The organism is Micromonospora sediminimaris, assembly GCF_016863575.1.
In the GTDB taxonomy this organism is placed as follows: domain Bacteria; phylum Actinomycetota; class Actinomycetes; order Mycobacteriales; family Micromonosporaceae; genus Micromonospora; species Micromonospora sediminimaris.
The window spans coordinates 1-55,904 of record NZ_BOPD01000006.1; the positions used below are offsets into that span (position 1 = coordinate 1).

General features: G+C 72.8%; 53 protein-coding genes, 2 pseudogenes and 1 riboswitch (1 of these 56 running past the window's edge). Of the genes and pseudogenes, 26 read left to right on the forward strand and 29 right to left on the reverse strand.

Annotation, left to right across the window (positions count from 1 at the left end; all coding sequences use genetic code 11):
- Positions 1–140 precede the first annotated feature (140 nt).
- On the forward strand, positions 141–521 hold the full coding sequence (locus Vse01_RS02930) for an FKBP-type peptidyl-prolyl cis-trans isomerase (protein ID WP_093402679.1): 381 nt from the start codon (positions 141–143) through the stop codon (positions 519–521).
- Positions 522–615: 94 nt separating this feature from the next.
- Here Vse01_RS02930 and Vse01_RS02935 read toward each other — a convergent pair whose 3' ends face one another.
- The 5 genes from Vse01_RS02935 to pdhA form a co-directional block, all read right to left on the reverse strand.
- Positions 616–966 (reverse strand): anti-sigma factor antagonist, encoded by a 351-nt coding sequence (locus tag Vse01_RS02935; RefSeq protein WP_093402678.1) that lies wholly within the window; start codon positions 964–966, stop codon positions 616–618.
- Between the two features lie 195 nt (positions 967–1,161).
- A complete protein-coding gene (locus tag Vse01_RS02940; RefSeq protein ID WP_093402677.1) occupies positions 1,162–2,421 on the reverse strand; it encodes a L,D-transpeptidase in 1,260 nt (419 codons plus the stop codon).
- A gap of 300 nt (positions 2,422–2,721) precedes the next feature.
- Positions 2,722–4,155 carry a dihydrolipoamide acetyltransferase family protein gene (locus Vse01_RS02945; protein ID WP_232511134.1) on the reverse strand — a complete coding sequence of 478 codons (1,434 nt, stop codon included), beginning with the start codon at positions 4,153–4,155 and terminating at the stop codon, positions 2,722–2,724.
- Positions 4,152–5,168 (reverse strand): alpha-ketoacid dehydrogenase subunit beta, encoded by a 1,017-nt coding sequence (locus Vse01_RS02950; RefSeq protein ID WP_093402676.1) that lies wholly within the window; start codon positions 5,166–5,168, stop codon positions 4,152–4,154. The genes Vse01_RS02945 and Vse01_RS02950 overlap by 4 nt, the downstream gene beginning before the upstream one ends.
- The gene (pdhA, locus tag Vse01_RS02955; RefSeq protein WP_093402675.1) at positions 5,168–6,334 is read right to left on the reverse strand and encodes a pyruvate dehydrogenase (acetyl-transferring) E1 component subunit alpha; all 1,167 of its coding nucleotides are present in this window, start codon (positions 6,332–6,334) and stop codon (positions 5,168–5,170) included. Before pdhA ends, Vse01_RS02950 begins: the two co-directional genes overlap by 1 nt.
- A 104-nt stretch (positions 6,335–6,438) precedes the next feature.
- Between pdhA and Vse01_RS02960 the strand changes: the two genes are divergently transcribed.
- The gene (locus Vse01_RS02960; protein WP_093402674.1) at positions 6,439–6,945 is read left to right on the forward strand and encodes an Lrp/AsnC family transcriptional regulator; all 507 of its coding nucleotides are present in this window, start codon (positions 6,439–6,441) and stop codon (positions 6,943–6,945) included.
- A 4-nt stretch (positions 6,946–6,949) separates the two neighbouring features.
- On the opposite strand, the gene Vse01_RS02965 is transcribed toward Vse01_RS02960, so the two are convergent.
- From Vse01_RS02965 to Vse01_RS02975, 3 genes are all read right to left on the reverse strand, one after another.
- A complete protein-coding gene (locus Vse01_RS02965; protein WP_093402673.1) occupies positions 6,950–7,921 on the reverse strand; it encodes a DNA polymerase domain-containing protein in 972 nt (323 codons plus the stop codon).
- A gap of 125 nt (positions 7,922–8,046) precedes the next feature.
- Entirely contained in the window at positions 8,047–8,277 is a 231-nt protein-coding gene (locus Vse01_RS02970) for a hypothetical protein (RefSeq protein ID WP_093402821.1), read from the reverse strand.
- A gap of 125 nt (positions 8,278–8,402) precedes the next feature.
- Positions 8,403–9,272 carry a metallophosphoesterase family protein gene (locus tag Vse01_RS02975; RefSeq protein WP_093402672.1) on the reverse strand — a complete coding sequence of 290 codons (870 nt, stop codon included), beginning with the start codon at positions 9,270–9,272 and terminating at the stop codon, positions 8,403–8,405.
- Positions 9,273–9,363: 91 nt separating this feature from the next.
- Positions 9,364–9,453: riboswitch (ZMP/ZTP riboswitch) on the forward strand.
- Between the two features lie 18 nt (positions 9,454–9,471).
- Between Vse01_RS02975 and Vse01_RS02980 the strand changes: the two genes are divergently transcribed.
- On the forward strand, positions 9,472–10,908 hold the full coding sequence (locus tag Vse01_RS02980) for a glycine hydroxymethyltransferase (protein ID WP_093402671.1): 1,437 nt from the start codon (positions 9,472–9,474) through the stop codon (positions 10,906–10,908).
- A 48-nt stretch (positions 10,909–10,956) separates the two neighbouring features.
- On the opposite strand, the gene Vse01_RS02985 is transcribed toward Vse01_RS02980, so the two are convergent.
- Entirely contained in the window at positions 10,957–11,217 is a 261-nt protein-coding gene (locus Vse01_RS02985; RefSeq protein ID WP_093402670.1) for a hypothetical protein, read from the reverse strand.
- An 85-nt stretch (positions 11,218–11,302) separates the two neighbouring features.
- Positions 11,303–12,400: an alpha-hydroxy acid oxidase gene (locus Vse01_RS02990; RefSeq protein ID WP_093402669.1), complete on the reverse strand. Its 1,098-nt coding sequence runs from the start codon at positions 12,398–12,400 to the stop codon at positions 11,303–11,305.
- Between the two features lie 139 nt (positions 12,401–12,539).
- Between Vse01_RS02990 and Vse01_RS02995 the strand changes: the two genes are divergently transcribed.
- Positions 12,540–12,950, forward strand: a complete 411-nt coding sequence (locus Vse01_RS02995) for an MmcQ/YjbR family DNA-binding protein (protein ID WP_093402668.1) — start codon at positions 12,540–12,542, stop codon at positions 12,948–12,950.
- Positions 12,951–12,957: 7 nt separating this feature from the next.
- Here the strand turns inward: Vse01_RS02995 and Vse01_RS29215 are convergent.
- Positions 12,958–14,070: pseudogene (locus Vse01_RS29215) on the reverse strand (MFS transporter); the annotation flags it as partial.
- Positions 14,071–14,158: 88 nt separating this feature from the next.
- Between Vse01_RS29215 and Vse01_RS03000 the strand changes: the two are divergent.
- Together Vse01_RS03000 and Vse01_RS03005 are read left to right on the forward strand one after the other, a co-directional pair.
- On the forward strand, positions 14,159–14,779 hold the full coding sequence (locus Vse01_RS03000) for a CGNR zinc finger domain-containing protein (protein ID WP_170863356.1): 621 nt from the start codon (positions 14,159–14,161) through the stop codon (positions 14,777–14,779).
- Between the two features lie 105 nt (positions 14,780–14,884).
- The gene (locus tag Vse01_RS03005) at positions 14,885–15,820 is read left to right on the forward strand and encodes a hypothetical protein (protein WP_093402665.1); all 936 of its coding nucleotides are present in this window, start codon (positions 14,885–14,887) and stop codon (positions 15,818–15,820) included.
- Between the two features lie 378 nt (positions 15,821–16,198).
- Here the strand turns inward: Vse01_RS03005 and Vse01_RS03010 are convergent, their stop codons facing one another.
- From Vse01_RS03010 to Vse01_RS03050, 9 genes are read right to left on the reverse strand one after another with little or no spacing between them, the layout of a single operon-like run.
- Positions 16,199–16,522 carry an antibiotic biosynthesis monooxygenase family protein gene (locus Vse01_RS03010; RefSeq protein ID WP_093402664.1) on the reverse strand — a complete coding sequence of 108 codons (324 nt, stop codon included), beginning with the start codon at positions 16,520–16,522 and terminating at the stop codon, positions 16,199–16,201.
- Positions 16,522–17,769: a beta-ketoacyl synthase N-terminal-like domain-containing protein gene (locus Vse01_RS03015; protein WP_093402663.1), complete on the reverse strand. Its 1,248-nt coding sequence runs from the start codon at positions 17,767–17,769 to the stop codon at positions 16,522–16,524. Before Vse01_RS03015 ends, Vse01_RS03010 begins: the two co-directional genes overlap by 1 nt.
- Before the next feature lie 37 nt (positions 17,770–17,806).
- On the reverse strand, positions 17,807–19,081 hold the full coding sequence (locus Vse01_RS03020) for a beta-ketoacyl-[acyl-carrier-protein] synthase family protein (protein WP_093402662.1): 1,275 nt from the start codon (positions 19,079–19,081) through the stop codon (positions 17,807–17,809).
- Complete coding sequence (locus tag Vse01_RS03025; protein WP_093402661.1) at positions 19,078–19,476, reverse strand: cupin domain-containing protein; 399 nt, start codon at positions 19,474–19,476, stop codon at positions 19,078–19,080. The genes Vse01_RS03020 and Vse01_RS03025 overlap by 4 nt, the downstream gene beginning before the upstream one ends.
- Complete coding sequence (locus Vse01_RS03030; protein ID WP_093402660.1) at positions 19,469–20,242, reverse strand: SRPBCC family protein; 774 nt, start codon at positions 20,240–20,242, stop codon at positions 19,469–19,471. Before Vse01_RS03030 ends, Vse01_RS03025 begins: the two co-directional genes overlap by 8 nt.
- Positions 20,239–21,618 (reverse strand): acetyl-CoA carboxylase biotin carboxylase subunit, encoded by a 1,380-nt coding sequence (locus tag Vse01_RS03035; protein WP_093402659.1) that lies wholly within the window; start codon positions 21,616–21,618, stop codon positions 20,239–20,241. Before Vse01_RS03035 ends, Vse01_RS03030 begins: the two co-directional genes overlap by 4 nt.
- A gap of 14 nt (positions 21,619–21,632) precedes the next feature.
- On the reverse strand, positions 21,633–22,316 hold the full coding sequence (accB, locus tag Vse01_RS03040; RefSeq protein ID WP_198413144.1) for an acetyl-CoA carboxylase biotin carboxyl carrier protein: 684 nt from the start codon (positions 22,314–22,316) through the stop codon (positions 21,633–21,635).
- Positions 22,313–24,007 carry an acetyl-CoA carboxylase carboxyltransferase subunit alpha gene (locus Vse01_RS03045; RefSeq protein WP_093402658.1) on the reverse strand — a complete coding sequence of 565 codons (1,695 nt, stop codon included), beginning with the start codon at positions 24,005–24,007 and terminating at the stop codon, positions 22,313–22,315. The genes accB and Vse01_RS03045 overlap by 4 nt, the downstream gene beginning before the upstream one ends.
- On the reverse strand, positions 24,004–24,330 hold the full coding sequence (locus Vse01_RS03050; RefSeq protein WP_093402657.1) for a TcmI family type II polyketide cyclase: 327 nt from the start codon (positions 24,328–24,330) through the stop codon (positions 24,004–24,006). Before Vse01_RS03050 ends, Vse01_RS03045 begins: the two co-directional genes overlap by 4 nt.
- 398 nt (positions 24,331–24,728) lie before the next feature.
- Between Vse01_RS03050 and Vse01_RS03055 the strand changes: the two genes are divergently transcribed.
- From Vse01_RS03055 to Vse01_RS03080, 6 genes are all read left to right on the forward strand, one after another.
- On the forward strand, positions 24,729–25,571 hold the full coding sequence (locus Vse01_RS03055) for an AfsR/SARP family transcriptional regulator (RefSeq protein ID WP_093402656.1): 843 nt from the start codon (positions 24,729–24,731) through the stop codon (positions 25,569–25,571).
- Positions 25,572–25,662: 91 nt separating this feature from the next.
- Entirely contained in the window at positions 25,663–26,010 is a 348-nt protein-coding gene (locus Vse01_RS03060) for a TcmI family type II polyketide cyclase (protein WP_093402655.1), read from the forward strand.
- Between the two features lie 12 nt (positions 26,011–26,022).
- The gene (locus Vse01_RS03065; protein ID WP_093402654.1) at positions 26,023–27,372 is read left to right on the forward strand and encodes an FAD-dependent oxidoreductase; all 1,350 of its coding nucleotides are present in this window, start codon (positions 26,023–26,025) and stop codon (positions 27,370–27,372) included.
- A 223-nt stretch (positions 27,373–27,595) separates the two neighbouring features.
- Positions 27,596–28,462, forward strand: a complete 867-nt coding sequence (locus Vse01_RS03070) for a helix-hairpin-helix domain-containing protein (RefSeq protein ID WP_093402653.1) — start codon at positions 27,596–27,598, stop codon at positions 28,460–28,462.
- Positions 28,463–28,535: 73 nt separating this feature from the next.
- Entirely contained in the window at positions 28,536–29,867 is a 1,332-nt protein-coding gene (locus Vse01_RS03075; protein WP_232511132.1) for a low temperature requirement protein A, read from the forward strand.
- Between the two features lie 86 nt (positions 29,868–29,953).
- The gene (locus Vse01_RS03080) at positions 29,954–30,160 is read left to right on the forward strand and encodes a hypothetical protein (RefSeq protein WP_093402652.1); all 207 of its coding nucleotides are present in this window, start codon (positions 29,954–29,956) and stop codon (positions 30,158–30,160) included.
- A gap of 84 nt (positions 30,161–30,244) precedes the next feature.
- On the opposite strand, the gene Vse01_RS03085 is transcribed toward Vse01_RS03080, so the two are convergent.
- From Vse01_RS03085 to Vse01_RS03105, 5 genes are all read right to left on the reverse strand, one after another.
- A complete protein-coding gene (locus Vse01_RS03085; RefSeq protein WP_093402651.1) occupies positions 30,245–31,816 on the reverse strand; it encodes a right-handed parallel beta-helix repeat-containing protein in 1,572 nt (523 codons plus the stop codon).
- A 192-nt stretch (positions 31,817–32,008) separates the two neighbouring features.
- Complete coding sequence (locus Vse01_RS03090) at positions 32,009–34,099, reverse strand: APC family permease (protein ID WP_093402650.1); 2,091 nt, start codon at positions 34,097–34,099, stop codon at positions 32,009–32,011.
- A 56-nt stretch (positions 34,100–34,155) separates the two neighbouring features.
- Positions 34,156–34,551, reverse strand: a complete 396-nt coding sequence (locus Vse01_RS03095; RefSeq protein WP_093402649.1) for a hypothetical protein — start codon at positions 34,549–34,551, stop codon at positions 34,156–34,158.
- Positions 34,552–34,851: 300 nt separating this feature from the next.
- Positions 34,852–35,640, reverse strand: a complete 789-nt coding sequence (locus Vse01_RS03100) for a DUF5995 family protein (protein WP_093402648.1) — start codon at positions 35,638–35,640, stop codon at positions 34,852–34,854.
- Positions 35,641–35,746: 106 nt separating this feature from the next.
- On the reverse strand, positions 35,747–38,620 hold the full coding sequence (locus Vse01_RS03105; RefSeq protein ID WP_093402647.1) for a helix-turn-helix transcriptional regulator: 2,874 nt from the start codon (positions 38,618–38,620) through the stop codon (positions 35,747–35,749).
- 193 nt (positions 38,621–38,813) lie between these two features.
- Here Vse01_RS03105 and Vse01_RS29220 point away from each other — a divergent pair.
- Positions 38,814–39,986, forward strand: a pseudogene (locus Vse01_RS29220) (adenylate/guanylate cyclase domain-containing protein); the annotation flags it as partial.
- Between the two features lie 618 nt (positions 39,987–40,604).
- Here the strand turns inward: Vse01_RS29220 and Vse01_RS03115 are convergent.
- Complete coding sequence (locus Vse01_RS03115) at positions 40,605–41,171, reverse strand: dienelactone hydrolase family protein (protein WP_170863363.1); 567 nt, start codon at positions 41,169–41,171, stop codon at positions 40,605–40,607.
- Positions 41,172–41,280: 109 nt separating this feature from the next.
- Complete coding sequence (gene paaI, locus Vse01_RS03120) at positions 41,281–41,724, reverse strand: hydroxyphenylacetyl-CoA thioesterase PaaI (protein WP_198413149.1); 444 nt, start codon at positions 41,722–41,724, stop codon at positions 41,281–41,283.
- Between the two features lie 276 nt (positions 41,725–42,000).
- On the opposite strand from paaI, the gene Vse01_RS03125 reads away from it, so the two are divergent.
- Positions 42,001–42,759: a class I SAM-dependent methyltransferase gene (locus tag Vse01_RS03125; RefSeq protein WP_093402645.1), complete on the forward strand. Its 759-nt coding sequence runs from the start codon at positions 42,001–42,003 to the stop codon at positions 42,757–42,759.
- Between the two features lie 119 nt (positions 42,760–42,878).
- Positions 42,879–43,583 (forward strand): MBL fold metallo-hydrolase, encoded by a 705-nt coding sequence (locus tag Vse01_RS03130; protein ID WP_239104266.1) that lies wholly within the window; start codon positions 42,879–42,881, stop codon positions 43,581–43,583.
- A gap of 18 nt (positions 43,584–43,601) precedes the next feature.
- Here Vse01_RS03130 and Vse01_RS03135 read toward each other — a convergent pair whose 3' ends face one another.
- Positions 43,602–43,937, reverse strand: coding sequence for a hypothetical protein (locus Vse01_RS03135; RefSeq protein WP_093402817.1), 336 nt, complete (start codon positions 43,935–43,937; stop codon positions 43,602–43,604).
- Between the two features lie 118 nt (positions 43,938–44,055).
- On the reverse strand, positions 44,056–45,321 hold the full coding sequence (locus Vse01_RS03140; protein WP_093402643.1) for an MFS transporter: 1,266 nt from the start codon (positions 45,319–45,321) through the stop codon (positions 44,056–44,058).
- Between the two features lie 146 nt (positions 45,322–45,467).
- Between Vse01_RS03140 and Vse01_RS03145 the strand changes: the two genes are divergently transcribed.
- The 11 genes from Vse01_RS03145 to Vse01_RS03195 all read left to right on the forward strand — a co-directional run.
- The gene (locus tag Vse01_RS03145; protein ID WP_093402816.1) at positions 45,468–46,451 is read left to right on the forward strand and encodes a LacI family DNA-binding transcriptional regulator; all 984 of its coding nucleotides are present in this window, start codon (positions 45,468–45,470) and stop codon (positions 46,449–46,451) included.
- 50 nt (positions 46,452–46,501) lie between these two features.
- Complete coding sequence (locus Vse01_RS03150; protein ID WP_093402642.1) at positions 46,502–47,659, forward strand: FAD-dependent monooxygenase; 1,158 nt, start codon at positions 46,502–46,504, stop codon at positions 47,657–47,659.
- Between the two features lie 169 nt (positions 47,660–47,828).
- Positions 47,829–48,635 (forward strand): LppM family (lipo)protein, encoded by an 807-nt coding sequence (locus Vse01_RS03155; protein WP_093402641.1) that lies wholly within the window; start codon positions 47,829–47,831, stop codon positions 48,633–48,635.
- An 83-nt stretch (positions 48,636–48,718) separates the two neighbouring features.
- A complete protein-coding gene (locus tag Vse01_RS03160; RefSeq protein ID WP_093402640.1) occupies positions 48,719–49,054 on the forward strand; it encodes a hypothetical protein in 336 nt (111 codons plus the stop codon).
- A 12-nt stretch (positions 49,055–49,066) separates the two neighbouring features.
- Entirely contained in the window at positions 49,067–49,675 is a 609-nt protein-coding gene (locus tag Vse01_RS03165; RefSeq protein WP_093402639.1) for a glycine zipper family protein, read from the forward strand.
- On the forward strand, positions 49,672–50,361 hold the full coding sequence (locus Vse01_RS03170) for a carboxypeptidase regulatory-like domain-containing protein (protein WP_093402638.1): 690 nt from the start codon (positions 49,672–49,674) through the stop codon (positions 50,359–50,361). Before Vse01_RS03165 ends, Vse01_RS03170 begins: the two co-directional genes overlap by 4 nt.
- A gap of 30 nt (positions 50,362–50,391) precedes the next feature.
- Positions 50,392–51,636, forward strand: coding sequence for a phage tail sheath family protein (locus Vse01_RS03175; protein WP_093402637.1), 1,245 nt, complete (start codon positions 50,392–50,394; stop codon positions 51,634–51,636).
- A gap of 1 nt (position 51,637) precedes the next feature.
- Positions 51,638–52,117, forward strand: a complete 480-nt coding sequence (locus tag Vse01_RS03180) for a phage tail protein (protein ID WP_093402636.1) — start codon at positions 51,638–51,640, stop codon at positions 52,115–52,117.
- 1,300 nt (positions 52,118–53,417) lie between these two features.
- The gene (locus Vse01_RS03185) at positions 53,418–53,588 is read left to right on the forward strand and encodes a hypothetical protein (RefSeq protein ID WP_170863355.1); all 171 of its coding nucleotides are present in this window, start codon (positions 53,418–53,420) and stop codon (positions 53,586–53,588) included.
- Positions 53,588–54,349: a CIS tube protein gene (locus Vse01_RS03190; protein WP_093402634.1), complete on the forward strand. Its 762-nt coding sequence runs from the start codon at positions 53,588–53,590 to the stop codon at positions 54,347–54,349. The genes Vse01_RS03185 and Vse01_RS03190 overlap by 1 nt, the downstream gene beginning before the upstream one ends.
- On the forward strand, positions 54,346–55,904 hold the 5' portion of the coding sequence (locus Vse01_RS03195; RefSeq protein ID WP_093402633.1) for a phage baseplate assembly protein V. The gene runs 37 nt beyond the window's last position; the window shows 1,559 of its 1,596 coding nt (coding positions 1–1,559); it begins with the start codon at positions 54,346–54,348; the stop codon falls past the right edge of the window. Before Vse01_RS03190 ends, Vse01_RS03195 begins: the two co-directional genes overlap by 4 nt.

Here is a 55,904-nt window from a genome sequence, read left to right on the forward strand (position 1 = left end):
CGTCACCTACCGGTGACGCCCGCCGCACCGCATCCGCCGCGCTCGGCCACCGGTGGCCCACATCGGTCCACGGGGCGCGCCGGGCCGTAGCATCCGGCAGGATTGTGCTGAGACGGAACCGACGCACCAGGAGAATCCGCATGAACCAGGCAGCGAGCAAGCCCGAGATCGGCCCGATCGAGGGCGCCCCGCCGGCCGACCTCGTGATCGAGGACATCACCGTGGGCGAGGGCCCGGAGGCCCAGCCCGGGCAGGAGGCCCGGGTGCACTACGTCGGGGTGTCCCATTCCACCGGCGCGGAGTTCGACGCCTCCTGGGACCGGGGCGAGCCGTTCGACTTCCCGCTCGGCGGTGGACGGGTCATCGCCGGCTGGGACCAGGGCGTGGTGGGGATGCGCGTCGGCGGCCGACGCCGGCTGACCATCCCGCCGCACCTCGGGTACGGCAGCCGAGGCGCCGGTGGCGTCATCAAGCCCAACGAGACCCTGGTCTTCGTGGTCGACCTGCTCGGCGTCCGCTGACCGCACGCGTCCGGCGCCGGCCCCGTGCCCGGCGCCGGACGCGTCGTCGGCACCCCGCACCCGGTACGCCACCTGACGGTGGCACGCCGGCCGGTCACGCCGCGGCGAGCACCCGCTGCGGCGTCGTGCCGACGACCGGGATGACCCGCCCGAGGCCGGTTGCCCGCAGCACCCGCTCCACCAGGGGCGGCGGGTCGACCAGCACCAGATTGCCGCCCTGCGACCGCACCCAGAGCCGAGCCGCGACAAGTGTCCGGACCCCGGCAGCGGAGAGCAGCCGGACCCCGGAGAGATCCACCCGCAACTCGGTGCGGGTGGGGGCCGCCCAGAGCGCGGCGCGGAACGCCGCGACCGTGGCGATGTCGATCACACCGACCACGCGAACGCACACCGCGTCGTCGGACACGACGGTCTCGACGTGGAACCGTTCCTCGCGCTCTGGCATACGACGAACCTATCCCTCACCACCGACACTTCCACCCTGCTGGAAGGCGGTTCCGGGTAAGCCCAGGGCATGACCCGCAGGCCGGCCGGGTCCACCCTAGGGACGATCCCCGGCCCTCAGGGTGACCACCTTCCGGAGACCGCCACGAGGCGCCGGGCCGACCCGAGGGCGGGTGGCCCGGCGCGTACGTCTTGGTCAGCCGCCGCTCGCCGACGGCTGCGGTTCGGGCGAGCCTCCGGCGACCGCTCCCGGGTCCGGGGCCTGGGTCGGCGAGGGCCGCAGGCCGGCCGGCACCGGCAGCGCGCTGCCCTTGGCGAACTGCTCCCAGCTGACGTTCCACGCCGTCCAGCCGTTGCCCTCGTCGAGCTCGACCTCGGTGCCCTTGACGGTGACCAGGTCACCGACCTGGGTGATGCCCATCAGCCAGTCCGCGTTGGCCGCCGACAGGTTGGTGCATCCGTGGGACACGTTGGTGTATCCCTGATCCCCCTCCGACCAGGGCGCGCCGTGGAGGAACTCACCGCCCCAGGTGAGTCGCTGCGCATCCTCGACGTCGACCACGTACGGATCGGCCGAGCCCCGCGTGTCGAACGTGGTGAACTCGTGCTTCTCCATGATCACCATCTTGCCGCTGGAGGTGGGCGTGCTCGGCTTGCCGAGACTTACCGGCAGCTTGCGCAGCAACTTGCCGTCCCGGATCACCGACATCTGCTTGCTCGCGTTGTCGATCTCCAACTCGACCTGCCGACCGATCTTCGAGGTGGCCCGCCGGTCGGCGTCGCCGACGTGCTCCTTGCCGATCGGCAGGCCCTCCAGCGCGGCGCGGACCTTGATCGACGTACCGGGCCGCCAGAAATCGGGCGCCCGGTAATAGACCTGGCTGCCGTCGGACACCCAGGACCAGGTGCCCGGCTGCGGCGGATCCGTTTTCACGAACAATCGGCGTTGCACATCCGCCCGCGCCTCTTTGGGAATTGGCGGGTCGAAGGCGACGGTTACCGGCATGGCCGTTCCGTACGTCCGATCATCGGCGAAATACAACGTGCTGACAATGGCTGGTTTGGATGATTTGGGCTGCGTCGTGAAGGTCGTCCTGCGGGTGACAGTCTTCCCGGAGTGGCCGGTCGCGGTGACCTCCGCGGTGTACGTCCGCTTCGGTTCCAGGGTCCGGCTCGGCACCCACCCGGAGCCGTCCTCACGCGGCTCGGCCGCGACCGTCGCGCCCTTGTCGTCGGTGATTCGCACGGCGGTGACCTGCCCGTGCTTAACCATGGTGCCGATCTCCCCGGTGACCGGCACGTCCCGCGTCCCCTCGGCCGGCGTCACGGACAGTTCCGGGTTGGCTCGCGCCTCGGCGGGCTGCCCGGCCCTGCGATCGCCGGTGCACGCGCCCAGCGCCAGCGGTGCCGCTGCGACACTCACCGCCAACAGCGTCAGTCGCCGCCTCAACATCATGATGCGTCCCCCCGTTATAGCCGCTTCCTCCGCCACATTCTCCCTAGCTCGGCACCGACGTTTTTGCGGTTTCGACCAAGAGCGGGGACATTACATGGAGAACCGTTTCCGTAATCGCACCCAGGCGAACGGAAAATGCCAGCGACGACGGTACGGGCGATACTCGGTCGACTGTCGCGTTCTGTCCGGCGGCGTACCACTGATCCGGTCCGTGGGGTCCGCACCCGGCGGACGTCGATCACGGGTTCGCCGTCCCGGCGGCGGGCGGAACGGCGAACCCTTCCGGTCGACCCGGTTCCGTCAGACCGTGGCAATCAGCAGCGCGGGCTGCTCGACACAGTCCGCCACATGCCGGAGGAACCCGCCGGCCACGCCGCCGTCGCAGACCCGGTGGTCGAAGGTGAGGCTCAGCTGCGTCACCTTCCGGACCGCGAGCTGGCCGTCGACGACCCACGGCTTGTCCACGATGCGGCCGATGCCGAGCAACGCGGCCTCCGGGTGATTGATGATCGGGGTCGAGCCGTCGACGCCGAACACACCGTAGTTGTTGAGCGTGAAGGTCCCCCCGGTCAGCCGGGCCGGTGGCAGCTCGCCCGCCCGGGCCGCGGCGGTGGTGGCCGCGAGTTCGGCAGCCAGTTCGGTGGTGGTGAGCCGCTCGGCGTCCCGCAGCACCGGCACCACGAGCCCCCGGTCGGTCTGGGCGGCGATGCCCAGGTGCACCCCGGCCGACTGGACGATCCGCTGGCCCTCGGTGTCGACCCGCGCGTTTAGCTGCGGGTAGCGGCGCAGCCCGGACAGACAGATCCGCGCGAACAGGGCCAGGATGCTCACCGGACGGTCCGGGCGAGCGGCGTTGATCGCGGCCCGGGTCTCCAGCAGGCCGGTGGCGTCGGCGTCCACCCAGATGGTCACCTCGGGGATCTCCCGCCGGCTGCGGGACAGCTTGTCCGCGATGGTGCGGCGGATTCCGGTCAACGGGATGACCAGATCCTGGGCACCGACCGGGCGCGGGTCTCCCGGTGCCGGTTGTCGTCCCGTCGTCGCCGGCCGGTTGGGAACAGCGGTGAGCCGGGCGGTCCCGTCGGCCGGCGCCCCGGTGACGTCGCGGGCCGCCGCCTCCACGTCGGCCCGGCGGACCACACCGCCGGGGCCGCTGCCGCGCACCGTCGTCAGGTCCACCCCACGCTCCCGCGCCAACCGCCGCACGATCGGCGAGATGACCAGTGGCTGGGCCGGTCCGGGCGGGCCGGGCTCCCGGTCGGCCACCGCCACCTGCCGGCCGGCGGCGGACGGAGCCACTGCCGCACCCGATGCCGTCGCGGCGTCGCTCGCGCCCGACGCGTCCGTGGCCGCGGCGAGCCGAGGCCGCCTACGACGGCGGGAACTGCCGTGCCCGGTGCCGTACCCGATCAGGACGTTGCCGGATCCGGCCCGCTCCTCCTCGCGGTAGACCGCGTGCCCGGGCGGATCACCGCCGTCGACGCGACCGGTGACCGGTTCCGCGACGGTGATCAGGGGCTGGCCCACCGGGCGTACCTCACCCTCGGCGCCGTGCAGGGCGACGACCCGGCCGGCGTACGGGCAGGGCACGTCGACGACCGCCTTCGCGGTTTCGACCTCCACCACCGTCTGGTCCACGGTGACCGTGTCGCCCACCGCGACCCGCCACTGCACGATCTCCGCCTCGGCGAGACCCTCTCCGAGGTCGGGTAGGAGGAAAACCTTCTCGGTCACGCCGCACCGCTCTCGGTCAGCCAGCGCCGGTCGGGCTGGTCGTCCCACTGCAACCGGGCCACCGCGTCCAGGACCCGGTCGACCGACGGCAGGTGGGTGTGTTCGAGCATCGGCGCCGGGTACGGGATGTCCAGCCCGGAGACCCGCAGCACCGGGGCGTGCAGGGCGTGGAAGCAGCGCTCCTGCACCCGGGCGGCGATCTCCGCGCCCACCCCTGCGAAGCCCTGCGCCTCCTGCACCACCACGCACCGTCCGGTGCGCCGCACCGAGGCGGCGATCGTGGCGTCGTCGAACGGCACGATGGTGCGCACGTCGACCACCTCCAGGTCCCATCCCTCGTCCCGGGCGGCCTCGGCGGCCTCCAGCGCGACCGGAACCGCCGGCCCGTACGCGACCAGGGTGGCGTCGCGTCCGGCCCGGCGCACGACCGCCCGGCCGAACGGCTCGGTGCGGGTCGGCAGCTCGGTCTCGGCACCGGCGAAGTAGAGCTTCTTCGGCTCCATGAACACCACCGGGTCGGGGTCGTCGATCGCCTCCCGCAGCAGCGAGTACGCGTCGTCGACGGTCGCCGGGGTGACCACCTTCAGGCCCGGGGTGTGTGCGTAGTACGCCTCCGAGGAGTCGCAGTGGTGTTCCACGCCGCCGATCCCACCGGCGTAGGGCACCCGGATCACCATGGGCACGCTCAACGCGCCCCGGGTGCGGTTGCGCAGCTTCGCCACGTGCGAGGCGATCTGTTCGAACGCCGGGTACGCGAACGCGTCGAACTGCATCTCGACCACCGGCCGCAGCCCGGACATGGCCAGCCCGACGGCGAACCCGACGATGCCGGCCTCGGCGAGGGGGGTGTCGAAGCAGCGTTTGTCGCCGAAGCGGGCCTGGAGTCCGTCGGTGATCCGGAAGACCCCGCCGAGTTGGCCGACGTCCTCACCGAAGACGAGCACCCGCTCGTCGTCGAGCATCGCGTCGGCGAGCGCGGCGTTGAGCGCCTTCGCCATGGTCATGGTGGCCATCAGGCGTCCTCCTCCGCTGCCGCGGCCAGTTCGGCGCGCACCTGCTCACGCTGCTCCACCAGTTGCGCGGTGGGTTCGGCGTAGACGTGGTCGAAGAGGCTGAGCGGGTCGACCGTGGGTTGGGTGTTCATCCGTTCCCGCAGGTCGGCGGCGTATCTCTCGGCCTGCTCGGCGATCTCGGCGACGGCCGCGTCGTCGAGCACGTCCCGGCCGCGCAGGTACGTCTCCAGCCGGACCAGCGGGTCGCGGTCACGCCACGCCTCGACCTCGTCGGCGTCGCGGTAGCGCGAGGCGTCGTCGGCGTTGGTGTGCGGCTCCATCCGGTAGGTGTGCGCCTCGACCAGGAACGGTCCCTTGCCGGCGCGGGCGTGCGCGACCGCACGGGTGAGCACGGCGAGCACGGCCACCGGGTCGTTGCCGTCGACCTGCTCGCTGGGGACGCCGTACCCGACACCCTTGTGCGCCAGCGTCGGGGCGGCGGTCTGCCGGGACAGCGGGACGCTGATGGCGTACCTGTTGTTCTGCACGAAGTACACGACCGGGGCCTTGAACACGGCGGCGAAGTTGACTCCCTCGTGGAAGTCGCCTTCGCTCGTGGCACCGTCGCCGATGTAGACCAGGGCCACCGTGTCGCGCCCCTGGTAGGACTCCCCGTAGGCCAGGCCGGCGGCGTGCACGCACTGGGTGGCCAGCGGCGTGCACTGCGGTGCGGTGCGCCGCTGTGCCGGGTCGTACCCGCAGTGCCAGTCGCCGCGCAGCAGCGTCAGCACCTCGACCGGGTCGATGCCGCGGGCGGTCAGCGCCATCGACTCCCGGTAGGTCGGGAAGACCCAGTCGTCGTCGCGCAGCGCCAGCACGCCGCCGACCTGGCAGGCCTCCTGGCCCCGGGAGGACGGGTAGACGGCAAGCCGGCCCTGCTTGGTAAGCGCGGTGGCCTGCGCGTCGAAGCGCCGGCCGACGACCATCCGCCGGTACATCTCGCGCAGCGCCTCGACCGGCGGTTCGGGATAGTCCGCGCGGGCCGGCAGCAGGGTGCCGTCCGGGTTGAGCAGCCGGACCGGTTCGGTCTGGGGCAGCAGGCCGGCGGCGGGGTCGGGCGCGGCCGGGGTGGCCGGCCGCCGCTTGCGCGGGGATGCCCTGCGGGCCGCCTGAGGGGTGGTGGTCACGGCGGAACCTCCTGGACGTGTGGTGGCCCTATGCTCCTGCTGTCGGATGATTGACTCAAGATGCCCGGTGAACGCGGGATGAATGGCACCCGGAGGAGACCACGATGAGCCAGGAGGCCGCCGAGGAGGCGGACCGGCGGGGCGGAACGGGACGTTCGGCCGTCCCCCTCGACGAGGTGGACCGGCGCATCCTCGACGAGCTGACCCGGGATGGTCGGCTCTCCATCCGGACGCTCGCCGAACGGGTGCACGTCTCGCGGACCAACGCGTACGCCCGGGTGGAGCGGCTGCTGCGGGACGGGGTGATCACCGGTTTCGCCGCGCGGGTCGCCCCGGAGGCGGCCGGCCTGGGCACCTCGGCGTACATCGCGCTGACGATCAGGCAGAACACCTGGCGGGAGGTGTCGGCGGAGCTGGCCCGGGTGCGCTACGTCGAACACGTGGCGCTGCTCAGCGGTGAGCACGACGTGCTGGCCCTGGTCCGGGCGCCCGACAACGCCACCCTGCGGGACGTGGTGCTGGACCGGGTGCAGCGCATCGCCGGGGTGCTCGCCACCCGCAGCTGGCTGGTCTTCGAGGAGTACGACGGGGCGCGCAGCCCGTGGGAGTGACCGCTCAGCGCTCGGGCGGGGATTCCAGGCCCTCCCGGTCGGCCAACTCCAGCAACGGTGCCAGGGAGAAGCTGCGCTCGTCCAGGCCCGCGTGCGGGTCGCCCCGATCGGCGAACCGGCCCGGCATGGTGGTCACGTCGAAGTCCTCCGGCCGGGCGTCGTCCAGCTCCGCCCAGTCCAGCGGCGCGGACACCAGCGCGGCCGGCGTGGGCCGGATCGAGTACGCCGAGGTCATCGTGTGGTCCCGGGCCATCTGGTTGTAGTCGACGAAGACCGGCCGGTCCCGCTGTTCCCGCCACCAGGTGGTGGTGACCAGGTCCGGCCGGCGACGCTGTATCTCCCGCCCGAGGGCCAGCACCGCGCGGCGGCAGTCGCCGAAGCTCCACCGCGGCTCGATCGGGACGTAGACGTGCAGGCCCCGCCCGCCGGTGGTCTTCGGATAGCCGACCAGGCCCAGCTCGTCGAGGAAGGCGCGCACCTGCTGCGCCACCGGCACCACCTGGTCGAAGCCGACCCCGGGCAGCGGATCCAGGTCGATCCGCAGCTGGTCGGGGCGCTCCACGTCCGCCTTGCTCACCGGCCACGGATGGAAGCGCAGGGTGCCCAGGTTCACCGCCCAGATCACCACTGCCAGTTCCCCCGGCGCGACCTCGTCGGCGGTGCGTCCGCTGGGAAAGGTGATGTGGGCGGTGCCCACCCAGTCGGGCGCGCCGGCCGGCACCCGCTTCTGGTAGAAGGCGTCACCCCGGTTGTCCTGCCGGGTAGCGATGGTCGCCCCCTCGAACACGCCGCGGGGCCACCGTTCCAGCATGGTCGGCCGGTCCCGCAGCGCGCGCAGGATGCCGTCGCCGACGGCGAGGAAGTAGCGCACCACGTCGAGCTTGGTCAGCCCCCGCTCGGGGAAGTACGGCTTGTCCGGGCTGGTGACGCGGACCGTCCGCCGCCCCACCTGGATCTCCTCCGCCGCCGTCGCCACACCTGAGAGGGTACGACGCGGCGCCCGGCGCGGCGGGCCACCGCCGGACGCCGGGCCGCGACGAGTCCCAGCATCCCGAGCCGCGCCGCTGGCCGGACCGGGTGGAACCGCCGTCGTCGCGCCGCTCAGCCGTTCTCACGTTGCAGCCGCGCGGCCAGCATCTGCTTGCCCTGCTCGCCCGCCTTGCGGTTGTTCTCCTGGATCTTGCGGAACCAGGTGGCGAGTTCCTGGTCGCCTCGGGCGTCCGCGTCGGCGATGTAGGTCTCCAGATGCCAGATGTTCTCCAGCGACATCTGCAACGCGTGGATCAGGTCGTAGTTCTTGTCCTTCACCGGACTGTCCGGCCGCTGCACCATGGTGGCCACGACGCACCTCCAGCTCGTTGGTTGCCGGCCGCATACCCCCGGTCGGCCCCGGCACACGCATCAGCCTGAGGCGCAGTTTCCGTGGTGGCCCGCCGGGTGGTGGCGGCCGAGCCGGTTCACCAGGCCGTCGGCGGCACCCCGTCCGGTGGCGGCAGGATCTGCCGCAGCCGGCCCGGGGGGACGCGACGGGTCCGCCACTCCCGGGGGTAGCCCACCGACACCTCCTCGAACCGCACCCCGTCGTGCCAGGTGGTACGCGGAATGTGCAGATGGCCGTAGACCGCCGCGGCGGCGGCGAAGCGTACGTGCCAGTCGGCGGTGGCGTCGGTGCCGCACCACTGGGCGAAGATCGGGTACCGCAGGACGCGTGTCACGTCCCGGACCAGCGGCCAGTGGTTCATCAGCACGGTCGGCAGCGCCGGATCGCGTTCGGCGAGCCGGCGGGCGGTCTCGGCCACCCGCGCCGCGCACCACGCCGACCGGCTCTCGTACGGGTCGGGGTGCAGCAGCACCTCGTCGGTGCAGACGATTCCGGTCCGGTACGCCTCGGCCAGCGCCGCCTCCGGCGTGTCGAAGCCGTCCGGCCGCCAGCTGTGGTCGTAGAGCAGCATCAGCGGGGCCACCGTCACCGGGCCGCCGGGCCCCTCCCACACCGGGTACGGGTCCTCGGGCGTGACCACGCCGAGCTCACGACACAGCTCGACCAGGTGGGCGTAGCGCGCCACGCCCCGCAACGTCACCGGGTCACCGGGCGGGGTCCAGAGCTCGTGGTTGCCCGGCGACCAGACGACCCGGGCGAACCGGCCGGTCAGCAGCCGCAGCGCCCACTCCACGTCGGCGACGGTGTCGCCCACGTCACCGGCGACGAGCAGCCAGTCCTTGGGCGTCCGGGGACGCAGCCCCTCGACGATCGACCGGTTCTCCGGATATCCGACATGCAAGTCACTGATGGCCAGGAGACTGCCACCATCGTCCGTCTCCGCCATGCCTCCGATCCTAGTGAAGCGATCAAGGGCGTCGATCCGGCCGCGCCCGGCGGCGCTGCGGCCCGCCGTGCGGGCGTACCCGGTAGGATCCCCCTCGGGCCGTGACTGGCGCATGGAGATGGAGAACCATCGGGGAGCGGCCCCGTCACGAGGACGCATGCCGAGCGCCTGGGCCTTCCGCACGTCACCTGGAGGTCGCATGCCGCGCAACGCCGAATCCACAGCCTTCCGCAGCGCTCTTGAGGTGATCCGTGGTGTCGAGCCGCGGGTCGCTGACGCGATCGGCGCGGAACTGGCCGACCAGCGCGAGTCGCTCAAGCTGATCGCGAGCGAGAACTACGCCTCCCCGGCGACGTTGCTGGCCATGGGCAACTGGTTCAGCGACAAGTACGCCGAGGGCACCATCGGACGCCGGTTCTACGCCGGCTGCCAGAACGTGGACACCGTCGAGGCCCTCGCCGCCGAGCACGCCCGGGAGTTGTTCGGCGCGTCACACGCGTACGTGCAGCCGCACTCGGGCATCGACGCCAACCTGGTGGCGTTCTGGGCGATCCTGGCCGACCGGGTCGAGGCGCCGGCGTTGCAGCGGGCCCAGGCGCGGCACGTCAACGACCTCACCGAGGCCGACTGGTTCGCGCTGCGACGTGAGCTGGGCGACCAGCGGATGCTCGGCATGTCGCTGGATGCCGGGGGGCACCTCACCCACGGTTTCCGGCCGAACATCTCCGGCAAGATGTTCGACCAGCGCAGTTACGGCACCGACCCGGCCACCGGCCTGGTCGACTACGACCGGGTCGCCGAGGCGGCCCGGGAGTTCCGCCCGTTGGTGCTGGTCGCCGGCTACTCGGCGTACCCCCGAAAGATCAATTTCCGGATCATGCGGGAGATCGCCGACTCGGTCGGCGCCACCTTCATGGTGGACATGGCGCACTTCGCGGGCCTGGTCGCCGGCAAGGTCTTCACCGGCGACTTCGACCCGGTGCCGCACGCACACATCGTCACCAGCACCACGCACAAGTCGCTGCGCGGCCCGCGCGGTGGCCTGGTGCTGTGCGGCCCGGAACTGGCCGACCAGGTCGACCGGGGTTGCCCGATGGTGCTCGGCGGCCCGCTGCCGCACGTGATGGCCGCCAAGGCGGTCGCCCTGGCCGAGGCCCGCCGCCCCGACTTCGCCGGCTACGCCCGCCAGATCGTCGACAACGCGCAGGCGCTGGCCGAGGGCCTGCTGCGCCGGGGTGCCAAGCTGGTCACCGGCGGTACCGACAACCACCTGGTGCTGATCGACGTCACCGGCTACGGGCTGACCGGCCGGCAGGCCGAGCAGGCGCTGCTGGACTCCGGCATCGTCACCAACCGCAACGCGGTGCCGCAGGACCCCAACGGCGCCTGGTACACCTCCGGCATCCGGATCGGCACCCCCGCGCTGACCACGCGGGGGCTCGGCACGGCGGAGATGGACACCACCGCCGAGCTGATCCACACCGTGCTCAGCCAGACCAGCGCCGGGGTCGGCCCGGACGGCAGCGCCTCCAAGGCGAAGTACGTCCTCGACCCGGCCCTCGCGGACAAGGTCAGCCGCCAGGCCAGCGAGCTGCTCACCGGTTTCCCGCTCTACCCCGACGTCGAGCTGGGCTGACGGCGGTCGCGCCGGGCCGGGGCGTCCCGGCCCGGCGCGATCCCGGCCTCAGGCGATCGGACGTTTGAGGTGGTAGCGGTGGACCTCGGTGCTGCCCTGCACGTTGTTCACGTCCTCGGCGGCGGAGACGAGTTCCCAGCCGTCCCGCCCGGCGCGGTTGAGATGCGCGATGGCGGTGTCGCCGTACGCCGTGATGTCCTTGCGGGACCCGTCCGGGCCGTACCAGACGAACGAGACATGAAAATTGCGGCCCTGCCCCTGGTAGCGGCGGACCAGCAGGGCGTACTCCCAGGCAACCATGTCGCCCATTATGACCGTCCACCGAGGACGCCGGCAGGGCAGCGGTCACAGGTTGCAAAGCGGTGAACGCGATGAGTCGTCGTACCGGTACCGGTCAGTCCACCGGCACCGTGCGCAGTGCCCGGGCGGCCACCGGGTCGGCGCAGCCGGCCAGGGCCAACGCGTCCCGCAACTCGTCGGCGAGCAGGGCCAGGGCGGTGCTGGCCGCCGGTTGCCCACCGACCGCCAGCGCCCAGAGCATCGGCCGACCGACCAGGACACCGTAGGCACCCATCGCCAACGCGCGCAGCACGTCGACGCCGCCCCGGATCCCGCTGTCCAGCAGCACCTCGCACCGGTCACCGACGGCCGTCACCACCTCGGGCAGCATGGTGGCGCTGGCCGGGACCCCGTCGAGCTGCCGGCCGCCGTGGTTGGACACGACCACCGCCTGCGCCCCCGCCTCGACGGCGCGTACGGCGTCGGCCGGGTCGAGGATGCCCTTGACGACCAGCGGCAGGTCGCACCTCTCCCCCAGCCACCGCAGATCCGCCCAGCTCAGTGCCGGAGCGAAGGGCGAGTCGTGCGGCGTGGACAGCGGGGTGACGCCCGGCGTACCGCCGTGGGCCAGGTCGTCGCGGCCACCCGGCAGATTCGCCGGGACCAGCTCCGGCGGCAGCCGGAAGGTGTTGCGCAGGTCCCGCAGACGTCGGCCGAGCACCGGCACGTCCACCGTGACCACCAGCGCCCGACAGCCGGCGGCGCGGACCCGGGCCAGCAGGTCGGCCACCAGCGACCGGTCCCGCAGCCAGTACAGCTGGAACCAGACGTCGGCGCCGGTGGCGGTGACCTGCTCGATCGGGGTGCTGCCGAGAATGCTGGCCAGGTACGGCACCTCGGCGGCACGGGCTGCGGCGGCCAGCGCCGGTTCGCCGTCGGGATGCACCAGCCGTTGGTACGCCATCGGCGCCACCCCCACCGGCATCGCGTACTCCCGGCCGAGCAACCGGGTCCGCAGTCTCGGGGTGGTCACCCCGGTCAGCACCCTCGGCAGTACGCCGACCCGGTCCAGCGCGCGGCGGTTCGCACTCAGGGTCACCTCGGCGCCGCTGCCGCCGTCCAGGTAGTCCCAGACGTGCGGCGGCAGCACCGTCCGGGCCAGGGTGGCGAAGTCGGCCAGGCAGACCGGGGCCGGACCGGGCGTGATCTCCATACGTCCACCATCGCCGACCCGACGCCCGCCACGCCACTGTCGCGCCGAAGGATCGGCGCTGGCGCGGCGAGGTGTCCGGGCGGAGTCGGACGCGCCCGGCGGGGCCCACCGGGCGCGATACCTGGCGTACCGTCGGGAGGTGGCCAGTTGGGACGACGTACGCCGGATCGCGCTGGGCCTGCCGGAGACCAGCGAACGGCCCTCCTACGACGGGGTGGCCGCCTGGCGGGTGAAGGACAAGCCGTTCGTCTGGGAACGCCCGCTACGCGGCAAGGAACTCCAGGACCTCGGTCCGGCCGCGCCGGAGGGTCCCATCCTCGGGGTACGGGTGGCGGACTTGGGCGTCAAGGAGGCGTTGCTCGCCGACGAACCGGACCGCTTCTTCACCACGCCGCACTTCGACGGCTACCCGTCGGTGCTGGTTCGGTTGGACCGGGTCGACATCGCCGAGCTGACCGAGCTGATCGTCGAAGCCTGGTACGCCCGCGCCCCGAAGCGGTTGGCCGCGTTGCACCAGGCGGAGACGGCACCACCCGAAGCGGAACGGTAAGCGCCAACGCCAGCGCCACGATGCTGAGCAGGGCGCCGATGAGCACCGTGCGGTGCACGCCGTGGCTCGGCAGCGTTAGCCCGCCGATGAAGGCACCAGCGGTGATGCCGACGTTGACGGCGGCCGACACGGTGGCGGCGGCGAGGTCCGAGCGCCCCGGCGCCACCTGCAGGACGAGGCCGCCGAGGGTAGCGGTGAACGCGGCGAACGCCAGCCCGGCCAGTGCGATCAGGCCGACGGCCGCGGCGGGCCGGTGGCCCAGTGTGTACAGCCCGATCAGGGCCAGCGACTGTACGGCGACCGTCGCGACCAGGGCGAGCCAGGGGCTGCGATCCACCAGCACGCCGACGGCGAGGATGCCGAGCACGCTGGCGATGCCGCGGACGAGCAGGACGGCACCGACCGAGGTGGCGGCCATGGCGCTGTGCTCGGTGACGAAGAGGGCGACGTAGGTGTAGGCGGCGATCGCCCCGGCGGTCGCCAGCACGGCCACCGCGACCAGCAGCCAGAAGCGTCGGGCGTCGGGCGTCGCGCCTCGGGTGGCGTGCCCCTGGTCGGGCCGGGTCGAGGGCAGCAGCGCGGCGACCACCGCGAACACCACCGCGCCGAGCCCGGCCACCGCCAGGAACGAGGCCCGCCAGCCGGCCCGCTCGCCCAGCCAGATGCCCGCGGGTACGCCCAGGGCCAGGGCGACGTTGCCCCCCGCGAACACGACCGCGACCACCCGGCCACTGAGCCCCGGCCGGAACAGTTCCGCGGCGGCCGGCACCACCACCGCCCAGAACAACGCGTGGGTCGCCGCGGTCGCCATCCGGGCCGCCAGCAGCACCGCGAAGCTGCTCGCGAAGACCGTCACCGCGTTGCTGACGACGAAGCCGGCCAGCAGCGCCGACAGCAGTGGCCGGCGAGGAACCCGGCGGACCAGCGCGGTCAACGGCACCGAAGCGACCATCACCACCGCGCCGTACGCGGTAACCAGCATGCCCACGTCCGCGGGTGACACGGCCAGGTCCAGCGCCATCGGCAGCAGCAGCCCGATGGGCAGCGCCTCGGCGGTGGTGTAGAGGAAGGTGCCGCCCGACAGTCCGATCAGGACCACTGTCGCCCGCCCGCGTCCCATGCGCCCTCCAGTTGTTACCTGCTATATCGGTTACGGAGGTAACACTAGGGAGCGCCCGACTCGCGGTCAACTGGTAAAGTCTGTTTTGATGGAAACATTCGAGGGTGTCCGGAGGCTGCGCCTGGTAGGCGGCAACCTCGCGCTGGACTTCGTCAACACCCGCACCGGTCCACCCGTCGGGCCGCCCGACGGCGACGTGCTCACCGGCTATCCCGAGCTGGTCGCCTGGGCCGGCTACGCCGGCGCCCTCACCGACGCGGAGGTGACCAGGTTGCATCGTCTCCGCCACGACGACCCGGACGCCGCGCGGGCCACCTACGAGCGGTCACTGCGTACCCGCGAGCGGCTCGACGAGGTGTTCCGGGCGCTGGCGACCGGCCGGAACCCGAGCAGGTCCGCCCTGGCCGAACTGCGCGACGACGAAGCTGACGCGCTCGCTCACGCGCAGCTCGACCGGGCCGACAGCTTCGTCTGGACCTGGCGGGACGACCACACCATCGCCCGGCCACTACGCCCGGTGGTGCACGCGGCGATCCAGCTGCTCACCACCGGCCCACTGGACCGGATCAAGGGCTGCGGCGGCTGCCGCTTCGTCTTCACCGACGAGAGCAAGAACCGAAGTCGACGCTGGTGCAGCATGGACGACTGCGGGACCAGCGAGAAGGCCCGACGCTACGTCGCCGCGCGCCGCACCCGGGCGAGCCGGTGAGCACCGACGCCGGGCAGCGCCACCGGTGGACCACCGCCGGGCTGTCGCGTTCGTCCACTGTTCGTCCGACCGCCACACCGGCGTCGTCCGCTCCGCGTACCGTCGATGCACGTGATCATCAGCCCGGCGACCATCGAGGTGCGCGCGTTACGCCGTATCGGTGACACCGCCCCGCACAGCGCCTTCACCGACCTGGTCCGGTACGCGGGGAACTGGTTCTGCGCCTTCCGCGAGGGCCTGTCGCACCTCTCCGACGACGGTGTCCTGCGGGTGTTGACCTCCTCGGACGGTCGGTCGTGGCAGACCTCGGCGGTCCTCGCCCAGGCCGGTGTCGACCTGCGCGATCCGCGCTTCGTGCGGCGCCCCGACGGGCGGTTGCAGCTGCTCGCCGCCGCCGCGACCGGCACGCCGAAGCGGTTCCGGACCGTCGCCGCGGTCAGCGACGACGGTAAGCGGTGGGACGAACCACGACCGGTCGGCGAGCCGGACGTCTGGGTCTGGCAGGCCGCCTGGTGCGGCGACGCGATGTACGGCATCGGCTACGCCACCCGGGAGCCACGGTTCGTCCGGCTCTACCGCAGCGAGGACGGCTTAGATCTGCGACCGGTGGTACGGACCTTGTTCTCCGGCGGTTATCCGAACGAATCCGGGCTGGTCTTCGACCCCGACGGCACCGCCACCTGCCTGCTACGACGCGACGGCGGTACGGCAACCGCCCAGCTGGGTCGCGCCCGCCCGCCCTATCGGGAGTGGACCTGGACGGACCTCGGGGTACGCGTGGGCGGGCCGGCGCTGTGCCGGCTGCCCGACGGCACACTGGTGGCTGGCGTACGCCTGCACGACGGCGCGGTGCGGACCGCGATCTGCGCCGTCGACGTGGCGCGGGGCCGGCTGCGGGAGCTGGTGACGCTGCCCTCCGGCGGCGACTCCAGCTATCCCGGCCTGGTCTGGCACGACGAGCGGCTGCACGTCAGCTATTACTCATCCCACGAGGGGCGCAGCTGCGTCTACCTGGCCGAGGTCGACCTCGGGTCGCACTGAGGGCCCGCCGGCCACGTCCGCGGCGGGGGCGCGGCGCGGCTCGGCCGGTCGGCGGAGGGGTGCTTGTCGGCGCGGGTCGGCAGCTCGGCGAGGGGTCGGCGGATCGACAAGGAGTCGCCGATCGGCCTCGCCCGGCGAGAACAGCGGTCCGGTCATGACATCCCCACCTCACCATCGGCGTCGCTGCGGCGCGAACCGGCCGCAGGTCGCCCGCTCGGAGCACTTCCGGAACCCTACGGCAGGCACGGTGGACATTGCTTCATGCAAATGGATGCCGGAGACGGGCATCAGGCCGGATTGTCGCCGGGCCCTCCGGCGAGGATGATCGATTCCGTGTGCCAACCTTGAGTGAGTGATTCGACACCTAGCGTGCATCGTTCACCCGGGCGTCCCGGCCGGTACCGGGGTCTGCGCGTGGATGTGGAAACGCAGGGACCGGGCGTCGGTGAAGCACTCCCGCATCGGCCGGACCAGTTCGCGGTGCTCCGGGCTGCGCTCCCACGCCTCGAAGTCGGCCAGGCTGCTCCACTCGCTGGTGATCAGCCACTGCTCCGGGTCGGTCGACGAACGACACACCTGGTCGACAAGATGGCCCGGCACCCCGTCGGCGACCAGGTGCCGGACCGCCTCGTAGGCCAGCAGGAAATCCTCGGTTCGCTCGTCAGGCACCCGGACCAGGAACACCACCCGTGCTCGCGTCATCACCCCTCCTCTCCGGCCGGTGGCGCACCGCGCAACACCAGCGCACTGTTGAATCCGTCGAAACCTCGGGCGCAGACCAGCGCCACCCGGGTACGCGGGCGGCGGGGGGCCCGTAGGAAATCCAGCTCACAGCCCTCGGCCACGACATCCGGACCGGCCGAGGCGGGCAGTGTGTCGTGCGCGAAGGCGAGCAGGGCGGTGGCCACGTCCAGCGCCGACCCGCCCTGATGCGCCCGCCCGGTCAACTCCTTGTGGGTACTGACCGGCGGCGTGCGGGCACCGAAGACGGCACGCAGGGCGCTCGCCTCGGCCCGGTCGTAGCGGGGTACCCCGAGCGCGTCGGGGACCACCACGTCCACCTCGTCCGGCTCGACGCCGGCCCGGCCCAGGGCCAGCCGCATCGCGCGGGCGTACTGATGCGGGTCACCGGCGCTGTCGGACGTGGTGTGCGCCGCGTCGTGGGTGGCGCCCCAGCCGGTCACCTCGCCGTAGCTGCGCGCCCCCCTCGCTCGGGCGTGGTCCAGTTCCTCCACCACGAACACCGCGCCTCCCTCGGCGGGCAGGTAGCCGCTGGCGGTGGCGTCGAACGGCCGGTAGGCGTGTTCCGGATCGGCCACCTCGCTGAGCAGGCCGGACCGCAGCTGACAGGCGAGCGCGTACGGGCTCAGCGGGCACTCGGTCGCCCCGGCGAGCACCACCGAGGCGCCGCGCCGCACGGCCCGCACCGCGTGCGCCAGACTGTCCAGGCCACCGGCTGACTCCGCCACCAGCACTCCGCACGGCCCCTTCGCCTGATGCCGGATGGAGAGCTGTCCGACGCTGGCCGCGTAGAACCAGGCGATCGACTGGTACGCGCCGACCGTGCGCGACGGTGACGACCAGAGACGTTGCAGCTCCCGCTGGCCGAACAGGTTGCCGCCGGAGGCGCTGGCCAGGGTCACCGCCCAGCCGTACGGGTCGGGGGCCCGCTCCGGCAGGCCGGCGTCAGCCAGCGCCAGCGCAGTGGCGGCGAACCCGAGGTGCGTCCACCTGTCCGTCTGCACCAGAGCGCGGTTGTCGGCGTACCGGGCCGGGTCGAAGTCCGCCACCTCGCCGCCGAGACGGGTCGGATACCCGGCGGCGTCGAACAGGGTGATCGGACCGGTACGACGGCAGCCGGCCAGGACCGTACGCCAGTGCGCGTCCGCGCCGACGCCGCTGGGCGCCACCACCCCGATGCCGGTGACCACGGCCCGCCCGCCGGTCACGCCGTCACCTCGACGGCCGTCCGGACCCGACGCGTGCTCACGGTGTCACGTCCCGGGCCAACCGGCGGAACAGCATGGCCGACTGGAAGCCGCCGAAGCCGCTGCCCACCGAGAGCGCGACGTCCACCGGCACCTCCCGGGCCTCGTTGGGCACGTAGTCCAGGTCGCATTCCGGATCCCGGGTGGCCCAGTTGGCGGTCGGCGGCACCACCCCGAACTCGATGGCCAACGCGCACGCGGCCATCTCGATGGCGCCGATGGCACCAAGTGAGTGCCCGACCATCGACTTGATCGAACTGATCGGTACCCGGTAGGCCGCCGATCCGAGCGACCGTTTGAACGCAGCCGTCTCGTGCCTGTCGTTCTGCCGGGTACCCGAGCCGTGGGCGCTGATGTAGGAGACGTCCTCGGGCGCCAGGCGCGCCTGCCGCAGCGCGTCGGTGATGGCCAGCCCCATCTCCAGGCCGTCGGGGCGCAGCCCGGTCATGTGGTATCCGTTGCTGCGACTGGCGTAGCCGGCCACCTCGCAGTAGACGTGCGCGCCGCGCCGCGCGGCGTGTCCGGCCTCCTCCAGCACCAGCACCGCCGCCCCCTCGGCCAGCACGAATCCGTGCCGATCGGCGTCGAAGGGGCGGGAGGCGTGCGCCGGGTCGTCGTTGTCCGGGCTGGTCGCCTTGATGGCGTCGAACGAGGCGACGGTGACCGGTGAGATGGGCGAGTCGGCTGCCCCGGCGAGCACGATGTCGGCCTCGCCGTCGACGACGAGTTGGTGGGCGTACCCGATGGCGTCGATGCCGGAGGTACAGCCGGTGGAGATCACCTGGGCCGGACCGTGCAGGCCGTGGCGGCAGGCCACGTCGGCGGCCAGGCTGCTGGGCATCAGCGCCGGGTAGAGGTACGGGCCGCCGAGTGCCGCGTCGACCAACCAGCGCCGGCCGCTGTCGCTCACCGTCACGTACTCCTGCTCCAGCGCCATGGTGCCGCCGACCGCGGTGCCGAGCACCACCCCGGCCCGGTCGCGTTCGGCGTCGGTGAGGTCCAGCCCGCTGTCGGCGACCGCCTCGGCGGCACAGGCCAGCGCGAACTGCACGTACCGGTCGGCGCGCTGCCGCTGGGCCGGGGTCAGTCCGGCGGCGTCCGGGTCGAAGTCGCACTCGGCGGCGATCTGCGACCGGAACGGTGACGGGTCGAAGAAGCTGATCCGCCGGGTCGCCGTACGGCCCTCGGTGATGCTCTTCCAGAACCGGTCCCGGGTCACCCCACCGGGGGCCACCACCCCGACGCCGGTCACCACCGTGCGGCGGCTGGTCACGACCGGTCCCGCTGTTCGACGAGCTCGGTGTCGACGTGGCCGAGTTCCGGGCGCGGAGCCAGCGGTCCGAGGTGGAAGACCACCTCGGCGGGGAGATGACCGGTGTTGCGCAGCCGGTGTCGGACGTTGCGGGCCACGAACAACGCCTCGCCGGCCGCCAACGGCACCGGCTCGTCGTCCAGGTCGACGGTGATGGCGCCCCGGGCGACGTAGAGGAACTCCTCGCTGTAGGGGTGGTAGTGCTCGGCGATCCGCTCCCCCGGCGCCATGGTGGCCACGCCCATGAAACCCGAGGTGCTGCCGACGGTACGCGGACCGAGCAGGACGCGCAGCTCGCCACCGCGACGGCGGTCGGCGGGCACGTCCCGGGCGGCCACCAGGGCGAGGTCACTCATCGTCTGCTCCTGTCGCGCTCGTACCGGTCGCTCCGGTCGCCGACGCCGTACTCGTCAGGGTGGTCGTCCGGTTCCGGGCGAGCCGCTCGACGCGCTCCTTGATCACGGCCAGCTGCACCGCGCTGTTGGTGTTGATCCGTTCGGTCATCCCGGCGTTGTCCACAGGTGCGGTCGGTTTCATGGCGAAGTCCTGCATCCAGGTCATCCGGACACCGTCGGGTTCCTCGGTGTAGGTCCAGCGGATCCGCATGTACTCGAACGGGCCGGTCTCCACCCGGCGGGCGTGCACCTGTCGGGTGGCCGGGTCCGCGGTGCGTTCGCTGACCCAGCTCCAGGCCACCCCGTTCTCGTCGGGATGCATGGTGAGCCGGAACCGGACGGTGTCGCCGTTCCGGTCGAGGATCTCCGCCCGCGCGTACTCGGTGAACAGGTCCGGCCAGCCCGCCACGTCGTTCGTCACCGACCAGACCAGCTCCAGCGGGGCGGCGATGACGACGCTGTTCTCGGTGTGCCCGGGCGGGTCGGCCCGCCGGGCGACCAGGTCGGCCACGGCCGGAATGGTCAACTGGGCGGCCTGCTCCGGGATGCTCACCTGCCACCGGTCGGCGACCACGGCCGAGAGTTCGAGCAGGGCGAGCGAGTCCATGCCCAGCTCCTCCAGGGAGGCGGCCGGCGCGCGGGCGGCGGCATCCGGGTCGAGGCCGCAGTTGGTCACCAGGATGTCGGTTATCTCCGCGGTCAGCGAAGCGCCGTCGGTGACGGTCATCGTTTCCTCCTCGGGTGTGCGGGTTTCGGTGCGGCGATCAGGCGGTCCACCAGCCCGGTGGAGTGACGCCCCTTGCGGAACTCGGCGTCGTCGAGCACCCGCCGGACGAACGGGATGGTGGTCCGCATCCCCGGTCCGGAGATGTCGAACTCGCCGAGCGCGCGGTCCAGCCGGCTCAACGCCAGGTCGCGGTCCGGGGCCCAGACCGCGACCTTCGCCAGCAGCGAGTCGTAGTGCGGACCCACCAGGTAGCCGGCATGGCCGTGGGTGTCGACCCGGGTGAACGGGCCGCCGGGCGGCACGAACCGGTCCAGCCGGCCGGGCGTCGGGGCGAAGTCCCGCTCCGGATCCTCCACGTTGACCCGGCACTCGACGCTGACTCCGGTGAACCTGATGTCGTCCTGACGCCAGCGCAGCGGGGTGCCGGCGGCGACGTGGAGCTGCTCGTGCACCAGGTCGATCCCGGTGATCATCTCGGTGACCGGATGTTCCACCTGGATCCGACAGTTGATCTCCAGAAAGTGGAACCGTTCCTCGGCGTCGACCAGGAACTCCACAGTTCCGGCGCCGGTGAACCCGACGTCGAGGGCACCGCGCAGGGCGGTGCTGGCGATGGTCTCCAGCGTCGCCGGGGACAACGCCGGGGCGGGCGCCTCCTCGACCAGCTTCTGATGGCGACGCTGCACCGAGCAGTCCCGGGTACCCAGGTGCACGCCGTTGCCGTGCGAGTCGCAGAGCAGTTGGACCTCGACATGCCGAGCGTCGGTCAGGTAGCGCTCGACGTACACCCGGTCGTCGCCGAAGGCGGCCTGGGCGGCGGCCCGGGTGCGCGCGTACGCCCGGGGCAGGTCCGCCGGGGCACGGACCACGGCCATCCCGCGGCCCCCTCCCCCGGCGGCGGCCTTGATGATGACCGGATAGCCCACCTCGGCGGCGAGGGCCGCGGCCTCGGCGGCCGTCGGTACCGGCTGCACGGCACCCGGTGCCAGCGGTAGCCCGGCCCGGCTCATCAGCGCCCGGGCGGAGGACTTGTCGGCCAGCACGGACATCACATGTGGCGGCGGGCCGACGAAGGTCAGCCCGTTGTCCGCGCAGATCTCCGCGAAGTCGGCGTCCTCCGAGAGGAAGCCGTAGCCCGGGTGCACCGCCTGGGCACCGACCTTACGGGCGGCCTCCACCACCGCCGCCGCGTTGAGGTAGCTGCGCCGGCTGACCGAGGGGCCGATCCGGACGGCCTCGTCGGCCAACCGCACGGCCGCCGAGTCGGCGTCCGCCGTGGAGTAGACCACCGCGGTACGGATACCCAGCTCCCGGCACGCGCGCAGGATGCGCAACGCGATCTCGCCCCGGTTGGCGATCAGCACCTTGGAGAACATCAGCGCACCACCCCTCACGCCGGGTCCAGGGCGACCAGTGGCTGGTCGTACTCCACCGGCTGTCCGTCGACGGCGAGGATCTCGACGACCCGGCCGGGCCGGTCCGCGACGATCTCGTTCATCAGCTTCATCGCCTCGACGATGCCGACGACCTGCCCGGGTCGGACCTGGTCGCCGACGGCCACGAAGGGTGCCGCACCCGGCTGCGGCGACCGGTAGAAGGTGCCGACCATCGGCGAGCGGACGCTGGTGCGGTTGGCGGGGCTCGCCGCCGGCGGGGCCGCGGGCGGTTCGGCCGGCGGGCGGGGAGCGGAGGCGGCGACGCCGGAACCCGTGGGGCCGGACGGTACGCCCGGACCGACCGGCCGGTCCCACTCCACCTCCAGCTCGGCGTCGCCGAGGCGCAGCCGCAGCCGGCGCACCGGGTCGGTCAGTTCGGCGAGGAACTGCTGGGCGTGTCGGCGCAGGTCGGCCAGGGCCGCGTCGGCCGTCGAGGGCCGGGCGGGTTCCGGGTCGGCGACGCCGCCGGTCAGGTGCCCGGTCCGGTCGCCGGTCGGGGTCGGCGGTGCGGTGCGGGCGCGGGGGGTGCCGGTCCGCCCGGCCTCCGCCGCGTCCGCGCCGGGCGGTGGCGCGGCGGACGGGGGTGGGGAGACCGCGGCGTCGGCCGGTGCACCGGCTGCCGTGGGCACGGCGCTCATCGGGCACCCGCGCGGACACCGGCACGGGCGGCGCCGAAGCGGCGGAAGCGCCGTCGGCGTCGTTGCACGAGGGTCACCGTCGGCACGTCCAGCAGCGGCAGCAGGTTCGCCAGCAGCGCCTGGCGGACGGCTCGGGCCGTCGCCTCGGGGTCGTCGGCGGCCGAACCGTCCGGCTCGGGTACGACCTCGTCGACGACCCCGAGCCGGCACAGATCCGGCGCGGTCAACCGCAGCGCCCGGGCCGCCTGCGGGGCGGCGGTACGACCCGGCCAGAGGATCGCGGCGCAGCCTTCCGGACTGATCACCGAGTAGACCGCGTGCTGGAGCATCAACACCCGGTCGGCCACCGCCAGGGCGAGGGCACCACCGCTGCCACCCTCCCCGGTCACCACTGTCACCACCGGTGTGGGCAGCACGCTCAGGGTCAGGATGTTCTCCGCGATGGCCGCCGCCTGGCCGTGTTCCTCCGCCTCGACGCCCGGGTCGGCGCCCGGGGTGTCGACCAGGGTCACCACGGGCAGCCCGAGTCGGGCCGCCAGTCGCATCAGCCGCAACGCCTTGCGGTGGCCCGCCGGGGTGGCCATGCCGAAGTTGCGGGCGGCCAATTCGGCAGTGGTGTGTCCCTTCTGGTGGCCGATCACCATCAGGTGCCGGCCGTCGAGCCGCGCCACCCCACCGACCACCGCCGGGCAGTCGCCGCCGAGCCGGTCGCCGTGCAGCTCGGTGAAGCCGTCGAAGGTGGTCTCCAGGTAGTCCAGGGTGGTGGGGCGGCCGGGGTGCCGAGCCAGGCGTACCGTCTCCCAGGCGTCGCGGGCCGGCGCCCGGGACGCGGGCATCGGGCGGGCCGCCTCGGGCGGCGGGGCGGTGGCGCCGGGGCGGTTCGTGGCCCGCCGACGGGTGGCGGCGAGCAGGGTCGCCAGTCGGGCGCGCAGCGCGTGCCGGGGTACCACCATGTCGATCTGGCCGTGCCGCAGCAGGAACTCGGCGGTCTGGAACCCCTCCGGGAGGGTGCGTCCGGTCACCTGGCGGATCACCCGGGGACCGGCGAAGCCCATCCGGGTGCCACTCTCGGCGAGTACCAGGTCGGCGCTGGTGGCGAAGGAGGCCGCCACCCCGCCGTAGGTGGGGTCGGTCAGCACGCTGACGGTGAGCAGCCCGACCTCGCGCAACGCGGCCATCGCCTGGCTGACCGTGGCCATCTGCATCAGCGACAGCGCGCCCTCCTGCATCCGGGCGCCGCCGGAGGCGGTGACCAGGACCAGTGCGATGTCGAGCTCCAACGCCTGCTCGGCGGTACGGGTGATCAGCTCGCCGACGGCACAACCGAGACTGCCGCCGAGAAACCGGAAGTCCATCACCGCGAGCGCACAGCGCGACCCGCCGATCGTGGCGGTGCCGCAGAGCACCGCCTCCGCCAGGCCGGTGTCGGCGCGGGCGGCGGCGAGCCGGTGCGGATACGGCAGGACGTCGACGAAGCCGATCGGGTCCACCTCGACCGCACGGTCCGGCAGTGGCCGGAACGATCCGGGGTCGGCCAGCTGGCTCACCCGCTCGGGTGCGGCGAGTCGGGCGTGCAGGCCGCACTCCGGGCAGACGTCGAGATTGCGGCGCAGCCGCTTGCGGTAGAGCAGGGCGGCGCAGCCGTCGCACCGGGACCACAGGGACTCGCCGGAGGGCGCGGTGGCGGTCACGGCCGGTGCCCGTCGAAACGGTAGAAGCAGCGGGCCATGGCGTCCCGGGGCGCGCGCCAGTCCGGCCGGTACGGAGAGATGTAGGAACTCAGCCGGCTGCTGACCCGGACGAACTCCGGGTGCTCCCGAACGGCCTCGACGGCGCCGTCGCCGGCCGACTCGGTCTCGATGAGATGCACGTACAGGTCGTGCAGGCGGTACAGCGAGCGATGCCGGACCCCCACCAGGCGGGGCAGTTCGGTCGTGTCGGACTCGGCGAAGATCTCGGCGACCGCCGATTCGGCGGTCGGGACCACCTTCGCGACGATCAGCGTTCGGTCCATGCTGGTCCTCCCCCCATGGGGCCGGTCGGACGCCACCGGGTGCGCCCGGACGGCTGCCGCCACGATGCGCGGCACCGCGTCACCCGGGCGTCACAGACACCCCCGGAAAGAACGGAGCTGGTGACGCTGTGTTGACGCAAGCTGTGGTTCAGCTGAGCGGTCACGGTTGCCATGATCAGCATGATTGACCAGTTCAGAGGCGGTTTCACAGAAGCTGAAGAGTTGCATTGCCGACAACATCGTTGACTCAGAGTAATTGCGATTGATAATCTTCGCGACGGTCGGACCCGGCACCGCACCCCGCGTGCGACGGCCCGACGAGTCGACAGTGGCGTCCCGGCGGCCACGCCGGGCCCGGCCTGAACCCGCAACCGACGCGTTTCGCAGGGGGTGCCGCCGTGGCCGCCGTTTCGCCCACGCCCACCACCGGCCAGCCCCACGACGCCGACATCCGGCTGCATCTGCTCGGCGGCTTCCGCCTGACCCACGGCGACACCCCGGTGGTGGTGCCCCGCGGCCTGCAACGGATCATTGCGCTGATCGGGCTGCGCCCCGGGGCCACCCGTACCCACCTCGCCGGTCTGCTCTGGCCGGAGGCCACCGAGGAACGGGCGCTGTCGTCACTGCGGACCGCGCTGTGGCGACTGCGTCAGGATCCGTACTGCCCGCTGAGCACCGCCGCCGACACCGTCCGCCTCGACCCGCTGGTCCGGGTCGACGTCGACCTGCTCATCGACACCGCCGGTCGGGTCCGTGACGGCCACGCGCCGGGCGACGCCCCGAAGGCCCTCGCCGCCGGCCGGCACGACCTGCTGCCCGGTTGGTACGAGGACTGGGTGCTGGCCGACCGGGAACGGTTGCGCCAGCTCCGACTGCACATGCTGGAACAGGTCGCCGGCCAGCACCTGGCCGCCGGGCGGCACGGCGAGGCGTTGGAGGCGGCGCTGGAGGCGATGGCCGCCGAGCCGTTGCGCGAGACGCCACACCGGCTGGTCGTGCGCATCCACCTCGCCGAGGGAAACGCCTTCGAGGCGGTACACGCCTATTACGTCTACCGGGATCTGCTGCTGCGGGAACTGCGCCTGGAGCCGTCGCCGGCGATGAGCGCGCTGCTCGCGGAGACCCTCGACCCCATCCGGCGCGCCAGCCGGCCGGCCAGCGGACCCCGCCGGCACGTGGTCACCCGCAACGCCGCTCCAGGCCCGTTGACGATGCGTCACCGCACCGATCCCGGACATTGACGGGCAGGTGACTGTGCGGGCGACAGGGTGGAGCCACAGCGGCCCGGCACCCGGTGTCCGTCCGGGCCGAACCACCGGTGAGAGGGGTCCGATGAGCCGTCTAGTGATCGTCAACAGAATCATCCCGGGCGCGGAGGGTCGCGTGGCGCAGATCTTCGCCGAGTCCGACGAGACCGAACTGCCCAGCCTGACCGGGGTTCGCCACCGGTCCCTGTACTGCCTGCACGATCTGTGCGTACATCTCATGGAGACCGACGACGTCGGCGCGGACGCCCTCGCGGCAGCCCGCAACCATCCGTTGTTCCAGCAGGTGAACGAGCGCCTGTCCGCGCACACCTCGCCGTACCTGCCCACCTGGCGCTCGCCGCGCGATGCGATCGCCAACTGTTTCTACCGCTGGGATGCCGCGGACGTGCCGGCACCGCGTGTGGCCGGCTGACCGGGCGAGAACATGACGACCCGAGCACCGCACGTCCTGGTCATCGGCGCCGGCACCGGCGGCCTCTGCCTGGCCCAGGGGCTGCGCCGAGCCGGAATCGGCGTCGCGGTCTACGAACGACACCGGGCCAGGGGCGAAGGACTGCTCGGCTACCGGGTGGGCATCGGCCCCACCGGCAGTCGGGCCCTGCGTGACTGCCTACCGCCCGAGCTGTTCGAGATCTACCTGGCCACCTGTGCCCGCTCACCCCGCTATTTCAACGTGCTCAGCGAGAAGATGCGCCACACCGCGTCCTTTCCGCTGCGACCGGACACCCACCCGGTCGACACGGAACGGTCCGTGGCCCGGATGACGCTGCGCCAGGTGCTGCTGACCGGGCTGGAGGACGTGGTGCACTTCGACCGCACCTTCACCCGGTACGAGCAGCACGACGACGGCACGGTCACCGCCCACTTCGCTGACGGGGGCACCGCCACCGGTGACCTCCTCGTGGCGGCGGACGGCACGCACTCCGCGGTCCGCCGCCAGTACCTGCCGCACGCCGTCATCCGGGACGCCGGCACGGTCAACATCGCCACCCGGGTGCCACTCACGGCGCACACCCGGTCCCTGCTGCCGGAGAGCGTGCAGCGGGGCATCTCACTGATCTTCGGCACCGGCGGGGTGATGGGCGTACTGCACGTGATGGAGTTCAAGTGGGACCGCGACGGCCGGCTGAAACCGGAGACCAGCTCGGCGGACGCGAAACTGCTCACCGACTGGCCGGGGCTGCGACACGATCCCACCCGCGACAACATCAACCTGGTGGTATGGAGCACGGCCCGCCGGTTCCCGTCCGACGTGATGCGTCGCCGGGGCACGGAGCTGATCGAGGTGGCCCTGGAGCTGACCGCCAACTGGCACCCTCACCTGCGGGAACTGCTCAGCCTGGCGGACCCGGAGAGCGCCCTGCCGATCCGGGTGTCCACCTCGGAGCCGGTGCCGCCCTGGAAGAGCAGCACCGTCACCCTGCTCGGTGACGCGATCCACACCATGACGCCGGGGCGCGGCGTGGGGGCCAACACCGCACTGCGCGACGCGAACCTGCTGCGGCGGCAGCTGATCCTCGCCGCCGCCGGTGAGAAGAACCTGGTGCAGGCGGTGGCCGACTACGAAGCGGCGATGGTTCCGTACGGCTTCGCCCGGGTCGCCGACTCGCTGGGGCGCAGCGGCACCAACGGTGACGATCGCATGTACCAGCCGGTGTTCGGGCGGCTCGCGCTGCTCGGTGCCCGGGGTTACTTCCGGGTCACCAGCCGGGTTCCCCGGTTGCGGCGCAAGTTCATCGACGACTTCTACACCTACCGAGGTGAGCAGGACTGATCCGCATCGCGACCCCGGCACCCGAGTTGGTGTCGGGGTCGCGATGTGTCCACATCCGCACGGCGGCGCCATACCGTCCGTCCCGTACCGGACACCTGCCGTAGCCTCCGCCCGTCCGGTACGGACTGTTACCTGGCCTGCCTGTCGTCCCGGCCGCGCGTATGCGAAGCTGCGGCGAGTTTTTCTCGCGACGATCCGGACGTGAACCTCAGGGAGGGTTACCGTGGGCGAGTCCTTCGGGAGCTGGCTGATACTGCTCGTGGCGCTGCTGGCGGGGCTGGCGGTGGGCTGGGTACTGCTGCGTGGTCGGCGGTCGGAACCGCCCGCGCCGACGGCCGGCACGGCGAGCGACGCGACCACCGAGGCGAGCGAATCGGCCCCGGTCGCCGCCGGGACCGCGCAGTCCACCACCGCGACCGAACCAACGACCGAGCCCGCTTCCGGCGCTCCGGCGGGCACCGGCACCACTACTGCGACGCAGGCCGAGCCGACCGAGGCCGAGCCGGCCCCGACCGCCGCCGCGGGATCGACCGGCAGCACCGCCGAGGAGCCGCTGACCGGTACGCCCACCGGGGCGACGCGGGTCGGCGAACCGCCCGCTGGCGACGTCGACCCGTCGTCGCTCCATGCGGGACCGACGACGGACACCACGGCGGGCACGAGCGCGGAACCGCGATCGACGGTCGCCACCCCGCCGGTCCGGCCCAAGGACACCACCGAACCCGCAACGGCAGCCAGCGCAGCCGACCCGGTCGCCACCGAGCCGGCCGTCGCCGTCGACCCGATCGCGACCGAGCCGGCGGTCGCCGCCCATCCGGTGGTGACCGAGCCCGCTGCGGCAGCCGAGCCGGTCTCCGCGGAGCCGGTAGCCGCCCAGGCCGACGACTTCCGGCGCATCCAGGGGGTCGGCCCGAAGATGGCGGCAGCGCTGCACGGCGCGGGTATCCGGACCTACCGGCAGTTGGCCGATCTTGACGAGGCAGCGCTGCGGGAGACCGTCAAGAGCGCCGGGCTCCGCGCCACCGCCAGCCTGGCCACCTGGCCTCAGCAGGCGAAGGTGCTGGCCGCCCAGGCCGACAGCGAGTCCTGACGACCCCGGGCCGCCGGTCGCGGAGACGCCCCCGCGGGCTCCGCGACCGGCGGCTCCGGTGTACGCCGTTCCGGTGACCGACCCCGGTGAGGGCACGATCGGGCCGGGGCGTGGTTACGGTCGGTACGCCGGCACGGCCATCACGCTGCCTCCCATCGTGGAGAGGCCGGCCCGTCGAAGTGTCGCCGGCTGCCGGGAGTCGTCCGTGCCGTTCGCCCAGGAAGAGCCCGGACAGCGACGGCGGCCCCCCACCCGCGGCCCGTCCACGCCCCGCCGGGTCACCCTCCTGGAGCTGTTCTTCGATCTGGTCTACGTCGTCGCGTTGGCGCTCATCTCGCGCGACCTGGCCCACGAGATCACCTGGTACCAGGCCGGACAGTCACTGATCCTGCTGGCCGCCGTGTGGTGGACCTGGGTGCTCACCTCGCTCGTCACCGACCTGTACGACCCCGAACGCACCGAGATCAAGGTACTGATCGTCACGGTGATGCTCGGTGTGCTGTTGATGGCCACCGCGATCCCCAAGGCCTTCGGCGACCGGGGGCTGCTCTTCGCCGGCGCGTACGTCGCCATCCATCTCGGACGCGGTCTGATCCTCATGCCGACCGTGCGCGGCGACCCGATGATCCAGCGACGGGCAGCGCGGGTCTTCTGCTGGTTCGCCCTTTCGGCGGTGCCGTGGATCCTCGGCGCGTTCGTCTCCGAGGACGCCCGGATGGCGCTGTGGCTGCTCGCCCTCGGCATCGACTATCTCGGGCTCCGGCTGGCCTATCCGGTGCCCGGGATCGGCACCGTGCCCGCGGCCCAACTGCGGGTGACCGCCGAGCACCTCGCCGAGCGGTACCAGCAGTTCTACACCATCGCCCTGGGTGACGCGATCCTGGTCACCGGCGTGGCCTACAGCACCGTACACGCGCAGGCGGAGAACAGCGTCGGTTTCGTGTTGGCCTTCGCCACGACCCTGCTGCTGTGGCGGATCTACGTGCACAAATCCGGGGAGTTGCTGCCGCTCGCCATGAAGATCTCGACGGTACCGAACCGTTTCGTCAAAACCGCACCGTACAGCCATCTGCTGATGGTCGCCGGGGTGGTCACCACGGCGGCCGGCTTCGAGCTGGTGCTGCACGCCCTGCCCGCGCGTACCCCGCCCGCCTGGGCAGCGGTCATCCTGGGCGGTCCGGCCCTGTTCCTGACCGGCCGTGCCTTCTTCGAGCGCGAGGTGTTCAACCGGATCTCGCCGTCGCGGCCGGGCGGCGTGCTGGCCCTGGTGACCGTGGCACCGGCGGTGCTGTTCCTGCCCCCGCTGACCGCGTCACTCGCCGCCATGCTGGTGCTCACCGGAGTGGCGCTGGCCGACCTCCGACGCACTCGCACCAGCCCGCCTGAGGCACCCATGCCGCCGTAGCTCACGGCGGCCTCCGTTAGCCGCTCGGCGCGTCTGGGTACAAGGCCCACACCTTGCAACCCACCCCCGAACCTGTGGAGGAAGCCATGCGTGGCACGTCGATATTCGGAGTCCTCGTGGTGATCTGGCTCGTCATCGGCGCCATCGCCGCCGGTCAGCGCGGCTACTACAGTGACGAGGAAGCCAACTGCGCCGAGGTCGGCACGATCCTGGTGACCATCGCCGCCGGGCCGTTGAACTACGTCGGAGCCAACCCGAAGGTCGACTGCGAACTGCCCCAGCCCTCTCAGTGAGCCCGGGGAACACGAACAGGGCCCGTGCCGGCTTCGGACACGGGCCTTGTTCGTCGGCGGGATGCGGCTGCCGACCGTGCCGGCTCAGCGGAAGCAGTGCGCCACCGGCACCTTGCTACCCGCACAGTTGGTCGGGTTGTTCTCGATGACGACGCTGTCGTCATCGATCTTGACCTGGGCCCGTTCGGCCTGGATCCCGCCCGCCTTGACGGTGGACTGGTTGCCGATCACGTGGCTGCGGTAGAGCGAGGTCGAGCCCGCCGTCACGAACAGCCCCGCCCCCTGCGACCGCTTGCCGACCGCGGCGTTGCCCTTGACGTCGCTGCCCCGCACGAGCAGGTTCGACCTCTCGGCGTGGATGCCGCCGCCGTTGCCGCGCGTGGTGTTGTCGCTGATCACGCTGTCGTCCACGGGCAGCAGGCCCTGGAAGGTGGAGATGCCGCCGCCCTTGACGGTGGCGACGTTGTCGCGGACCGTCAATTGCCGCAGCACCAGCACCGCGTCGGAGTTGGCCAGGCCGCCACCGATCTCGGCGCTGTTCTGCGCCACCAGCGTGTCGAAGACCTTGGTACGGGCGGAGAAGCTGGCCACACCGCCACCCTGACCGGCGTTGTTCTGCACGAAGGTGGAGGAGTACACGTCGCCCGCAGCCCGGAAGTTGGCCAGGCCACCGCCGTAGCTGACCGCGCTGTTCTGCCGGAACTCGGTGCCGTGCATGGTCATGACGCCGCCGTTGAGCAGGCCCCCGCCCTTGCCCTGGGTGCCGGCTGCCCGGTTGCCGATCAGTTTGCTGTCGCTGATCCGGAGGTTGCCGTCGTTGAAGATGGCGCCGCCACCGCCCTCCGCCGACAGCGAGGTGCTGCCGACGACGGTGACCCCTTCGACGACCGCCGTGGCACCGTGCACGATGTGGATGCTGCCGCCTTCCGCCGCCGAGCGGCCGTTGCGCAGGGTGACGTCCCGGAGGGTCAGTTCGCCACCGTCGCGGACGGTGAAGAAGCGGAAGTCGGGGGTGTTGACCCCCCGGGCGATGGTCGCGCCGGAGCCTTCAATGGTGATCCCGTGGTAGATCACCGGCAGGCCGGCCTTGTCGTCGGCGGGGTTGCGCGGTGGCGCCTCGGCGTCGCCGGGGTTCTCAGCGGCATCGGCGGCCTCCCGCGCGTCGCGGATGCCGCCGTCGTACTCGTCGGGCTGCTGGAACGCGTGGGTCAACGTGTAGGTGCACTTCTCCGCCAGCCGCAGCCTGGCGCCGCCCTCGGCGTTCGCCCGGACCAGCGCCGCGATGAGCCGGGCGGAGTCGCAGGGCACCGGCACCACCGTGTCGTCAGGTGCACGCCCGTGGTGACCGCGCGACCGGCCGGTCGCGCTCCCCTGGCCGTCCGGGGTCGCGCCGGAGTCGTGTCGCCACTCCGGCCGTTGCCGGTCCTGCCCCCGGCGGTGCGGTGTCTCGTCGACTCCGGGTACGTCATCCTGGAACATCGCGGCGGGCTGGCCCGGGTTCGGTGCCGCCGGGTCACGGCCGGCGGCCGAGGCGGTGACGGCGGTCAGGCCCGCCGCCCCGACCACCAGGCTGCCCGCCACCAGGCCACCGGCCAGCAACCACCGGGACCGCCGACCGGGTCGGGTGGACCCGCGGCTCCCTTGGTACGTGGACATCAGCGCTCCTGCCTCTCGTGCATGCGGAAACACGGCCGCACCGAATCGGGCGCGGGGCGGCTGACTTCGCCTCAGCCACCAGAGGCCACCGTACGGCGACACATGACACAAATCAGGCATAAGTGAATGAGTAAGCCATTCGGCTTCACATCTACCCAGAGTGCGCAGCGAGGGCATCGGTAGCGCCCCCGCTCACCCCCCGACGTGGATGCCGGGGCGGCGGGCGGGATCCGGCTCGGACTTGCGCAGAATCTCCCGTACCACAGGTGGGGTGTCCCCCCGCCCGAGGATGAGATAGCGCAACAGGTGGGCGATCGGGTTCCCCTCCGACCACTCGAAGTGGGCGTGCGGGCGTACGCCGGTGGCGTCCCGCAGCGCCAGCAGGATCGCCGCGATGGCGTTCGGCGCCGCCGGGCTGCTGGCCCGCAGCACCCGGTAGCCCCCCACCTCGACGCCGCACACCCGGAGCACGTGACGGAACCCCGAGGGGTCCACCACGTCGATCTCAAGGAACAGCACGTCGGTCGCTCCCGGAACCGGGTTCAGGCCCCGCTGCGCGCGCTCCTTGATGGTGTACTCCTTGATCGCCCCGCTGCCCCGCTTGTGGGCGATCACGTGCAGCCGCCCGTCATGGGCCACCGAGTCGGCGATGAACCGCCGTGCCGCATCGTCGAACTCGACCCGCTCCGCCCTCAGTTCGGTGGTGCGGGTCACCCGGGACACCAGCGACACGGCGATGATGCCGAGGATGAACAGTCCGGAGATGGTGATGCCGTCCGGCTTCTCGATCACGTTCTCGACCAGCGCGTACAGCAGCACCAGGGTGAGCACCGTGAAGCCGGCGGCGACGCCGCGTTGCCGACGACCGGCGGCGGCGATGGCCACCGCGACGGCTGCCGACACCATCATCGCCAGGATCCCGGTGGCGTACGCCCCCGCCTGCGCGTCGACGTCGGCGCGGAACACGATGGTCAGCACGATGCAGACCAGCGTGTAGACGATCACCACCGGGCGCACCGCGCGCGCCCACTCCGGGGCCATGCCATAGGAAGGCAGGTAGCGCGGCACGATGTTGATCAGCCCGGCCATCGCCGAGGCACCGGCGAACCAGAGGATCAGCACGCTGCTCACGTCGTAGGCCGTACCGAACGCCTCACCCACCTGCTCGTGGGCGAGATAGGCAAGCGCCCGCCCGTTGGCGGCCCCGCCCGGCGCGAACGCCTCGGGCGGGATGAGCACCGCGGTGACGAAGGTGGTCGAGAGCAGGTAGACAGACATGATCAACGCGGCGGCGGTGAGTAGCCGCCGGGTGTTGCGGATCCGGGCGGCCAAGCGGGCCGGTGCGTCGGGCCCCTTTCCCGCCACCAGCGGCATCATGCTGACCCCGGTCTCGAACCCGGACAGGCCCAGCACCAGCAACGGGAACGCCAGCGCCGCGGTCAGCGCCACCTGGCCCGGACCGCCGCCCGTGGTGAGCGCCGCCGTCCAGTCCGTCAGCGGACGGGGATCATCGGCCAGCTCGACAAGCGACACCCCCACGATCACCGCGTTCAGCCCGAGGAAGGCGGCCACCAGCGGGACGGCCACCGCCACGGCTTCCCGAAAACCGAGCAGGAACACCCCGCCGAGGATCAGCAGCAGTCCCACGGTCACCCCGACGGCGACGCCGGTGCCGCCGAACCACTCCGGCAGGTACGGGTTCTGCAGCACGTGCACGGTGGCGTCGGCCGAGGAGAGCGTGATCGTGACGATCCACGAGGTGGCGACGAAACCGAGCAGCACCAGTACGAATATCTTGCCGCGCCAGAACGGCAGCAGTCGTTCCAGCATCGCCACCGACCCCTGGCCGTGCGGGCTGTCCCCGGCCACCCGGCGGTACATCGGCAGCATCCCGAACAGGGTCAGTGCCACGATCAGCAGGGTCGCCACCGGCGACAACGCGCCGGCCGCCAGCGCGGCGATGCCGGGCAGGTAGGACAGGGTGGAAAAGTAGTCGACGCCGGTCAGGCACATCACCCGCCACCAGGCGTGCGACCGGGTATGTCCCTCGGCGGTCTCCGGTCCGACCGGCTGTACCCGGTGGACGAACAACCACCGACGCAGCCGATTCTCCGGTGCCACCGGACCGGCCGGGACGGCCACCCGCTCGGGCACGGTGACCCTGCGCCCCGCCCGTTCCCCCTTGCGCGTCGGGTCCCGCGCGGCACGCAACCCCGGTTCTGGTGCGCCGGTCGCCGGGCGGCGGCGTTCCCGGCCCCGTCGCGCTCTCGTCCCGTCCCCCATGTCCCCGCCTCACCGTTGTCGAACAGACCGTTGGTGGTGGTTCGGTCCGCTACCGGTCAGCCGCCGTCCGGTGCGGTGAGCGCCCGGGCCAGGTCGGCGGGGTCGGTCACGGTGACGGTCATCCCGGGATGGCGGGGCCACCGGCCGGGCAGCAGGGCGGGCACCGGTCGGATGAACCGGACACAGAGCCCGGCGGCGGTGGTGGTGCCGAAGGTGACGCCGGTGTCGGCGCCGGACAGGTGCGGACCGATCACCCGCCACCAGCGGTACGGGCCGCCGCTCTCCACACCCGCGATGTTCTCCCGACCGGTACGTAGCCGCCAGGGGCCGAACCGGACCAGCAGTTGGGCGGAGTCGACCCGCACCCAGGCGGTGCCGGGCCGGACGCCGATCAGCGCCAGCAGCCGACGGAACCGCGGGTCGAAGCGGAACTGGAAGACCTGAACGGTCATCCCCGGGCTCCGCGGGCGGCGCGGTCTCCCGGCCGCGCTGGGCGGGGTGGGGCGGCAGGGCGCGGTCGCGGCCGGGCGGCCGGACGGTGCCGGGACACAGCGGTCATGGTCGCGGCGTACCCGGCAGGGGCCGGCCGACACCCCCCGGGCCGGCCGGCCCCTGTTTCCCCCGTGGTCCCCCCGTGCCCCCGACTCCCCCGTGCTCCCCCCGGTGGCCACCTCCGGGCGTTGCCGCCCGGTCTCGGGTCGGATGCCCCCGCGCCCCTCAGGTGGACGGAGCGCGGGGACCCCCCGTCCCGGTTACTGCAGGAACGCCCCGAGGGGCGACAGCAGCAACCGACCGAGCGCGGCGGCCGTGTCGTCGAGCCGCCTGCGCTCGCGCTCGTGCTGGTGCGGGTCGTGCCGGCACCGCCAGATCCGCTGCGCGTTGCGCCAGGCGACGTCGCGCGTGTAATGGATCAGCTCGCCCTGATACCAGTCGTCGATCTCGCCGTTGAGCATGTCGATGAGCAGTTGCCACTGTTCGAGGTAGCCCCGGCGCAGGCCGGGGATCTTGTCGGCGAAGATCTTGTTGATCTCCAGATAGTCACGGTGCTGGTCGCTGCCGTCGACCGGCTCGGACTCCAGGTGGTCGAAGGTGGTGACAAGTGCGAACGGCAGGTCGAAGTTGATGTGCGCGTTGACGCCGGCCGCCGCCGAGGGCAACGGTCGGGCGTCCGGCCCGCGCATCCGCTCGAACAGGCACGCCCAGGCCCGGGGCGTGCTCGGGCTGGCGTCGCTCCACATCCGTAACGCGTCGAAGTAGCGAGCCGCGAACTCGACGTCCAGCCGGGACAGGAAGACCGGGTCGACGAACCGGTCGGCGTACAGCCCGTCCAGCACGCTGGACGTGATGGTGAGGTACAGCTTGTTGAAGTCCGCCAGCGGGCAGCTGTCCAGCAGCGGAGGCAGCCGGACCAGCATGTCCTGCAGCTTGGTCAGATGGTCGACGACGGCGGGCACGTCGGTCGGATGATCGGCCAGCAGGTCGACGATGTCCCGGTGCACCGGCCCCCACGCCGGCTCACCACACCCACCGCGCTCGCTCATGTCCCCTCCAGGCTGCTCGCCGGCGTCGTCGTGCCCGTTGCGACGCCGGGCCCCAGCCTTTCAGGCGTCCGCTGCGCGGACATCAGTAGAACGACGTATCCGACACCTACGCCCGACTACGCAGGAAGATGGCGCTCGCCTGAACACGGGTACGTACCTGGAGCTTGTCGAAGATGTGTGACACGTGGACGCCGATGGTCCGCTCGCTGATGAACAGCCGCTGGCCGATCTCCTTGTTGGTCAGCCCTTCGGCCACCGCGGCCAGCACCTCATGCTCCCGGGCGGTCAGGGCGGCCAGCTCCTCACCGATCGACCCGCCGGACGTCCCGGACTCGACCGCGCCGCGCTCCTCCAGCGCGACCCGGGCCCGCCCGGCCAGCGTACGGATCTCGTCGGTCAACGGCACCGCGCCCAGCGCCTGCGCCATCTGGTACGCCTGGCGCAGCAGCTTCCCGGCGGTGGCGGCCTTGCGGCGGCCGGCCAGCAACGCCTCGGCCTGACGTAGGCGCGAGTACGCCGCCGGGTACGGGTGGTTGCGGTGGTCCCACTCGGCCGCCGCCCGCGCCCACAGCTCCGGATCGGCCCCGTCGAGCCGGCTCACCTCAGCGGCGCACAACGCCAGGTAACCGTCGATCACATAGCGCACCGGCCGGGCCGCCCGCTCACTGCGTGCCGCCACCCGGTCGGCGATGCCACGGAGTCGGCGCACCGCGTTGTCGTCCACGGCGACGGTGCGGCTGGCGTGTGCCTCCGCCTCGGCGCGCAGCCCGTGCCAGACCAGCACCGCGAGGATGACCAGGTCGTCGGAGCGGGTCTCGGTCAGACCCCGCTGCACCGCGTGCCGGGCCACATCGTGCCGCCCCTGCCACATGGCCAGCCCAGCCCGCAGGGTGAGCAGCGGGATGACGTGCCGGGCGCCCCCGCCGGCCAGGATGGTCGCCACCGCGTCCAGGTCCCGGTCGGCCGCCTCGACGTCGCCGTAGCCGACCGACAACCGGCAGCGGGCCAGCAGCAGCTCGACGGCGTCAGCGCCGGAGGGACGGTGCCGCAGGGCCGAGGCGACCACCTTCTCCGCTTCGGCCCACTGTCCCACCCGGAACAGTCCATTGGTGGCGATGGCCAGCAACCGGGTTTCGTAGGACCGGCCCAATCCCAGCTCGGCGACCCGCTCGGCACCCCGGCGGGCGACCACCACGCCTTCCTCGAGGATGTTCAGCGGCCCGGTCAGCAGCTCGGCCAGGTGCAGATAGGCCAACGCGACGTCCTCCGGACGACCGGCCCGCTCGGCGGTGGCAAGTGCCCGCCGCAGCACCGCCAGGCCCGCGTCCGGATCCTGGCGGTACGCCTCGGAGAAGCCCAGCGCGGCGCTGGCCAGCACCACCTCGGTGGTCGCCCCGTCCACCTGCTCGGCCAGGGCGAGCGCCTCCCGCGCCCGCTCGCCCGCCTCGGCGTACCGGCCGAGTTGCAGCAGCAGCTCCGCCAGTCGGGCGGCGGCGGTGGCCCGCTGCCCCGGTGTGCAGTCGGCGACGGCGAGCGCCTGCTCGTACTCCGCCTCGGCCAACGCGGAACGGCCGGCGGCGGCCAGGTAACGGGCCCGTCGGATGTGCAGCTCGCAGGCCGGAAGGTCGGTGTCGGCACCGGCCAGTTCCTCCAGCAGGGCCAGCGCGCGGGCGTACTCACCACAGTGGTGGGCCGCCTCGGCCGCCCGCCCGAGCAGCGTGGCCCGGTCGACGCCGGGCAGTCCCTCGGCCGACTGCACCGCCACCGACCAGTGTCGATGCGCCTCGGCGTAGCCGTACAGCCGCTCCGCCTCCTCGGCGGCGGCCACCGCCGCCGGCAGCGCCCGCTCCGGCTCACCGGCCAGCCGCCAGTGATGGGCCAGCCGGGCCTGGTGCAACTCGGCCGGGGCCGAGGTCAGTGCCTCGGCGTAGCTGCGGTGCAGCAGCGCCCGCTCGGCGGGGAGCAGCTCGTCCTCCAACACCTCGGCGACGAGCCGGTGGCGGAGCCGGTAGCCGTCGGCCGAGCCGACCAGCAGCCGGTGGGACACCGCTGCCCGGACCGCGTCGAGCAGCTCGTGCTCCGGCAGCCCGACCACCCGGGCGAGCAGCCAGTGCTCCACAGGTTCGACTCCGGCGGCGACGGCGTGCACGGCCCGGTGGGCCGGTCGGGGCAGCGCGTCCACCCGGGCCAGGAAGACCTCGCGGAGAGTGTCGGAGAGCCCGTCGCGACCGTCGCGCAGTTCCCGGGAGAGTTCCTCGACGACGAAAGGGTTGCCGCCGCTTCGCTGCCACAGTTGCTCGGCCGCCTCCGGCGCCAGTGGCCGGCGCATCACGGCGGTGGCCAGTTCCTCGGTGCCGCTTCGATCGAGCGGAGCCAGATCGAGTACCCGCACCGACCGCAGTCGGCGCAGCTCGGTGAGCACCCGACGCAGCGGATGCGCCCCCTGCAACGACTCCGACCGCACCGCCGCCAGCACCGACAGTTGCAGGTCGCCGAGGCCGGCGAGCAGGTAGAGCAGGAGTTGGCGGGTCGTCCGGTCGACCCACTGGAGGTCGTCGAGCACCAGCACCAGCGGGCGGCCACCGGCGATCACATTCAGCCCGCGGGACACCCGCTCCAACAACGCGCCCGCGCCGTCCGGGCCGGCCCGATCCTCGGCGAACACCCCGAGCAGCGCGCGGACGGACGCTGCGGTCGGCGGGGCGAGGTCGGCGTCGAGCCGGCGCAGCGCCTGGCGCAGCGGATGCAGCGGCGAGGCGTCGCCGATGTCCAGACAGGACCCGGTGAGCACCAGGGCGCCACCGTGGCTCAACTGGCCGCCGACTTCGTGCAGCAGGCGCGTCTTGCCCACGCCACTCTCACCGGTCAGGAACACCGCCGCCGTGTTTCCCGGCGTGACGTCGTCGAGCAGCGCGGATCGTACCGTCGCCATCAGGTCGTCCCGACCCACGAGCGGTGTGGTGTCCACGTCGCTGGCCATGGCTCGCAGCCTAGTCACAGGTTCCGTCCCCGTTCTACAGGTGCCTCGCGTCAGTCCTCCGCATCGCGTCGACATTGCGACCAAAGGTTGCGTTCGGCCGACATACGTCGTTCTGCCGATCCGCCGTCAGACCAGCGGTGACAGGCTCCGGGCATCGTCGGCGCGTACGGGGGGAGAGGCAGGTGCGATCTCCATGCCCAGTTCTGTTGTCGCTGGTCAGCTAGCCGTCGAGCGGGTGCCTTGGCCCGTGACGGAGGAGCGGCGGACCATCACGGTCCTCTTCGTGGACATCGTCGGTTCGACCCGGTTGGTCGACCGGCTCGACCCGGAGGACGTCCGCGCCCTGCAACGGGCCTACTTCGGCACCGTCGCCCGGGTGCTGCGGCGGTGGAACGGCGCGGTGGAGAAGTACGTCGGCGACGCCGTGATGGCTCTGTTCGGCGCGCGCCGTGCCGACGGGTGGGACGCGTACCGGGCGGTGCGGGCCGGGCTGGAGATCCAGCGGGCGCTGGACGGCCGACCGTTGGCCTCGGCTCCGGGCCTGCGGGTCCGGGTCGGCGTCGCCACCGGTGAGGCTGTGGTCGACCTGGCCGTCGACCACGACGGCGGGCACGGCGTGGCCAGCGGCGCGGTCATCACTCTCGCCGCCCGGTTGCAGGAGCACGCCCCACCCGGCGGGGTGGCGCTCTGCCCGGCCACGCATCGGGCCGTCGTCGGGCTGATCGCACAGCGCCCGGTCCCGGCGGTGACCGTTACCGGCAAGGCCCTGCCGGTAGACGTCTGGCACGCCATCGGCACCGAGCGTCCCCGACCGCCACGGCACGACATCCCGCTGTTCGGGCGGCGACGGGAGTTGGCCGTCGCCCGGGAGCAGCTCGCCGAGGCGGTGCGCGGGCGCGGTGACCGCCGGGTGCTGCTGCTCGGTCCGCCCGGCAGCGGGCGCAGCCGCCTCCTGCGCGAACTGGTGCGGAGCACCCGCACGCTGGGCGGCGTCCCGGTGCGTTGGTGCTCGACGACCTGCCCGCCCTACCCGGAGGGACCGCTGGATCCCGTCGCGGACCTGGTCCGCGGTCTGGCCCAGGCGGGCACCGGCGACGACCCCGAGACGGTACGCCGCCGGCTCGCCGCCGCCCTGACGGATCTGGTGCCGGCCGAACTGCTGACACCCGCCCTGAACACAGTGGAGGATCTGCTCGGGGTGACGGTCGCGCAGACCGGGATGGTGGCGTACTGGCGGGAGGTGCTGTTGAGCCTGGCGCGGCGGCAACCGGTCGTGGTCGCCGTCGACGATCTCGACCGTGCCGCACCAGCGCTGCGCCACCAGCTGGCCGTGCTCGTGGAGCTGGCCGACAAGCGTGACCTCCCGCTGGTGCTGGTGGCGACCGGCACTCAGGAGCTGGAGCTGGACGCTTCCGGTCCAGGGGTGGTCAGGGTGCTCCTCTCCCCGCTCGACACCATCACCACCGGCCGGCTGTTGCGCCGACTGCTGCGTCGGGCCGGCCGACCTGCCTGGATGGCGGCCCGGTTGATCCCCGTGACCGGTGGCAGTCCTGGGCGGGCGGTGGCCTACGTCCGTACGGTCACCGGGGGCGACAGCGGAAGCCTGCCCGTACCGGAGGGTGTCCGTCGGGTCGTGGAGGCCCGGCTGGATCGTCTCGACGCCGATGCGCGTGCGGTCCTGACGGCCGCCGCGCTCGCGCCGGGCCGCACCGGGGCGGAGCTGGCCGAGGTTCTCGACTGGCCGCGGACCCGGGCGGCGGCGGAGCTGGCCACCCTGACCCGCGACGGCCTGCTGGTGCACCGGCCGGCCGGCGGTTACGACGTCGCCGATCCGGTCCTGCGGCAGGTCACCGACGCCCGGCTGCCCCGAGCGGTGCGCGCCGTGCTCGCCCGGCGGATCGACCAGGTCACCTCGGCGGCCGCCACGATCGCGAGCCGGATGGTGGAGCGGACCTGCGCCGCCGCCCCCCGGTCGACGGCCCGGTCAGCGGTGCTGAAGGAAGGCCAGCACCCGATCCCAGGTCAGCTCGGCAGCGACCGGGTCGTGGTCGACCACGGTCGGGTCGGTGAAGAGATGCCCCGCCCCGGGATAGCGGTGCACCACGAGATCCGCTCCGGCCGCGACCATCTCCCGCTGCCACTGGTCGACCTCGTCGGGCGGGTCGTAGGCGTCCGGGTCGGCCAGGTGCAGGTGCACCCGGAGGCCGGGACGGACCGCCGCCGGGGATCCTCCGGTGCCGTGCAACAGCAGCAGGCCGGCGGTGTCGGGTCGTTCGGCCAGCAGCGCGCCGGCCACCCCGGCACCCATCGAGAACCCGGCGAGCACGGTGTCGGGCGGCAGCCCGTCGAGCGCCGCGCGGGCCCGGTCCAGAACTGTCTGCTGGCCGATCCGCTCCAGCAGGGCGAAGCCCGCCGCCACGGAGTCGACGGCGGGCACGCCGTACAGGTCGGGCGCGTGCACCTGATGGCCGGCGGCGCGCAGCCGGTCGGCGGCCGCCAGCACCGCCGGCCGCAGCCCGTACACGGAGTGGAAGAGCACGACGTGTCCCATCGGGACATCGTGCCCGACGCCCGGGACCACCACGGAGCGGCGCGCACGGGATCCGTCCCGGGCGGAGCGTGGATCCGCGTCGGCTGGAGCAGCGGTGCCGGATCCGGGGTCAGCGTCCCTGGCCGGCCGTCGGTGCCCGGTCCCGCTCCCCCGGATCCGATCCGCCAGCGTCAGGGGGAGCTGCCGCGCGCAGGGTCCGGCTCTGGCCACGGAACTCCGCGACCACCTCCCCACCCTCCCGGCTCACGGTGACGTCGTAGATGCCGCTGCGGCCGTACCGGGTGCGCTCGTTGGCCCGAGCGACAAGCACGTCCCCCTGGCGGGCCGGGCGGATGAAGGTGATGTCGGCTCCGGCGGCGACGGTGGCCGGACCATGGCTGTTGCAGGCCAGGGCGAACGCGGTGTCGGCCAGTAGGAACACGTAACCGCCGTGCGCGATGTGGTGTCCGTTGACCATGCCGTCGGTGATCCGCATCCGGGCCACCGCGCTGCCGTCGGCGGCGCTGAGCAGCTCGATGCCGAGCCGGTTCGAGGCCACGTCGGCGTCGAACATCTCGTGCGCGGCGGTGCGCTGAGGGTCCACCTTGCTTCCAGTCCGTTCCGGCCGGGCAGCTCGCCCTCGCCACGGGACATCATGGCACCGCCGGCGGGCGGGCGTTCGGGGAGGCTGGCCACGGGCGGGCGCAGGTGCTCGCGGAGACACGATCGGGCCGGACCAGGTCATCCCGGTCCGGCCCGATCCGATCATCGCCATGCCATCCTCCCGTAGTTGCAAAAGATTGGCAACAAGCCTGGACAGGCGAGCCGTCTAGTAACTAGCGTGCTCGCCATGAGTCCTTACATCAGCAATGTCGCCGCCTGGCAGGAAAGTTGGGACCGCCAGCAGGAGGCGTACATGCCGGACCGCGAGCAGCGGTTCACCGTCATGCTCGACGCGGTCGACGCCATCCGCGAGGCCACCCCGCCCCGGCTGCTCGACCTGGCCGGCGGCACCGGCACCATCTCCCTGCGGGCCCTGCGACGTTTCCCCGACGCCGAGATCACCCTGGTCGACCTCGACCCGGCACTGCTCGCCCTCGCCACCGCCTCCCTCGGCGAGCAGGCCACAATCGTCACTGCCGATCTGGGCCGGCCGGACTGGACCACGGCGCTGCCGCACCGACGCTACGACGCCGTGCTCACCGCCACCGCGCTGCACTGGTTGCCCGCCGACCGGTTGCGCATCCTCTACACGGAGATCCGCGACCTGCTCCGGCCGGGCGGTCTGTTCGTCAACGCCGACCACATGCCCGACGGCGACCTACCCGAGTTGACCAAGCGGCTGCTCGCCCGGGGCGAGGAGCACCGGGCGGCCCGGTACGCCGCCGGTGCCGTGCTGTCGTGGTCGCAGTGGTGGCAGCAGGCCGAGCAGGACCCGACGCTGGCTCCGCTCGTGCAGCAACGCCACGCCATCTACCCGTCCGGACACAGCCCGGAATGGATGCCCCCGGCCTCCTGGCACCTCACCGCCCTCAAAGACGCCGGATTCACCGAGGTCGGCACCCTCTGGCGCGGCGCCGCCGACGCCGCCGTCGTCGCGCTCCACTGACCTCGCCTTTCGCGATCATGCAGTTGTGGGCGTTGCTTGCTCCGCATTCGCCCCACTCGTCCACTGCCACAACTGCATGATCGCCGGGGGCGGGGAGTGGGGGTTAGGGTGCGGTGGTGGTGGCGTTCGAGCATCTTGCGGGGCGGGTCTGGCTGTGTGCGGGTGAATCCGACCCGGAGTTCGTGCAGGCGGGCGTCGCGGTGATCAGCGACGAGCGGGGCAGCGTACTTGTGGACGCGGGACAGAGCCCGTCGCACGCTCGTGAGATCCAGGTCGCGTTGCGCGCCGCCGGTCTAGAGGCACCCCGCTGGCTGGTCTACACCCACCACCACTGGGACCACGTCTGGGGCGCCTGCGCCTGGCCGGACGTGGAGATCATCGGACATGTCAGCGGCGCGGAGTTGCTACGCGCGGAGGCGACCCGGCCGTGGAGCGTCCGGTACCTCCGCGAGGAGGTGCTCCGCAACCGGCGGCTCGGGCCGAGCTACCGGGCTCGCGCGCTGGCCGTCGACTCCTGGGACGAGTTGCGGGTGCTACCGCCCAGCCGCGTCTTCACCGACGAGGTGGAGTTGCCCACCGGCGTGCTGGCGCGCCACGTCGGCGGCCGGCACGCCCCGGACTCCACCGTCGTGGTGGTACCCGACTCGGGGGTCATGCTGCTCGGGGACAGCTGGTATCCACCGCCGGCGCACCTGCGGACACCGGCGGACGAACCGGACCTCGCGCTGGTCGGACGGCTGCTCGACGACGACATCGGCTGGTACGTCTCCAGCCACAGCCCGCCGTTGACCCTCGACGAGGCCCGGGCGGCGATCACCGGCTGAGTCGGCAGCACGGTCGGCTCAGCGGGCGCGACGCTCCGGATGGGCCCGGTTCCAGGCGCGCATCCGATCCGGGTACCCGACCTTGGCGGCCTCGTAGAGCGGGATGGCGTGTTTGCGGGCCAGAGCGCCAGCGGCGCGCGGCGTGCCGGTGCGGCGGCGGATCCACTCGCCGTCGTGGGCGATGGCCATCACTGTGGTGTCGGTGGCGGTTGTCTCCGGCTCCAGGTAGAACTCCACCCCCTGCCGGCTGGTGGCGAAGCGCTCAAGCGCGGCGAGGTCCTCGGGGGTGCCCTCGCGGTCGAGTTTCGTCGGGGTGCCCTGCGCGGCTCGTGACCGCCGGCTGAACCAGCCCATGCCCGGCTCCTCTCCTCGGCGTGACTCCCAGTGCAGCACCGTCACCTGGCAGATCCCTGTGAGCCGGATGAGAATCCCCCGTCGGTAGCCAACCGACGGCGGCACCGCCACCGGCCCGCTACGCGTCGGGTTGCGCCGAGCCCGCCCGCGCCGGCGCCCCCGTGCCGCCGGCGACGGGCGGGCGAGCCGCCGGGACCAGCAGGAGGGTCGGCAGCAGGAGCAGCGGTACGACCAGCAACGCCCGCAACGTGCCGACCTGGTCACCGAGCAGACCCAGCAACGGCGGCCCAGCCAGGAACGCCGTGTAACCGATCACCGCGACCACGCTGACCCGTACGTGCGCGTGCTCCTCCTCGTCGGCGGCGGCGCTCATTCCCACCGGGAAACCGAGCGAGGCACCGATCCCCCACAGCGCGACGCCGACCACCGCGACCGGACCGGACCCGGCGAGCACCGCCAGGCCGGCGCCGACGACGGCGAGCAGGATCGTGGTGGTCAGCACCGGCCCCCGTCCCCAGCGGTCCAGCGCCACCGTCCCGGCGGTGCGGCCCAGCGTCATACCGACCACAAAGACGCCGAAGACCGCCGCGCCGGCCGCCTCACTGAAGCCGTAGCCGTCGATGAAGGCGACCGCGAGCCAGTCGTTGGCGCTGCCCTCGGCGAACGCCGCCGCCAGCACCAGCAGGCCGATGAGCAGGGTGCGCGGCTCCCGCCAGGCGGCCAGCAGTCGACTGCGACGCCCGGTCGGGGTGCCGTCCGCCGCCGGTTCGGCCGGCAGGAACGCGCGCGCCCCGAGCAGCGTGCCGCCGAACACCACCGCGGCCAGCACACCGAGGTGCACGGCGACCGGGACGCCCAGGCGGGCGGCCCCCGCGCCGACGCCCGCGCCGGCCACCGAGCCGAGGCTCCAGGCGGCGTGGAAGCGCGGCATCACCGTCCAGCCGAGTCGCCGTTCGACCGCCGCGCCCTCGATGTTCATCGCGACGTCGCAACTGCCCGAGCCGTACCCGAGGGCGAACAGGCCCACCGCCACCCCGGGCAGCCATCCGGCCACGCCGGCCGAGATCCCGGCGATGGTCAGCCCGAGCGCGACGAGCAGGGTGGACGCCGCCACCGCCCGGGCGGCACCGAGACGCTGGGTGACCAGACCGGCGGTGGGCATGGCGAGGATCGCACCGAGCGACATGGCGAGCAGCAGCAGGCCGAGCCGACCCGGGGTGAGGCCGAGTCCGTCGCGGATCGCCGGCACCCGGGCGAACCAGGTGGCGACGGCCAGTCCGTTGAGCGCAAACACGACCGCCACACCGTTCCGGGCGGCCAGCACGGCACGGGACGGGCCAGCGCTGGTCGGCGGGGTGACAGGGGTGGTGACGACGGGGTCCATCCGGTCCTCTCCTCGGGCAGTACGACGATCACACACCTGGGAGCGCTACCACCACAATCCACCTCCGGTCCTTACCAGCGGCCGTCGGGCACGGCATGATGCTGATGGGCGCCCAGGCGGGCGGGAGCAACAACGGGGAGAAGTTCATGACGACGGCAGCGCGCCGCCCGGCCACCCTCGACGACGTGGCCCGGGCCGCCGGGGTGTCCCGTTCCACGGCGTCCCGGGTCCTCGCCGGCAACGGTTTCGCGTCACCTACCGCCCGCGAGCGGGTACGCACCGCCGTGAACCTGCTCGGCTACGTGCCGAATCCGGCGGCCCGGGCCCTGGTGCACGGTTCCGGCGTACGGCTGCTGATCGCGGTGGCGGGCACCGGCCCGGCTGTCCTCGACGACCCCTACGTCGACCAGGCGGTCGCCGCGGTGGCCCGGGCCTGCACGCCGCACGGTCTGGGCGTGGCGGTGCAGTGGGTGCCGTTGGGAGCGCCGGAGCGGCTGACCCAGTTGACCGAGGACCGGGGCGTGGCCGGCCTGGTCCTGCTCAACACGACCCCGGCGCTGCTGGACCTGGTGCCGCGCCGGCTGCGCGGCCGGGCCGTGTCGATCGGGATCGGTTCGGCCACGGTGCCGTCGGTGGACATCGACAACGGCGGGGGCACCGCGGCAATCGTCCGCCACCTGTACGACGCCGGACGGCGACGGATCGCCATGGTCACCGGTCCCCGCTGGCTGGCCTGCGCCAACCGCTCTGTGGGGGCGTACCGCAGGCTGCTGCACGACGCCGGCCTGCCGGCCCGGGAGGTGGTCGGCGACTTCAGTGCGGCCCGAGGTTACGCCGCCGCTCGGGAGGTGCTGCGACGCTGGCCGGACACCGACGCGATCGTCGGGATCAGCGACGCGACGGCGCTCGGGGTGATCGGACGGCTCCGGGCCGACGGCATCCGGGTGCCCGAGGACGTCGCGGTGACCGGATTCGACGACATTCCGCTGGCCGCGACGGTGGCGCTGACCACGGCCAGTCACCCGGTACGGCAGATCATCACCGCGGCCGCGACCATGGTGCTGGAGCATCGCGAGGCGCCGGAGACGACCGTCTTCCCCTCGGCATTGGTCGTCCGCGGCAGCGCCTGAAGGGTCAGCCGGTCTCCTTCCGGCTTCTACAGGCGTAGAAGGGAGTCGCCGTGGCGGAGCGGCATGCGGTCGTGGCCGGGGCGGGCATCGGCGGGCTGGCCGCCGCCCTCGCCCTGCACCGACGGGGCTGGCGGGTCACCGTGCTGGAGCAGGCCCCCGAGCCGCGTGAGGTCGGCGCGGGAATCACGCTGATGGCGAACGCGGTACGCGGGCTGGACGCCCTCGGCCTCGGCACCGAGGTACGCCGGCTGGGGCGTGACGGCGCCACCGGCGGGCTGCGCACCTGGGACGGGCACTGGCTGTCCCGGGTGGACGCGGCCGAACTGGAGCGCGTGCTCGGCACCACCGCGCTCGGCGTGCACCGGGGCGCGCTGCACCGGGCGCTGCGCGAGGCGCTGCCGGCCGACGCGCTGTGGACCGGCTGCGCGGTGCGGGACGCCGACCCGGCCAGCGGCACTGTGCGCTACCGGCGCGACGGTGAGCCGGCTGAGATCTCCGCCGACCTGGTGGTCGGCGCCGACGGGCTGCGCAGCACGTTGCGTACCCGGCTCTGGCCGGACACTCCGCCACCGGCGTACTCCGGCTCCACCGCCTGGCGGGCGGCGATCGCCTTCGACGGACCGGTCCCCGCGGCGGTCAGCTGGGGACCGGGCAGCGAGTTCGGCACCGTCCCGCTCGGCGACGGGCAGGTCTACTGGTACGCCGCGATCACCGCCCCGCCCGGCCGGCAGGCCGTCGACGAGCTGGCCGAGGTACGCGAACGCTTCGGCCGCTGGCACGACCCGGTACCGGCGCTGCTCGCCGCCACCCGACCCGACGACGTGCTGCGCAACGACCTGTACCACCTGGCCACGCCGCTCCCCCGCTACGTGCGCGGCCGGGTGGCCCTGCTCGGTGACGCCGCCCACGCCATGACCCCGCATCTGGGGCAGGGCGCCTGCCAGGCGATCGAGGACGCGGTCACGCTTGGCGCGCTCGCCGGTCCGGAGGCCGACGTTCCGGTGGCGCTGCGCGCGTACGACCGGCTGCGCCGACCCCGCAGCCAGGCCATCGCCCGCGCGGCCGCCCGCACCGCCCGGTTCGGACAGGAACTGCGACACCCGGCGGCCATCGCGGTACGCAACGCGATGCTGCGTCTCACACCGAGCCGGACGGCGCTGCGGGGCATGGCGAAGCACGCCGACTGGTATCCGCCGAGGCCGGACTGACGCCAGACCCGACGCAATCCGATCAAGAAATTGCGGTCAACCTTTCAGAATATCGATTTTCCCGGTTCGCGACCTCGGCCGAATGTGACGGGGTGCCGGTAAGATCGGCGACTGGCATGTGACTGATCGCTGACTGATGACTCGGACGGCGAGAGCACACACTGAGCCCATGAATACGAGGCTCGGGCGCTTCAGCACACTCCGCGGCGCGGCGTGCCTCGTACTGGTGGCAGCCCTTTCCGGCTGCATGCAACTCAATGCCGGGCTGACCGTCAACCCGGATGACACGGTCAGCGGTCAACTTCTGCTCACGGCCGAGCGTAACGTCCTGACCTTGAACAACAGGCCGGTCGAGGCGGGCTTCGCCGAGTTGCGACAGAACATCCCGGCGCTACCCACCGGGCCGGAGACCCGATACGAGGACGCCACCCACTTCGGATCTCTGATCAACTATCGGAACGTGCCGCTTGCCGAATTCGACAGCGAAAGTCTGAGCATCGTCCGTACCGACGACCGGTACGTGTTCACCCTTCCGCTGGACCCGAAGAAGTACGGCGGAAAAGTGGCCGAGCAGGACCCCAAGAATCAAGAGCGATTCATGTTGTTGATGTCGTTCGAGATCGCGGTGACCTTTCCCGGCCGCGTCCTGGACGCCAGCACCGGCGGTCAGGTCAACGACCGGACGGTCACCTGGCGGGTCAATCGCAACGAGCCGAAGCCCGTCGAGCTGCGCGCCGTCGCCGAGGCGCCGCCGCGCCCGTCTCCGGCGGCCGGCGCGGACTCCGGCGGCAGGTTTCCCTGGCTGCTGATCGTCGTCGGCACCGTGGTACTGCTGCTCGTCGCGGTGCTTGTCGCGTTCCTGCTCCGCCGTTCCCGCACCGGCGGTTCGCCGCCTCAGAGCGCCACACCCCAGGTCGGCGGAGCCACCCCGGTGACGCCGGCCGTCACGAATCCCGGCCCGCCGGACGCCGGCTGACGGCCGGCCTGCCGCCGCCCACCGAGGACGGCAGCGAACCCACACCCCACCCCGCAGTACGCAACACCGAAGGGGGATCGGCGATGAACGATCTCTTCACCTGGGCGGCCCTGGGCAGCCTCACCGGAGCCAGTGCCGCGACGCTGCTCACCACAAACGTCATCGGCGGACTCATCGGCCCGAGCGCCGACAAGGCCCGCAAGTGGATCGCGCTGGGCATCGCCCTCGCGCTGTCGTACCTCACCGCGGCCTTCGCCACCGAGGCCGGCGCCGAGAAGTGGATCATTGCGTTCTTCAACGGGCTGGTCATCTTCTCCGCCGCGCTGGGCGTCAACCAGTTGCCCCCGGGCAACCGGCAGGCGACGCCGACCCAGCTGGCCCAGGGCAATGAGCCCCGGTTCATCCGCTCGTGGGCCTGAGCGGAGCCGGCCATGGTCTTCGGAATCTTCAGCGCCGCCGCTCACGTCGCCGCGGGCGCCGTGCTCGGCCAACTCGTCGGGGGCAGCCTCGGGCTGCTCATCGGGGCGGTCATCGGCCTGCTCGTCGGCGCGGTCTTCGGCTGGGCGGTCGCCGCAGCCGAGGTCTACGCGGTCAGCCCGCGCGGTGTCCTCCTCTTCGTCGTCGATCACACCTGGAGCCTGCTGAACACCCTCGTCGGTGCGATCTACCTGGCCCTGCACCTGGTGTTCGGCCACTCGCTGGACCGGGCCACCTCCCGGCACAGCTGCCGGGTGAACGTGGTCGAGGGGGTCTCCCCCCGCTACGCCACCACGCTCGGCACGGTCTGCGCCGGCTCCGGCCCCGGCATCCAGCGACACGAGGACGTGCACATCTTCCAGGCCCGACTGCTCGGCCCGCTGTACATCCCGCTGGTCGTGGCCAACTACGTGCTGTTCACCATCGCGCCGATCTGGCTGCTGTACCACGACCACACCGGCGCACCGATCAACCGCTTCACCCGGTACTTCGAGATCGGCGTCTACCCGCACGTGTGGAACGAGGCCATCGCGTACCGGATCCAGGGGACGCCGCCGCGATGACCGACGGTCCGATCTGTGCGGCCACCACCGAGTTGGTGGCGTGGCTGGCCGGGGCGGTGGGAGACACCGTCCCGGTCGGCCCGCCCGGACCCGAGGCCGATCCGAGCCGGTTGACCCTGTGGCCGCTTGACGTCCGGCCGGCCCGGCAGACCCGGGGCAGCGGCAGCGGCCCCGAGCCGTACCGGTTCACGGTGCGCTACCTGCTGGCCGCCGGTGGCCCGGAGGCGCTCACCGCGCTGGACCGGGCGCTCGTCGCGGCCACCGGAACAGACGGCCGCACGCTGGTCCTGGAGGCCGGCGACCCGGCCCTGTGGGCGGCCTTCGGTGCGCCGCCCCGACCGGCCTTGCTCATCGACGTGCTGGTGCAGGTCACCCATCCGACCCGGCCGGCCGCACCGGTCCTGCGACCGCTGCGACTGCGACAGCTGGAGATGCTCTCCTTCGACGGGCGCGTCGTCGGCCCCGCCGAACAGCCCCTCGCGGCGATGCGGGTCGAGGTCGTCGGTCAGCCGTACGCGACACGGACCGACCCGACGGGCCGCTTCCGGGTCGTCGGCGTGCCCCACGACCCGGACCGGCCGGCACCGGTCCGGCTCCGGCTCACCGGCCGGGGACAGGTGCTCACCGCCGAGGTCGATCCGACCGAACCCGACATCGTCATCGTCTGCCCGCCGCCGACTCCCTGATCCGCCGACCCGACCTGCACGGGAGGACCGATGCCCACCTACTTCTCGCCCGGCATCTACGTCGAGGAGGTGCCCAGCGGTGCCCGGCCGATCGGACCGGTCGGCACCAGCACGGCGGCCTTCGTCGGGGTCGCGCCGGACCGTACCGCCCATCTCGGTGCGGCCCTCGCGGTGAACAACTGGACCGACTTCCTCCGCCTGTACGCCGACGGTGACGAGTTGGAGAGCACGCCGCTGGCCCGGGCCGTCTTCGGCTTCCTGGACAACGGCGGCACCCGCTGCTGGGTGGTGAACGTCGGCGAAGGCGGTGCCGTCTCCGGCACCGGCCGCAAGCGCGCCGGGCTTGACCTGCTGGAAGCGGTCGACGAGATCTCCATCCTGGCCGCGCCCGGCTTCCACGACCCGGTCTCCCACGAGGCGCTGCTGAGCATGGCCGAGCGCACCCGCACCATGGTCGCCATCTGCGACCCGGTGCCCGACATCGACGACATCTCCACCCTCACCCGGGTCGCCACGCCCGGTTCGGGCCGCCCGGCGAAGCCGAGCGACACCAGCGAGCCGGACACCCCCGCCGGATCCGGCGGCGGAGGCAGCGGGAGTGCTCCGGTGGCGCACCGCCCCCGACAGTCCGACTTCGGTGCCCTCTACTACCCGTGGCTGCGGGTCCGCGACCCGCTCAGCGGCGAGCTGGTGCTCACCCCGCCGAGCGGGCACGTCGCGGGCATCTGGGCCCGTACCGACGCCCTGCGCGGAGTGCACAAGGCACCCGCCAACGAGCCGGTACGCGGCGCGGTCGACCTGGGCCACCTGGTCACCCGGGCCGAACACGACGTGCTCAACCCCCGGGGCGTGAACGTCATCCGGTACTTCCCCGGCGAAGGCATCCGGGTCTGGGGTGCCCGCACCCTCGCCGCCGAGGCCAGCGAGTGGCGGTACCTCAACGTCCGGCGGCTCTCCATCGCCATCGAGCAGGCCATCGCCAACGGCACCCGGTGGATGGTGTTCGAGCCGAACGACTACACGCTGTGGCGGTCCATCCGGCGGGACATCGGTGCCTTTCTCACCCGGGTGTGGCGTGACGGGGCGCTGCTGGGACGCACACCCGAGGAGGCGTTCTTCGTCAAGTGCGACGAGGAGACCAACCCGGCCGACGTCCGCGACGCCGGCATGGTGGTCGCCCACATCGGCATCGCCGTGGTCAAGCCCGCCGAGTTCGTGGTGTTCAAGCTGAGCCAGTGGGCCGGTGGCACCGAGACCGAGACGATTGGAGGCTGACATGCCGACCACGGCCACGCCGCAGCCGGGCACCCCGGTCGACCCGTACCGGGCCTACAACTTCAAGCTGCTGGTCAACGGGGTGACCAACGGCCACTTCACCGAGGTCAGCGGGCTGGAGGTGAACATCCCGGCGGTGCCGTACCGGGAGCAGGGCAACGACCGGATCCGGATGGTCCCGGGCCAGGTCGAGTACGGGCCGGTCACCCTGCACTTCGGCCTCACCGCGTCGCGGGAGCTGTGGGACTGGGTGCACGCTGTCGCCCGGGGCACGGTCAGCCGCCGCAACGTCTCGGTGGTGCTGCTCGACGCCGCCGGCACAGCGGAGGTGCTGCGCTGGAACCTGATCAACGCCTGGCCGACCAACTGGCGCGGCGCCCACCTGAACACGCTCGGTCAGGAGATCGCCATCGCGGCGCTGACGCTGCGCTACGAGAGCCTGGAACTGGAGGCCGGTGGTGCCGCGCCGACGCCCGCGTAGCTGGCTGGCCGATCGTCTCCGGTCCGCGGCGGCTGCCGTGCACCGGCTCGCCGGTGCGGTCGACTCCCCCGCCCCGGGGCCGCCGGCCGGCCCGCCCGCGAGGTCGGGCGGGGAACCGGACACCATCGATCGTGCCGTCGCGGCCACCCTCGCCGAGCCCCACGGTCGGCCCCGGCGACCGGGGCAGCCACCCGAGCACTGGCTGCGGGTGGTCACCGCCCACGCCCCCGGCCTGCTCCGGGACCTGGCCCTCGACCCGCCGCCGGCCGGCACGTACCACCATGGGCCGGGCTTCCGCGAATCGGACGGCGACGGCCGGTCGGAGGAATGTTTCGCCGATCCGGCGGGCGAGGGTGGTTTGGACGGTCCGGGGCGTCGACCCGCGACGACGGTCGAAGGAGCCGGTCGGCACGCCGAGCGCCCCGGCGCGGCGACCGGTCCGGACCCGACCGCCGACGCCCCCACGGAGCACTCCCCGACGTCCGGGCCGGCACCGGCCACCCACTCCCCCACGTCCTTTGCTCTGCTTCACCCCACGCACCACGTGACGTCCGGTATCCGGGCATCGACCGGTGCGCCGATTGAAGCAGAGCAAAGGGACCGCAGTGGAATGTCCCGGCCCGTTCCGGCGACTGCCGCGCAGCACGGGTCCGCCGGGCCCGGCGGACCAGGCGGACCGGTTGGGTCGAGCGGGTCGAGCGGGTCGAGCATTGTCCGCCGGCGATCGACCCGAGGGGCGGTCCGGGCAGCCGGGGCGGCGGCAGCAGCCACGACGGATGCCCACGACCGGGCTCCAGCGTCGACGCAAGGTCCCCGGCCGGCCGAGCCGGTCCGGGGCACGACCCGGGCCGGGTTTCGCACCGACGCGGAACGGCCCGCAGCAGCCCCGGCCACGGCAGAGCCGCTGCCACCCGCCCCGACCACCCGGCACACCGATCCCACGAGCCCATACACCGGCCCGGCGAGCCCGCCCACCGGCGCAGCCGCCTGCCCGCCGGTCGACGCGGCGGGACGGCCCACCGGCTCCGCAGGCCGGCTCTCCGACGTGGCCGGGCCGGGGGCGGCGGGGCCGCCGGGTAACTCCGAGCCGCGCCCGGCAGCGGCCACCCCGGGGCACCGGGCGGCGCTCCGGTTGGTGACCGGGCGCCAGCGGACGGCCGACCCTCGCCTGCCGGACGGGGACGGCTGGGCGGGACGCCCGATCGGGCCAGGCGACGGGCGCTGGGTACCCCACGGGCCGCCCACCGGCGACGGGCGGTGGCCCGGCAGTGGGCTGCCGATCGGCGATGGACGCTGGTCCGTGGGCGCGGACGTCCGCTGGCCGGAGCTGGAGTCGTCGCGCGGTGGGCGTACGCGGCCCGACCCGTGGCCGGCGCTCCCCGACGACCGGGCACTGTGGTCGGTTCCCGGACCGGCCGACGGCGACGAGCACCGGACGCGGCGGCTCGACGGTGAACAGGCGGGTGGCTGATGCAGCGGGTGGCCTTCCTCATCGACACCGGCGAGCGGATCGACTGTCTGCTCAATCCGGAGACCGTGCAGGTGACCCGCCTCGCCGGGGTGCGTCAGCGAGGTGGCGCCGACGGTCAGCTCACCGGCGCCGGGCTGGCCGACGACCCGCTGCTCTTCACCGGCGGTGGCCGCACCGAACTCGTGTTGGATCTGCTCTTCGACATCGACTTCGCCGAGGGGCAGGTCCGTCCCACCGACGTCCGGACGCTCACCCGACCACTCTGGATGCTGGCCGAGAACTCGGCGGTGGAACACGGCTGGCTGCGACCACCGCTGGTACGGATGGTCTGGGGCAAGACCTGGAACGTGCCCGGTGTGATCGTCGCGGTGGCGGAACGCTTCGACGCGTTCACCGCCACCGGCTCCCCACGCCGCTCCTGGCTGCGGCTCAAACTGGTCCGGGTGGCGGAGGACGCCCGGCACGCCGAGGAGGGCTTCGCCGAGGAGTTGTCCGCCGCGCAGACCCCCACCGCCGCCCCGGGCACGGCCGTGGTGGCCGCCGGTGACGGCACCGCCACCGCCGACACCTCGGGCGTACGCTTCGATCTGCTCGCCCACGACGCGCTGGGCTCGCCCCTGCGCTGGCGGCTGTTGGCCGAGCACAACCGGATCACCGACCCGCTGGCCGTGCCCGCCGGCACCGCGCTCGCCGTACCGCCGCTGCCGGGCACCGCACCGGCGGGCGCGACGTCCACCGACTCCTCCGGGGCCGGGTCGTGACCGCCGCCGCGCCCCGGGCGCTGACCGTGCTGCTCGGCGGTAGATCGCTGCCCGAGGCGGTGACCGGCCGGGTCGCCTCGGTGCGGGTGGCCGCCCGCCTGAACCGGCCCACCCAGTGCGAGGTGACGCTGCACACCGCCCCTGGCAGCGCCGCGCTGACCGGACCGGTGCAGATCGGCGCGAGCCTGGACGTGCACCTCGACGGGCGTCCGGAGGCACTGTTCACCGGGGAGGTCACCGCCGTCGAGATCGAGTACGCCGCCGACGGTACGGCCATCCTGCGGGTGCGCGGGTACGACCCGCTGCACCGGTTGCGCAAGCGGCAACGGATCCGGGTCTTCGAGTCGGTGAGCGCCGCCGGGTTGGCCACGGAACTCTGCGCCGACCTCGGGTTGCGTGTCGAGGCGGAGGTCGACGGCCCGCACCTGGACCGGCTTCCGCACCACCGGCCCAGCGACCTGGACCTGCTGGTCGAGGTCGCCGCACGGGCCGGGCTGCACCTGACTGTCGACGGTGACGTGCTGCGACTGGTCACCCTGGACGGCTACGGCGAGGCGATCCCCCTGGAACTGGGCCGCGACGTGCACGGCCTCCGGTTGTCGGTGAACGCCGACAGCGCCGCCGGGGAGAGCGCGGTGCTGGGTTGGCATCCGCAGCGCGCCGAGGCGATGGCCCAGAGTGTCGGCACCCCCCGCTGCGGGCGACGCACCCCGGCGGATCCCGATCCGGCCGATGTCGGCGCGGACGGCACACGTACCGCCCTGGACCAGCCGGGACGCAGCGACGACGAGATCGCCGCGTTGGCCCAGGCCCGGCTCGACACCCGGGCCGCCGCCCTGGTCACCGCCGACGGCACGGCCGAGGGCACGCCCGCGTTGCGGCCCGGCCGTCGGATCCGGCTGACCGGGGTGGCCGAGCCGGTGGCCGGGACGTACGTGTTGACGGAGGTGGTGCACACCGTCGACGCGAACGGTCACCTGAGCCGCTTCTCCACCCTGCCGCCACCGGCACCGCGCACCGGCACGCCGGCACCGGCGGTGGTCACCCTCGGCACGGTCACCGACGTCTCCGACCCGGACGGTCTGGGCCGGGTACGGGTCGAACTGCCCGCGTACGGCGGGGCGGACGCGGGCTGGCTGGCGGTGCTGTGTCCGGGAGCGGGGCGGGGCAAAGGACTGGTCGCGCTGCCCGATCCGCAGGACAGCGTGCTGGTGGCGCTGCCCGGTGGTGAGCCGGCCTCCGGGGTGGTGCTCGGCTCACTGTTCGGCACCGTCGAGCCGTGCGACACCGGGATCGACGACGGGCGGGCCCGGCGCTGGTCCCTGCGTACCGCCGGTGGTCAGCAGGTGGTGGTCGACGACGTGGCGCGAAGCCTGCGCCTGAGCACCGACGGCGGCAGTTGGCTGGAACTGACCCCGCAGTTGGCCACCCTGCACGCCGCGACGGACCTGGTGCTGTCCGCGCCCGGTCGGGCGATGGTCGTGCGGGCCCGCAGCGTCGACTTCCTGCACGCCGAGACCGTCGAGGACCCGCAGACGGCGGCCGAGCAGGCCCG

Bases quoted from the DNA above. Each gene is read 5' to 3' on its own strand.
- Vse01_RS03170 (WP_093402638.1), top strand. From the start codon at position 49,672: ATGACCGACGGTCCGATCTGTGCGGCCACCACCGAGTTGGTGGCGTGG.
- Vse01_RS03000 (WP_170863356.1), top strand. From the start codon at position 14,159: ATGGAAACATTCGAGGGTGTCCGGAGGCTGCGCCTGGTAGGCGGCAAC.
- Vse01_RS03085 (WP_093402651.1), bottom strand. From the start codon at position 31,816: ATGTCCACGTACCAAGGGAGCCGCGGGTCCACCCGACCCGGTCGGCGG.
- Vse01_RS02930 (WP_093402679.1), top strand. From the start codon at position 141: ATGAACCAGGCAGCGAGCAAGCCCGAGATCGGCCCGATCGAGGGCGCC.
- Vse01_RS02950 (WP_093402676.1), bottom strand. From the start codon at position 5,168: ATGGCCACCATGACCATGGCGAAGGCGCTCAACGCCGCGCTCGCCGAC.
- Vse01_RS03025 (WP_093402661.1), bottom strand. From the start codon at position 19,476: ATGAGTGACCTCGCCCTGGTGGCCGCCCGGGACGTGCCCGCCGACCGC.
- Vse01_RS02985 (WP_093402670.1), bottom strand. From the start codon at position 11,217: ATGGGCGACATGGTTGCCTGGGAGTACGCCCTGCTGGTCCGCCGCTAC.
- Vse01_RS03165 (WP_093402639.1), top strand. From the start codon at position 49,067: ATGGTCTTCGGAATCTTCAGCGCCGCCGCTCACGTCGCCGCGGGCGCC.
- Vse01_RS03030 (WP_093402660.1), bottom strand. From the start codon at position 20,242: ATGACCGTCACCGACGGCGCTTCGCTGACCGCGGAGATAACCGACATC.
- Vse01_RS03155 (WP_093402641.1), top strand. From the start codon at position 47,829: ATGAATACGAGGCTCGGGCGCTTCAGCACACTCCGCGGCGCGGCGTGC.
- Vse01_RS02960 (WP_093402674.1), top strand. From the start codon at position 6,439: ATGAGCCAGGAGGCCGCCGAGGAGGCGGACCGGCGGGGCGGAACGGGA.
- Vse01_RS03035 (WP_093402659.1), bottom strand. From the start codon at position 21,618: ATGTTCTCCAAGGTGCTGATCGCCAACCGGGGCGAGATCGCGTTGCGC.
- Vse01_RS03105 (WP_093402647.1), bottom strand. From the start codon at position 38,620: ATGGCCAGCGACGTGGACACCACACCGCTCGTGGGTCGGGACGACCTG.
- Vse01_RS03010 (WP_093402664.1), bottom strand. From the start codon at position 16,522: ATGACGCGAGCACGGGTGGTGTTCCTGGTCCGGGTGCCTGACGAGCGA.
- accB (WP_198413144.1), bottom strand. From the start codon at position 22,316: ATGAGCGCCGTGCCCACGGCAGCCGGTGCACCGGCCGACGCCGCGGTC.
- paaI (WP_198413149.1), bottom strand. From the start codon at position 41,724: ATGTTCGACGCCGACGTGGCCTCGAACCGGCTCGGCATCGAGCTGCTC.
- Vse01_RS03005 (WP_093402665.1), top strand. From the start codon at position 14,885: ATGCACGTGATCATCAGCCCGGCGACCATCGAGGTGCGCGCGTTACGC.
- Vse01_RS02990 (WP_093402669.1), bottom strand. From the start codon at position 12,400: ATGGAGATCACGCCCGGTCCGGCCCCGGTCTGCCTGGCCGACTTCGCC.
- Vse01_RS02980 (WP_093402671.1), top strand. From the start codon at position 9,472: ATGCCGCGCAACGCCGAATCCACAGCCTTCCGCAGCGCTCTTGAGGTG.
- Vse01_RS02940 (WP_093402677.1), bottom strand. From the start codon at position 2,421: ATGATGTTGAGGCGGCGACTGACGCTGTTGGCGGTGAGTGTCGCAGCG.
- Vse01_RS03090 (WP_093402650.1), bottom strand. From the start codon at position 34,099: ATGGGGGACGGGACGAGAGCGCGACGGGGCCGGGAACGCCGCCGCCCG.
- Vse01_RS03060 (WP_093402655.1), top strand. From the start codon at position 25,663: ATGAGCCGTCTAGTGATCGTCAACAGAATCATCCCGGGCGCGGAGGGT.
- Vse01_RS03175 (WP_093402637.1), top strand. From the start codon at position 50,392: ATGCCCACCTACTTCTCGCCCGGCATCTACGTCGAGGAGGTGCCCAGC.
- Vse01_RS03140 (WP_093402643.1), bottom strand. From the start codon at position 45,321: ATGGACCCCGTCGTCACCACCCCTGTCACCCCGCCGACCAGCGCTGGC.
- Vse01_RS03160 (WP_093402640.1), top strand. From the start codon at position 48,719: ATGAACGATCTCTTCACCTGGGCGGCCCTGGGCAGCCTCACCGGAGCC.
- Vse01_RS03100 (WP_093402648.1), bottom strand. From the start codon at position 35,640: ATGAGCGAGCGCGGTGGGTGTGGTGAGCCGGCGTGGGGGCCGGTGCAC.
- Vse01_RS03145 (WP_093402816.1), top strand. From the start codon at position 45,468: ATGACGACGGCAGCGCGCCGCCCGGCCACCCTCGACGACGTGGCCCGG.
- Vse01_RS02975 (WP_093402672.1), bottom strand. From the start codon at position 9,272: ATGGCGGAGACGGACGATGGTGGCAGTCTCCTGGCCATCAGTGACTTG.
- Vse01_RS03115 (WP_170863363.1), bottom strand. From the start codon at position 41,171: ATGGGACACGTCGTGCTCTTCCACTCCGTGTACGGGCTGCGGCCGGCG.
- Vse01_RS03190 (WP_093402634.1), top strand. From the start codon at position 53,588: ATGCAGCGGGTGGCCTTCCTCATCGACACCGGCGAGCGGATCGACTGT.
- Vse01_RS03180 (WP_093402636.1), top strand. From the start codon at position 51,638: ATGCCGACCACGGCCACGCCGCAGCCGGGCACCCCGGTCGACCCGTAC.
- Vse01_RS03080 (WP_093402652.1), top strand. From the start codon at position 29,954: ATGCGTGGCACGTCGATATTCGGAGTCCTCGTGGTGATCTGGCTCGTC.
- Vse01_RS03050 (WP_093402657.1), bottom strand. From the start codon at position 24,330: ATGGACCGAACGCTGATCGTCGCGAAGGTGGTCCCGACCGCCGAATCG.
- Vse01_RS02935 (WP_093402678.1), bottom strand. From the start codon at position 966: ATGCCAGAGCGCGAGGAACGGTTCCACGTCGAGACCGTCGTGTCCGAC.
- Vse01_RS03135 (WP_093402817.1), bottom strand. From the start codon at position 43,937: ATGGGCTGGTTCAGCCGGCGGTCACGAGCCGCGCAGGGCACCCCGACG.
- Vse01_RS03095 (WP_093402649.1), bottom strand. From the start codon at position 34,551: ATGACCGTTCAGGTCTTCCAGTTCCGCTTCGACCCGCGGTTCCGTCGG.
- Vse01_RS03125 (WP_093402645.1), top strand. From the start codon at position 42,001: ATGAGTCCTTACATCAGCAATGTCGCCGCCTGGCAGGAAAGTTGGGAC.
- Vse01_RS02970 (WP_093402821.1), bottom strand. From the start codon at position 8,277: ATGGTGCAGCGGCCGGACAGTCCGGTGAAGGACAAGAACTACGACCTG.
- Vse01_RS03065 (WP_093402654.1), top strand. From the start codon at position 26,023: ATGACGACCCGAGCACCGCACGTCCTGGTCATCGGCGCCGGCACCGGC.